The organism is Nocardioides aquiterrae, assembly GCF_039526625.1.
Classification (GTDB): Bacteria; Actinomycetota; Actinomycetes; order Propionibacteriales; family Nocardioidaceae; genus Nocardioides; species Nocardioides aquiterrae.
In genome coordinates, this window is record NZ_BAAAJE010000011.1 from 37,101 (window position 1) to 88,818 (window position 51,718).

Genomic DNA, 51,718 nt, shown 5'->3' on the forward strand with positions numbered 1-51,718 from the left:
TCGCGGCGGCGGCGACCACGCTGAACCGCTACCCGGACCGCGAGTTCACCGAGCTGCGGACGGCGTTGGCGGCGTACCTGTCCCGGGACACGCCCCACGGCGTCACGCCGGAGCAGGTGTGGGCCGCCAACGGCTCCAACGAGGTGATGCTCCAGCTGCTCCAGGCCTTCGGCGGCCCGGGCCGGGTGGCGCTGAGCTTCGCGCCGACGTACTCGATGTATCCCGAGTACGCCCGCGACTCGGTGACCGAGTGGGTGGTCGGGCACCGCGAGAGCGACTTCGCGCTCGACCTCGACCACGCGCACGACCTGGTCAAGGAGAAGCAGCCGAGCGTCGTGCTGCTGCCGAGCCCGAACAACCCCACCGGCACCGCGCTGCCGCTGGACGCGGTGACCACGCTCTGCGAGGCCGCGGCCGGCAACGAGCAGAGCGGGATCGTGGTCGTCGACGAGGCGTACGGCGAGTTCCGCCGCGCCGGCACGCCGAGCGCGCTGGAGCTGCTGCCGCGGCACCGCAACCTGGTCGTGTCGCGCACCATGAGCAAGGCGTTCGCCCTGGCCGGGGCCCGGGTCGGGTACCTCGCCGCCGCGCCGGAGATCTGTGACGCGATCCGGGTCGTGCGGCTGCCGTACCACCTCTCCGCCGTCACCCAGGCGACCGCGCTCGCGGCGCTGCGGCACGCCCCCGAGCTGCTCGGCAAGGTCGACGAGCTGCGCGCCGAGCGTGACCGCACCGTCGACTGGCTGCGCGGTCGGGGGCTCACCGTGGCCGACACCGACGCGAACTTCGCGTTGTTCGGGACCTTCCCGGACCGTCATGCTGTGTGGCAGGGGCTGCTCGACCGGGGTGTGCTGATCCGGGAGACCGGCCCCGACGGCTGGCTGCGGGTGTCGATCGGCACCCGCGAGGAGATGCAGGCGTTCCAGGAAGCACTGACGCAGGTCATGGAGGAGCAGTCATGAGCAGGACGGCACGGATCGAGCGCCAGACCAAGGAGTCGAAGGTGCTGGTCGAGGTCGACCTCGACGGCACCGGTCGCACCGACGTCTCCACCGGGGTCGGCTTCTACGACCACATGCTCGACGCGTTCGGCCGGCACGCGCTGCTGGACCTGACCGTGCAGACCGAGGGCGACACCCACATCGACGCGCACCACACCGTCGAGGACACCGCGATCGTGCTCGGGCAGGCGCTGCGCGAGGCGCTCGGCGACAAGGCCGGCGTGCGCCGGTTCGGTGACGCCACCGTCCCGCTGGACGAGGCGCTGGTGCAGGCCGTCGTGGACGTCTCCGGGCGGCCGTACTGCGTGCACACCGGCGAGCCGGAGGGGCAGCAGTACGTCGTGCTCGGGGGCGCCTACCTCGGGTCCCTGACCCAGCACGTCTTCGAGACGATCGCGTTCCACGCGCACCTCGCGCTGCACGTGCGGGTGCTGGCGGGCCGCGAGCCGCACCACATCGTGGAGACGCAGTTCAAGGCGTTCGCCCGGGCGTTCCGCGACGCGATCGCGATCGACCCGCGCGAGACCGGCGTGCCGTCCACGAAGGGCAGTCTGTGACCCGTCCGAACGTCGTGGTCCTCGACTACGGGTCGGGGAACCTCCGCTCCGCCGTGCGCGCGGTCGAGCGCGCCGGCGCCGAGGTGACGCTCACGTCCGACCGCGCGCTGGCCCAGGACGCCGACGGGCTCGTCGTCCCCGGCGTGGGCGCGTTCGCGGCCTGCATGGAGGGGCTGCGTGCGATCCGCGGGCACGAGGTGATCGGCCGGCGGCTGGCCGGCGGGCGGCCGGTGCTCGGCATCTGCGTCGGGATGCAGATCCTGTTCGAGCGCGGAGTGGAGCACGGCGTGGAGACCGAGGGCTGCGACGAGTGGCCGGGCGTCGTCGAGCGGCTGCAGGCGCCGGTGGTGCCGCACATGGGCTGGAACACGGTCGACGTCGCGGCGGGCAGCACGCTGTTCCGCGGGATCGAGCAGGAGCGGTTCTACTTCGTGCACTCGTACGGCGTCCGCGACTGGACCCTGCAGACCAACGACCGCACCCGCGCGCCCCTGGTGCACTGGACCACGCACGGTGGCGACCGGTTCGTGGCCGCGGTCGAGAACGGCCCGCTGTCGGCGACCCAGTTCCACCCGGAGAAGTCCGGCGACGCCGGTGCTGCCCTGCTGCGCAACTGGGTGGAGTCGCTGTGAGGCCCGCGTCGTGAGCAAGGAGCGGGCCCAGCGGCGCGCCGAGCGCGAGCGCGAGGCCGCCGTCCTCGCCGCGGCCCGGGCCGCCGAGGCCGAGCGCCGGGAGCGCCGGGACGCCCGCCTCCGCGCGATGACGTCGCGCCTGCCCAGGCGGCGCCGCGGACCGTCGGGCATCCTCGCCGAGCGCCGGCGCACCCAGGGCCGGGTCCTGGTGCTCGCCGGCGTCGTCCTCAACGCGCTGGTCTGGTTCGCGACCGACGACTGGTACCTCCGGTCCCTGGCGCTGCTCCTGACCGTCCTGCTGCTCCCGCTCGTCCACGTCCTGATGACCCGAAAGTGATGGCTGTGTCCGACTATCTCGAGCTCCTCCCCGCCGTCGACATCACCGAGGGCCGCGCCGTCCAGCTCGCCCAGGGCGTCGCGGGCTCCGAGCGCGTGTACGGCGACCCGGTCGCCGCCGCGATGCGCTGGCAGGACGCCGGTGCCGAGTGGATCCACCTCGTCGACCTCGACGCGGCGTTCGGCCGCGGCTCCAACCGCGAGCTGCAGGCGGAGATCGTCGGCGCGCTCGACATCAAGGTCGAGATGAGCGGCGGCATCCGCGACGACGAGTCGCTGGCGGCCGCGCTGGCGACCGGCTGCCGGCGGGTCAACATCGGCACCGCCGCGCTCGAGCAGCCGGAGTGGTGCGCGCGGGTCATCGCCGAGCACGGCGACCGGGTCGCGATCGGCCTCGACGTACGCGGCCGGACGCTCGCGGCGCGCGGGTGGACCCAGGAGGGCGGCGACCTCTACGAGACGCTGGCCCGCCTCGACTCGGAGGGCTGTGCCCGGTACGTCGTCACCGACGTCAACAAGGACGGCATGCTCGCCGGCCCCAACCTGCAGCTCCTGCGCGACGTGTGCGCCGCGACCTCCGCGCCGGTGGTCGCGTCGGGCGGCGTCACCACGCTCGACGACATCCGGGCGCTGATGGCGCTGGTGCCCGAGGGCGTCGAGGGTGCGATCGCCGGGACCGCGCTGTACGAGGGGCGGTTCACGCTCGAGGACGCGCTGGAGCTGACGCGAGGGGCCCGGGGGAGGGCGGAGTGACGCTCGCCGTACGCGTGATTCCGTGCCTGGACGTCGACGCGGGCCGGGTCGTGAAGGGCATCAACTTCCGGGAGCTCCGCGACGCCGGGGACCCGGTCGAGCTGGCTCGGACGTACGACGCCGAGGGCGCCGACGAGCTGACCTTCCTCGACATCTCCGCCTCGCACGAGGGCCGGGCGACCACGATGGAGATCGTGTCCCGGACCGCCGAGGAGGTCTTCATCCCGCTGACCGTCGGCGGGGGAGTGTCGTCGGTCGAGGATGTCGACCGGCTGCTGCGCGCCGGGGCCGACAAGGTCGCGGTCAACACCGCGGCGATCCACCGCCCCGAGCTGGTCGCCGAGATCGCGGACCGGTTCGGCAACCAGGTCCTCGTGCTCTCCGTCGATGCGAGAAGGGTCGACGCCCGCCGCGGGCCCGGCACGCCGTCCGGCTTCGAGGTCACCACGCACGGGGGCCGCAAGTCCGCCGGCCTCGACGCGATCGAGTGGGCGGTCCGGGCCACCGAGCTGGGCGCGGGGGAGATCCTGCTCAACGCGATGGACGCCGACGGCACCGAGAACGGCTTCGATCTCGAGCTGATCCGCGCCGTGCGCCGCGAGGTCACCATCCCGATCATCGCCTCCGGCGGCGCCGGTGCGGTCGAGCACTTCCCGCCCGCGGTCGACGCCGGCGCGGACGCCGTCCTCGCGGCCACCGTGTTCCACTTCGGCACCCTGCGGATCGCGGACGTGAAGACGGCGCTGGCGGACGCCGGCCACCCGGTGCGCTGAGCTACGGCAACGGCAGCGTGTAGACCCGCCGCACGTCCGGGTGCGTGACGACCAGGTCGCCGCCGACCACCGCGGCCCCGACGTTCTCGGACGTCGGCGTCGCGTCGTCGAGGCGCACGGTGTCGCGCAGCTGGCCGGTGGCGGCGTCGAGGACGTAGACGGTCGGCCCGGCCTGGCCCACGACGTACACCGTGTCGTCGTGGCCGACGACCGCGTCGGCGTCGGGCAGGTCGCGGACGTCGGCGACCGGCTTCATGGTCCCGGCGTCGAGGGCGACCGCCTTGCCGCTCAGCGTGCAGGACACCCAGACGCGCCCGGCCACCTCGGCGATGCCCTGCGGGCCGACGCAGGAGGTGAGCCGGACCGTCCGGACCGTCCCGTCGGCGATCCGGGACACCGACGTGCCGCCGTAGTTCGCCACCCACACCCCGGAGTCGCCGGCGGCGACCAGGCGCGGCTCGTCATCGGTCCGGAACGCGGCCACCACCGCTCCGTCCGGGTCCAGCTCGACGACGCGGCCACCCGCCTGGTCGACCACCCACAGGTGCTCGCCGTCCCACGCGAGCCCCTCGGGCTCGCTGCCCTCCGGCTTCAGCTCCACCGTGGTGTCGACGTCCCCCGTCGCGGGGTCGATGCGGACGACGGTGCCGTCCCGGATCACGCTCACCCACACGCCGTCCGGGGTGCTCACGATCCGCAGCGGCGCCTCGCCCACGTCGATCGGGTCGCCGTCCCCGGGCAGCACCGTCCCCGCCTCGGGCTGCACGAGCCAGGCGTCTCCGCCGACGTCGGCAACGCCGACTGCCCCGGAGTCCAGCTCGGTGACGGTCGAGGCGCCGTCCGCCGGCATCAGGCCCTCGTCCGAGCCGCCACACCCCGTGAGGGCGGCCGCGAGGACGACGGCAGCCGCGGGCAGGGCTCGTCTCATGGCGTCAGCGTGCCCGTGGGCGCGCGATCAGGAGACGGTCGTGACCAGTTCGTTGTACAGGCGGTCGAGGGCAGCGTCGAGCTCGTCGGCGTGCTCCAGCATCCACACGTCGGTGTCGGTCACCCGGTAGGTGCCGGTGGGGTCCACGAGGCGGTGGAGGCCGTGCGGGCTGGTCCACAGGTAGGTGCCGTCGTCGATCTGTCTGAGGCGATAGCCGCGATGGGTCTTGGCCCGGTGGTTCGACCGGGAGAGCGGGGCGTCGTTGTGGTCGCCGGTCTGCCCGGGTGGTCCACCGGGGTCGAACGGGACCGCGTGGTCGTCGTCGTACCGGCCGGTCATCGTGTCGACGCCCGCGGCATACGGGAAGACGTCCCCCACGCACCGCAGCCGAGTGCGCTCGGAGATCTCGGACGGGAACTCGTAGGCGTTGACGCTGGTGTGCTCGTCGAGGTCGAGCACCGGCTTGACGGTCACCTGGGCGTGTCCGAGCAGCCGGGTGACCTGCTCGAGCAGCATCGGGCCGAGGCGCTCGACCCGGGCCATGCCGTTCGACGTCCCGGCGACGGCGCTCTCGTGGAGGTGAAGGTAGACGACGGCGCTGTGGTGCGGCTTGCGCCGGACCTCGGCGCCCGCCAGCAGCTCGCGAACGTCGTCCGGCCGGGCCAGCCAGCCGAACGCGATCGCACGCAGCTCGTCGCGGCTCAGGTCGTCGAGGGCCGCGGGCAGGTCCGGGTGGTGGGCGCGCAGGATGTCGGGCCGGGCCAGGAACGCGTCGACGATCCGCTCGAGCATCGCGTCGACCCACACGGCGTCGCTCGGCTCGACGCGGGCGAACACGCCCCGGGTGCCGGTCTCCACGTCGGTGACGCTCAGCCACACGCCGCGCCGGCGGCGCTCCTCCTCCAGCCGGGCGGCGTGGGCGGCGGTGTCGGCCTCGATGACCTTCGCCTCGGCGATCGTCAGCACCCGCCCGGGCGACTGCCCGCCGATCGCTTCGGCGACCGCCGCGTCCACGACCTCGACCTGGTGGCGGTCCAGCCGCCGCGACATCCGGGCGACCTTGCACGCCACCCAGGGCTCGCACGCGAGCTCGACCACCTGCGCCCAGACCCGGGGGAGCCGGTGGCGGAGGTCGAGGGCGTCCGCCATGGTCGACCGGGTCGCCATCGGGTGGGTCTGCCGGGCGATCGCAAGCTCGTGCACGCAGAGGTCCTGGACGCTCGGAGTGCCGTCACCCCCGAGCTCGACGAGCTTGTCGCCGCCGAAGCGGGCGGGAACGGCGCCCGGCTCGCGCTGCGGGTCGCCACCGTGCAGGTCGGCCCACTGCAGGACCAGCAGCAGGTCCTTGACCTGAGCCGTCCGGCGCTCGGTCAGCGCGGCCTCGCTCGCGGCGAGCACCGCCGCCGGGCTGTCTTCGCTGATCAAGACGACCATGGCGACATCATACTAGAACACCTGTTCGAATACAAGACCAGCGTGGATCGCCTCATCAGGGTCCGATCCAGCGAGCGCGCGCCGACAATAGGGATATGGACTCAGCACCCAGGCGCCGGACGCCCGTCCCAGGCGATGGTTCCGGAGGTGGCGCGTGGCGAGTCCGATGAACGCCCCGGTCGCAACGTCACCGAGATGGACGACCGCCACGGTCGCCGCGCTGTCCTGCGTCGGGTACGTGACCGTCTGCTGGGAATGGCGGAGATCGGTGACCAGACCACCACCCGTGCGGTCCTCGCGTCCTGGGTGCTCGGGATCGCCGGGATCGTGACCGGCCTTGTCCTCGGCCGCAGGAAGGAGTCCCGGCGTTGGGGTGTCGGCCTCGCGATGGGATTCGGCCTCGGATCGGTCATCGAGGCGATCGTCTTCGTGTGCTACCTCGCCTGGCTGGGCAACCACACCTCCTGATGATCCGCTCGGGCGGCCCAGCCCCTCGGCGCAAAGACCCCCGATCGCGGGATGCGAGGACTGCCACTTCGAGCCACGGTGGGGGACAGCGCGCCCGCGACCGGGCGATGCGACACGGCCGGTTGGTCGGAGCACTCGAGGAGGGCGTCATGACCGAACCCGTCACCCGGACCGAAGCCGATCCCGCGGGCACGGAGCCGGGCACCGACCCGGGCACGCGGCAGGTCACGCAGGTGGATCCCTCTCGCACCCTCGGCAGCGATCCGCCGACCACCGACTCCCGTCCGGTCGGCGCGGACGACCGGGCCGTCATCGCGGTCTTCCCCGACCTCGCCGCCGCCGAGCAGGCGGTCATCGCGCTCGCCAAGCGGGACTTCCCGGTCGACCGGATCTCGATCATCGGCAAGGACATGGAGAGCGAGATCCGGATCAACGGGTTCGTCACGACCGGTGACGTCGCGGGTCCCAGCGCGGCGACGGGGGCCTGGGTGGGAGGGCTGTTCGGCATCCTGACCGGGGCCGCGATGCTCTTCATCCCGGGTGTCGGCCCCCTCGTCGTCCTCGGTCCGCTGGCGGCGGCCGCTGTCGGCGCCGCGCAGGGCGCCCTGCTGGGGGGCGCGGTCGGCGCCCTCCTCGGACACTTCGTGGCCAAGAACTACCTCCCGAAGTACGAGGAGCTGGTGCGCACCGGCCACTACCTGCTGGTCGTCCACGGCACCGAGGAGGAGGTGGCCCGGGCACAGCGGCTGCTGACCGAGCTGGGCAGCACCGACGTCCAGCGGCACGACGAGTACCGCGGATCCATCGACCGGATCGGGCCGATCGAGCAGGTCTACGAGGGCATGAAGGTCGTGGACGTGAACGGCGAGGAGGTCGGCAAGGTCGAGTTCGTCAAGCTGGGCGAGCCGGAGGCGATCACCCTCCAGGGCGAGGACCCCTCCGTGATGCCGGACGTGCCGGGCCCGTTCGCTGCGCGGCTGATGCTCACCGGCTACCTCAAGGTCGACCGCAAGGGCCTGTTCGCCCGCGACGCGTACGTCTCCGCCACCCAGATCGACAGGGTCGAGGGCAACACCGTCCACCTCACCGTGTCGAAGGACATGCTGCTGACCAAGCGGACCTGAAGGCGTCCGCCCGCCTACGCTGATCCGGTGACCGACGTCCTGGACGAGGGCCCGTTCTTCCACGGCACCAAGGCCGACCTGCAGGTCGGCGACCTGCTCACCGCCGGGTACCGGTCGAACTACCGGCCCGAGGTGGTGATGAACCACATCTACTTCACGGCGCTGCCGGACGGTGCCGGGCTCGCCGCGGAGCTCGCCTCGGGCGACGGCGAGCCACGGGTGTACGCCGTCGAGCCGACGGGACCCTTCGAGAACGACCCGAACGTGACCGACAAGAAGTTCCCCGGCAACCCCACCCGGTCCTACCGCAGCACCGAGCCGCTGAGGGTCGTCGGCGAGGTCGCTGACTGGCCTCGCCTCAGCCCCGAGGCGCTGCAGGGGTGGCGCGACCGGCTGGCGGCGATCCTGGCCGACGAGCGCGGCGAGATCATCAACTGACCGGAGGTCGCGACACCCCAGCGGCCTCAGCCCCTCAGCACCACGAACGACACCGTCCGCGACACCCGCTCGTTGTCCCGGTTGCCCAGGTAGTCGACCGAGAGGTCGACCCTCCCGTCCTTCCGGAACACCGGCAGCGTGAGGGTCACGGCGCCGTCGACGAGGGTGCCCTGGATCGAGCCGAGCGACGACCCGGTGACCCGGACGTCGCCGGTGACGACCTGCCCGGGGGCCGTCAGGCTCACGTCGAGGACGACGCGCGTCTGGTTGCGGACGACGACGTCCGGGCTGCGGTCGACCGTCATCGCCGGCGTCGCCTTGGTGGCGAGGACGACGGTGCCGGCGTCGGACGCGCGGGTGTTGGCGTCGCCGGTGTAGCGGACCGTCACCAGGTGCGGGCCGACGCTGTCGAACGGGCCGACGAGGGCGTTGGCGGTGCCGTCCGCGGCGACCGGGACCGTCGCGACCGCGACGCCGTCGGCGGAGAACACCACCGACCCGCCCGGCGTGCCCGCCGAGGACCGGACCCTGGCGGTCACCGAGACCGCGCCCTGGTGCACCTTCACCACGTACCGGTCGACCGAGATGCTCGTCGTCGAGTCGGCCTTCACCACCTGGACGGACACCGTCGCGGAGGACGGCTTGTTCTTCGCGTCGCCGGAGTACTTCAGGGTCAGCGTGTGGCTGCCGACCGCGAGTGCCTTGGCCGGGACCACGATCTCCGCCTTGCCGTTCCTCGCCACGCTGGCGCTCCCGACCGGGGTGCCCGCCTCGTCCAGCGTCACGACGCCGGTGGTGCGCTCCTTCGACCGGACGCGGATCTCCACCTCGCCGTCCTCGCCCCAGACGATCGGGTCCGCCTGGCCGGAGACGGTGGTCTCGACCTGGCTCCCGCCGCCGCCACCGGGCGGGGTCACGCTGATCGCGACCGTGGTGCTGCCGGCAGCGGTGTTCGCGTCGCCGGAGTACGTGAGCGTCACGGTCTTCGTCCCGGTCGTGTCGAACGGGCCGACGGTGCAGGTGGCGGTGCCGTCGGCCAGCGTGACGTCGGCAGGGCTGCCGTCGTCGCAGGTGACCGTGCCGGTCGGGGTCACGCCGGCCGAGGACACGGTGACCGTGACCTGCGAGGTGCCGGTGTTCTGCGTGACCGTGCTCGGCGCCGCGAGCGCGCTGACGGTCGGGGCGACCTTGGCGACCGTGACGGTCGCCGCGGCCGCGCCGGCCGCGGTGCGGGCGTCGCCGCCGTAGGAGACGGTGACGGTCCGGTTGCCCGCCGTGCTCCACGGCCCGACCGCGCAGCTGGCGCCGCCGTCGGCGAGCGTCGCGACCACGTCGGACATCCCCGGGGCCGAGCAGGTGACGGTGCCGGTCGGGGTGACCCCGGTCGCGGACACCTGCACCAGGACCGTCGAGGTCTGGCCCGGGTCGACGGTGGCGGGGGAGGCCGTCGCCTCCACCACCGGGGTGGCCTTGTCGACCGTGACGTGGACCGCGGCGGTCGACGGCTGGTGGGCGTCGTCGCCGCCGTAGCCGAGCGTCAGCGTGTGCGCGCCGGGCTCGAGGGAGCCGGCCGGGAGGGTGAACGCACCCGCGCCGCCCGCCAGGGTCACCGTGCCGAGGACGGTGCCGCCGTCCTTGACGGTGACCGCGCCGGTCGCCGTGGCCGGCGCGACCTCGACCTGCAGGTCCACGGGCTGGCCGTACGCCACGGTGACGTCACCGGCGGAGACCGTCGTGGCCGTCCGGTTGTCGCGCGTGGGGATCGTGATCGGGAACGACGTGCCGCTCCGATCCCCCCTGAGCAGGAACGTCGTCGTCGGGCCGGTCACGCCGGCCGGCACCGTGAACGTCACGTGGGCGGTGCCGGCCGCGTCGTCCGGCACGCTCCGCAGCGCGTTGCCGACGGTCGCGGCCGGGCCGACCGGCGTGTCGCCGGCGTAGACCCGGACGGTGCTGTCCTGGGTGTCGGCCTGGACCTGGTCGCCGGTCATCGCCAGGGACGAGACGTCCAGGGTGACGGCGTCACCGGCGACGAACCCGCCGTCCGGGACGGTGCCGAGGACGACGTCCACCGCGTGCTGGGCGAAGTCGGGGCTCACCGTCGGGTGCGCGGCGAGGTAGTCGACGGTCGCCTGCAGGTCGGTGAACCCGGTGTCCTGCTTGTGGGTCCCGGCGGTGAGGCCGCGGAAGTTGTCGCCGCCGTCGACCAGGAAGTTGGTCGCGGCCACGTGGTACGTCGCGGACGCGTCGATCGGCTCGCCGTCCAGCCACATGCCGGTGATCCGGTCGCCCTCGGGGCGGTTCGGGTCGGCGGCGAACTGGAAGCCCTTCGAGGTGCCGAGCCGCAGGAACGGCCGCGACGGGACGTTGCCGTCCGGGTCGCGCTGCCACTGCTGCTCGAGCACCGTCTTGATCTGGGCGCCGGTCAGGTCGAGGGTCATCAGCGTGTTGGCGAACGGCTGCACGTCGGCAGCCTGCCGGTAGGTGATGTCCGACGGGTAGCTGCCGCTGCCCAGCAGGTCGGCGCGCAGGCCGCCCGGGTTCATGAACGCGATCTGGGCGCCGGTCCTCCAGCGCTGGATCTCGGCGACCAGGTTGCCGAGCGTCGACTCGCCACCGCGGTTCTCGACCACCGTGCTGGTGGTCGGGTCCTGCCGGCGGGCCCGCTGGAACGGCCCGGTCTCGCTGCCGAGGCTGACCGCGCCCTGGACGTTGGCGTTGTCGACGGCGGCGTCGACGATGTCCTGGGTGGCGCCGTCCGGGTCGTAGTCCTTCATCGCCAGCACGTGCTGGCGGATGTCGAGCAGGTCGTCGGTGCCCGGCGCGTAGTCGAACTCGAGCTGGTTGAGGTACGAGCCGTACTGGCCGGCCGAGACGACCGGTCGCTGGGTGACGGTCCGGCCGGACCAGCCGGGCACGTCCTGCTTGCAGTTGTACTTCAGGTGGGTGTGCCCGGACACGATGGCGTCGACGGTCGGGTCGACGTCCGCGACGATCTGGCCGAAGCGGTTGCCCGGGTCGAGGACGGTCGAGCAGTCGGGAGCCGGGGCGCCCTCGTGCACGAGCATCACCACGAGGTCGCAGGGCGCCCCGCCACAGCCGTCGGTCTTCAGGTCCTCGGCCGAGGCGTTGACCTCGTCGACGATGTGCGTGAGGTAGACGTCGGCCAGGGCGCTCGGGGCGACCAGCGACGGCAGGTCCTCGGTGACGGCGCCGACGAACCCGACGGTGTGGCCGTCCGGCAGCTCCTTCCACCAGGTGGCGCCGTTCGAGTGCTCGTAGGAGCGGGCCGTGTGCTCCGGCGCGAGCGCGTAGCTGTCGTCGGCGCGCAGCCGCACGTTGGCGGCAAGGTACGGCCAGTCGGCGCCGTCGTCCGACATGACCCGGTCCCTCAGGTCGTGGTAGCCCTTGTCGAACTCGTGGTTGCCCGCGGACGAGACGTCGAGGCCGGCCTCGTTGAGGGCATCCAGCGTCGGCTGGTCCTGGGCGATGAACGACTCGAACGTCGAGGCGCCGATGATGTCGCCGGCCATCGCGAAGATGGTGTCCGGGTTGTCGGCGCGCAGGCCCTTGACGGCGCCCGCCATTGCGGCGGCACCGGCCGCGGCGCTGCCCGGGTCGTCGAGGATCCGGCCGTGGAAGTCGTTCGAGGCCAGGACCTGGACGGTGTCGACGTCGGCCGGCGGCGGGTTCAGCGGCGCGTTCACGCCGATGATCTCCGGGTTGTGGTCCGACGCGCGGAACGGCGTGGTGCCGTCGTACAGGTTGGTGACGTTGTAGTTGTAGCGGCTGTACTCGTAGTACACCGGCTCGTTCGCGTTGATCGCCCACACGGTCTGCCCGGTGACCATGCCGACCGCGGCGTCGTTGGCGAACACGTGGTCGAGCGAGCCCATCAGGCCGCCGAAGGAGTAGGACTTCTGGTGGTTGTCGGGCGCGAGCTCGTGCCAGCCGGCGTCCTCCAGCGTGAGGACCGGGTCCTCCTTGCTGTAGGCGTTGTAGTCACCGGTCAGGAACACCGCCGGGATGCCCTTGTCCTCGGAGACCGACTGCGCGAAGGCGTCCAGCGCCCTGGCCTGCCGGATGCGGTCGCCGTTGTAGTAGCCGGCGCCGTCGCCCTTGTCGTTGTTGTCGGTGCCCAGGACCGTCGAGATGTCGGTCGGTCCACCCTTGGACTTGAAGTGGTTGACGATGACGATGAAGCCGTCGTCGCGGTTGCCGCCCACGCGCTTGAACGCCTGGGCGAGCGGCTCGCGGGCGTTGCGGAACGGCGCGGAGTTCACGAGGATCTCCGACCGGCCGACGGTCTCCACGACCCGCGGGTTGTAGATGAACGCGGAGCGGATCGCGTCCTGCTCGGCGATCGTCGGCTGCGCCTCGAGCCGCGGGCTCGGGGCGTAGGCCCAGCGCGGCGTCGGGTTCGTGTCGCCCGGGTGGTTGGTGTTCCAGTCGGCGTTCAGGACGTCCACCAGGTGGGTCACGGCCCGGTCGCGGTCGGCGTACCCGAGCTTGATCGCGTTCTCGACCTCCTCCAGGCTCATCACGTCGGCGTCCATGGTGTTGATCGCCCGGATCTCCTTGGCCTGCTGGCGCTCGAAGTCCGCCTTCGCGTCGGTCAGGTCGGCGCAGCCGCACTTCTGCGCGGCCCCGCGCGGGCCCGGGGCGCCGTCCTTGACCGGCGTCGCCGGGGGCACCACGCCGCGGCCGTCGGTCCAGGTGCACGTGTTCGCGGTGACCCGGCCCGGGAACGTCGGGCTCGCGCCGGAACCGTTGCGGTCGGTGTAGTAGGTGCACTTGCGGTCGGCACCGAGGTAGGCGTCACCGCCCTGCGAGACCCAGGTCTCGGCGTCGTCGACGAAGTAGTTGAGCATGTTGAACGTCGCGATCTTGACGTTCCCGCCGACGTTCTCCGGCGTCGCCGGACGGTCCTGCTCGATCGTGATGCCCTGGGCGCTCCCGTCCGTGCCGCCGTCGACCTTGGACCGCGGCTGGAGCTTCCACAGGTCGTTGCGGAAGTCCAGCACGACCGGCTGGGCAAACGTGACGTCGGCGCCGATCCGCACGGTGTGGCCGGGCCCGGTCAGCCACGGGAACGCCGTACCGGTGGTGGACGAGTAGTCGACGTTGGCGCCGTCGTCGAGGGTGATCATGTGGGCGGCGTTGAACTGGCCGATCGCCGCGTGCAGGGCCGCGTCGTCCGTCGGGTTCGCGAGCTCGGTCGGGATCATCAGCGGCGTCGCCGAGTTCGCCGCCAGCCCGATCTCGCCCTTCATCTGGAAGCCCTCGCTGCCCGACTGGGTCCACGGGCTGCCGTCGTAGGAGTCCGAGACCGTGTACGGGTCGGCCGGCAGGAAGAGCTCGCCCTCGTGGGCCTCGCGGGCCGCCTCGAGGGCAGCGCCGGTGAGGCAGTCGGTGCTGGTGCCGGTGATCGTGCAGTCGGTGCCCGGGACGACCGTCGCGGGGACGACCGCCTCGGCCGGAGTGGCGTCGCGGACGGTCAGGTTGGCGGCGTTGGTCACCGTCAGCTCGGTCATCCCGCGGAACTCGCTGACCTTGGCGCTGCTGATGTCGACGTGCTTCCCGACCGCCTGGACCGGCAGGCTGCCGGTGAAGACGAAGATGCCGTCCGAGGCGCCGGGGGTGGCGTCGTTCGCCGGGTCGTAGCCCGCGGTCTGGAGGTAGAAGCCGGCGAAGTTGCCGGTGCCCGGCGCGTAGGCCGCGGTCACGACGCCGCTCGTCGCCACGGTCGCGCCGTTGAGCGGCGTGGTGGCGCCGGTGCCCTGGATCTGCGGGATCGTCCGGACCGGGACGACCGTGCTCGCGTTCGGGCTGAGGTCGGCGGAGGCGAGGTCTGCGGAGTTGTCGTCGGTGTCGACGCCGCCGGCCGCCCGGGCCAGCGAGGTGGTCCCGGTGAGGTTGCCGGCGTCGGCGGCCGTGGTCTCGTACGCCGACGCGGTACCCCAGCCGACCAGGTCGGTGACGTACTGCCCGGTCGCGCTGCCGTAGTCGATGGCGCCGGCCCCGGTGTCGAAGGCCGTCGCGCTCTTCGCGACGAAGAGGGTGCCGCCGGCCTTGCCGAGGTCGGGCGCGGTGGCGCTCAGGTCGTAGCCGGGGTCGAACGGGACGGCCTGCCCGCTGGAACCGGAGGTGCCGAGCTGGAGCACGTCGTAGCTGCCGGCGGGGAGCGAGCCGGCGAGATCCTTGAGCTTGGTCACCGTGCCGTCCGGGGCGCGGTACTGGAGGCTCAGGCCGGCCATCGGCAGCGCGGCGGAGCCGGTGTTCTGGAGCTCGACGAAGTCGTGGTCGTAGCCGGCCGCGTCGGTGCCGCCCTCGGTGTAGACCTCGGTGATCCTCAGGGCCTTCGGGGCGACGCACGCGCAGCTGCGCGGGTCGGCGACACCGGACCCGGCGGTGGTGAACTCGGCGCTGTTGTCGTCGGCGTCGGCCGTCGTGCGCCGGATCGACGTGGTGTTGCTGGGCGCGGGAGCGGCGAGGCTCGAGGTGGTGGCCGCGTTCTCGTAGACGTTGGCGGTCGATCCGTAGCCGACCAGGTCGACGATCCTGCTGTAGTCGATGTTGCTCGTCGCGCCGATCATGGCGTTGGTCAGCAGCGTGCCCTGGTTGGACAGGATGACCACGCCGGTCGTGCCCGACAGGTTCATGCCCGTGTTCGCCGCGTCGGGCGAGATCGTCCCCGCCGTCGTCGGCGCCGTGGAGGCGCCCCCCACCAGGTAGTAGCTCCCGGCCGGGATCCAACCGGTCAGGTCGACCTTCGAGGACGCGCCGCTGCTCGACGTGGCCGCGCGGTACTGCACCGACCAGCCGTTGACGTTCACGGCACTGCTCGTCGGGTTGTAGAGCTCGATGAAGTCCTGGTTGTACAGGTTGCCGGCGCCGTTGCCGCCGAAGATCTCGCTGATCACGATGCTGGTGCTCGGGACCGCCTGGGCGGGAGCAGCCAGCAGCGCGACCGGCGAGGCGACGAGGGCGAGGACCAGAGCGAGGAGTCCGGTGCGGCGGGGGCGCGTGGATCGGGTGGGCACGGACACGCGAGTGACCTTTCGGAAGCCTGCGGGTACGACGAGGCAGCCGAGGCGGCGGGTGGTGCTGGAGGCTCCCGGGAGCAGCACCCCCGGAAAGTGCGCTCAGCCTAGGCAGCGCCCCCGGGTCGCGGAGTGATGCTGAGAAAAAGGTTCGACGAAATCGCGGGCGCTGGGATGGCAACAGTTGCCGAGGAGCACCCGTCCGGATGAGGTCAGGTGCTGAGGTCGGCGCCCCGCAGCGCCGCGATCCGGTCGCCCGGCCCCTCGAACGCCAGGTCCCGCACCGCCGTACGGCCGAAGAGGAACAGCACCAGCTCGACGACCGGGCCGGTCACGGTCACCGGGTCGGCGCCCTTCCGCAGGACCGCGGTGGCGCCCGTGTCGGAGCGCCGCAGCACGGTCGGCGCCGGCAGCTTGCGGCCGAAGAACGAGCCGCCACGGCTCAGCTGGGACCAGAGCAGGTCGAGGTCGGCGGCGGGCAGGTCCCGAGGCGACCAGTCGGGCTGCCCGCGGCGCAGGTCCTCGTGGTGGACGACCAGCTCGAAGGTGTTGATGAGCCGGTCCAGCGGCGAGAGGACCCGCAGCACGGGCGCCGGCGAGCGGAGCGTCTCGACCTGCACCTCGAACGGCTTCGCCCGCCGGTGCGCCATGGCGCGCTCGGTGAGCCCGGCCAGCTGCGGCACCACGTTGCCGAGCGAGGAGACCGGGTTGCGCTCGCGGACCAGCAGGTGCGAGACGAGGTCCTGGGCGTCCCAGCCCTCGCACAGCGTGGGCGCGTCCGGCCCCACGACGAGCGCGAGGTCGCAGAGCTCGTGGCGCTCCCGGAGCGCGAGGTAGGCCGTCATGGGTCCGACGATACGGTTGGGCCGGCGAACAGGAAGGTGGCCAGGTGGCGAGCAGGCGGGGGACCACGGCGGAGGGCTTCGCCGTACTCGGGGTGGCGATCCGCCGGGAACCGGTGATCTTCACGCTGTCCACGATCGGCAGCCTGCTGTTCGGCGCGCTGACCGTCGCCGACGCGTGGGTGCTCGGCTGGGCGACCGACCACGCCGTGCTGCCCGCCTTCGAGAACGGCGAGATCGACGGCTCGCTGCTGTGGGCGGTGCTCGCGCTGTTCCTGGGCGTCGCGATCCTGCGCGCCGTCGGGATCGTCGCGCGCCGGCTCGGCGCCGGCGTCATGCAGTACCGCATGCAGGCGCACAGCCGCCGCGCGGTGACCCGGCAGTACCTCTCGCTCCCGATGGAGTGGCACCAGCGCCACCCGACCGGGCAGCTGCTCTCCAACGCCAACTCCGACGTCGAGGCCGCCTGGGGGCCGATCGCGCCCCTGCCCATGGCGGTCGGCACCGTGGCGATGATGGTGATCGCGGTCGTGCAGATGTTCCTCGCCGACGTGGTGTTGGCGCTGGTCGGCCTGCTGGTCTTCCCGGCGGTCGTGGTCGCCAACCTGGTCTACCAGCACTACTCCTCGCCGCTGATGACCAAGGCCCAGCAGCTGCGCGCCGAGCTCAGCGAGGTCGCCCACGAGTCGTTCGACGGTGCGATGGTCGTCAAGACGCTCGGCCGCGAGCGCGAGGAGACCGCGCGGTTCGCCGAGATCGCGAACCGGCTCCGCGACGTCAACATCCGGGCGGGCCGGATCCGCGCGGCGTTCGACCCGACGCTGGCGGCGCTCCCGAACCTCGGGGTCCTCGTCGTCCTCGCCGTGGGCGTGGCCCGGGTGCTGAGCGGCGCCACCGACCCCGGCGACGTCGTCACCGTCGCGTACCTGCTGACGATCGTGTCCTTCCCGATCCGCTCGATCGGCTGGCTGCTGGGGGAGTTCCCCCGCAGCGTCGTCGGCTTCCACCGGGTCCGGAGCGTGCTGCGCGCCCGCGGCGAGATGCGGTACGGCGACCGGGCGGCCGCCCGCACCGACGCCGGCGCCCGCCTCGAGGTCGAGCACCTGGCGTACCGCTACGACCCCGACCAGCACCTGCTCGACGACGTCACGTTCACCGTCGAGCCCGGCCGGACCGTGGCGCTGGTCGGCGCCACGGCGTCCGGCAAGAGCACGCTCACCAGCCTGATGACCCGGCTCATCGACCCCGACGAGGGCCGGATCCTCCTCGACGGCACCGACCTGCGCGACCTCGGCAGGGGTGAGCTCGCCGGAGTGGTCTCGGTGGTCGCGCAGACCGCGTTCCTCTTCGACGACACCGTGCGCGGCAACGTCACGCTGGGCGCCGACGTCAGCGACGACGAGGTCTGGGCGGCGCTGCGCGCCGCGCAGGCCGACGGCTTCGTCGCGGCGCTGCCGCACGGCCTCGACACCCGGCTCGGGGAGCGCGGCACCTCGCTGTCCGGCGGGCAGCGACAGCGGATCTCGCTGGCCCGTGCGCTGGTGCGCCGGCCGCGGCTGCTCATCCTCGACGACGCGACGTCCGCGGTCGACCCCGAGGTCGAGGCGCGCATCCTGGAGGCGCTGCGGTCGGGCACGAGCGACGCGACGCTGGTGGTGGTCGCCTACCGCAAGGCGACGATCTCGCTCGCCGACGAGGTCGTGCACCTGCAGGACGGGCGCGTCGCCGACCGCGGCACGCACGCCGAGCTGCTCGAGCGCAGCCCGGCCTACGCCCACCTGGTCAACGCCTACGAGCTGCAGGCGGCCGAATGAGCGCCGTGGAGTCCGGCGAGGAGATCGGCGCGATCGCGACGCTCCGCCGCGGGGTGCACTTCTCACCCGAGCTCAAGGACGGCATCGGCTGGACCCTCGTCCTCGCCGTGGTCGCGTCGCTCGGGCAGGTGGTGATCCCCATCGCCGTGCAGAAGACCATCGACCACGGCCTCAACGGCCCCCACGGGCCCGACGTCGCGTTCACCGTCGAGATGGGGATCGCCGCCGCGGCCGCGCTCGTGGTGACCAGCTGCGCGTCGTACCTGATGACGGCGCGGCTGTTCACCTCCTCCGAGCGCGGGCTCGCGACGCTGCGCATCAAGGCGTTCCGCCACGTCCACGACCTGCCGCTGCTCACCCAGAACACCGAGCGCCGCGGGGCGCTCGTCTCCCGGGTCACCAGCGACGTCGACCAGGTCAGCCAGTTCCTCGTGTTCGGTGGCCTGCTGTTCGTGGTGAGCATCGGCCAGGTGCTCGTCGCGACCGTCGTGATGGTGATCTACAGCTGGCAGCTCGCGCTCGTCGTGTGGGTCTGCTTCGCGCCGCTCTTCCTCTCGCTGCGCTTCTTCCAGCGCAAGCTCTCCGCGGCGTACGGCACGGTCCGCCAGCAGGTGGGCGTGATGCTCTCCGCGATCTCCGAGCCGGTGGTGGGCGCGGCCGTCGTGCGGTCGTACGCCGTCGAGGACCGCACCCAGGAGCGCATCGACCACGCGATCGACGAGTACAAGGCCGCCAGCACCCGGGCCCAGGGCTTCACGGCGTTCTCGTTCTCGCTCGGCGGCGTGTCCGCGGGCCTGGCCAACGCCGGCGTGCTGATCGTCGGCATCTGGCTCGGGTTCGCCGGCGACATCACGGCCGGCACCGTGCTCGCCTTCGCGTTCCTGGTCTCGCTGTTCGTCGGGCCGGTGCAGATGGGCACCCAGATCCTCACCGACGCGCAGAACGCGATCGCCTCCTGGCGCCGGGTGATCGGCATCCTCGAGACGCCCGCCGACCTGGTCGACCCCGGCCCGGACGGCTCGACGCTGCCGCACGAGCCGGTCGACGTGCGGTTCCGGGACGTCATGTTCGCCTACCCCGGCGGCCCGCCGGTGCTCCGCGACATCGACCTCGAGATCGCGGCCGGCACCCGTGTCGCCGTGGTCGGCGAGACCGGCTCGGGCAAGTCGACGATCGCCAAGCTGCTGACCCGGTTGATGGACCCGACCGAGGGCGCCGTGCTGCTCGACGGCATCGACGTGCGCGACATCGCCCAGGAGTCCCTGCGCCGCAGCGTCGTGCTGGTGCCGCAGGAGGGCTTCCTCTTCGACGACACCATCGCCGCGAACGTCCGGTACGGCCGGCTCGACGCCACCGACGAGGAGATCGTCGCGGCGGCGGACTCCCTCGGCCTCGGCGACTGGCTCGCCGGCCTGCCGAACGGCATCGCGACCCGGGTCGGCCAGCGCGGCGAGTCGATGTCGGCGGGGGAGCGGCAGCTGGTCGCGCTCTGGCGCGCGCAGCTCGCCGACCCCGACCTGCTGGTGCTCGACGAGGCGACCAGCGCGGTCGACCCCGCGCTGGAGATGCGGATCGGGCGCGCGCTCGAGCGGCTGATGCGCGGCCGGACGTCGGTGACGATCGCGCACCGGCTCAGCACCGCCGAGGCCGCCGACGAGGTCGTCGTCGTCGACCGCGGCCGGGTCGTGCAGCGCGGGCCGCACGCGGTCCTGGTCCGGCAGGAGGGCTCGGTCTACGCCGGGCTGCACGCCTCCTGGGTGGCCCAGCAGGCCAGTTGAGACCCAGTTGCGACAATGGGCTCGTGACCTCACTCGACCCCGCGATCGCGGACCGGCTCAAGCGCACCGCCGAGGGCCTCGTGCCCGCCGTCGTGCAGCAGCACGACACCGGCGAGGTGCTGATGCTGGGCTGGATGGACGACGAGGCGCTCGCACGCACGCTCACCACCGGGCGGGCGACGTACTGGAGCCGCTCTCGCCAGGAGTACTGGGTCAAGGGCGACACCTCCGGGCACCTGCAGTGGGTGAAGGAGGTCCGCCTCGACTGCGACGGCGACACCCTGCTGGTCAAGGTCGACCAGGTCGGCGTCGCCTGCCACACCGGCGACCGCACCTGCTTCGACGCCGACCTGCTCACCGATGCCTGAGCCGGCCGGGCGGCGGCGCCGCACCTTCGGCCCGGTCGTCCTGGCCGGCCTGGTCTTCGGCGGTCTGACCGCCGTCGCCGGTACCAAGCCGGTGATGGCGGCCGACCCGGCGAGCCCGCTGGTCACCTACGACGCCCACCTGCCGCTCGTCGCCGCCCTGGGCCTGGTCGTGCTGGCCTGCTGGGGAGTCGTGCTCGTCACCCGCGGCTGGGTCCGGCGGGCGACCGCGCTCCTCGGCGCGGTCGCCTCCGCCGGTGCCCTGGCCACGGTGCTGCTCGGGTGGTCCCAGGTCTCCGACCGGCTCGCCGACGAGGTGGCCGCCGTCGGGGTCCGGGGATCGAGCGTGAGCGCGACCCCCTGGTACGCCCTGGCCCTGCTCGGCGCGCTGGTCTCGCTGGCTGCGTGCGCCGCGGCGATCCTGCTCGCGCCCGCCTGGCCGGAGATGGGTAGCCGCTACGACGCCCCGGGCGCCGCGGCCGTACCGGAGAAGGCGCCGGAGGAGCAGAGCAGCCTCGACCTCTGGAAGGCGATGGACGAGGGGCGCGACCCGACGGCGCGTGACCCCGAGCATCCTGAATAGACTGTCCCCGCACCACCTTGCACGGCACAGGATCGCCCCCGGAGGAGCCCTCGCATGTCTGACAACCACGGCAACACCCCCGCCGCCTGGACGGCCGTCACGGTCGCCATGCTCGGCTTCGTGGTCGGCGCCGTCGGGCTGCTCCTCGACCCGGTCAGCATGACGATCTTCTGGGTCGGCGTCGCCCTCGGCGTCGCGTCCCTGGTGATCTTCGCCGTGATGGCCAAGCTGGGCTTCCACGAGTCCGGCCACTGATCCCATGACCGCCGTGACCACGACGCCCGCGTCGGAGGTCACGCCCGCCCGCCGGCGGCGGATGGTCGCGCCGGCGGTGACGATCGGTGGGCTCGCGCTCCTCACCGTCGCGCTGCACGTGCGCGACCCGCACCAGCACGCGTCCTGGGGGTTGTGCCCGAGCGCCGCGCTCGGCGTCTACTGCCCCGGCTGCGGCGGCCTGCGCGCCGTCAACGACCTCACCCACGGCGACGTCGCGGCGGCCGCGTCGAGCAACCTGCTCTTCGTCGTGCTGCTGCCGTTCGTGGTCTACCTGCTGGGGCGCTGGGCGTGGGACCGCTGGCGCGGCACCCGCCGCGAGTCGCCGTCCTGGCTGACGCCGACGGCCGTGTACGCCGGCTTCGCCGTGATCCTGCTCTTCACCGTCCTCAGGAACCTGCCGGGGAGCTGGCTGGCCCCCTGACGCACGAAGGGGCCGGGCCGACGGCCCGACCCCTCCCGCGCTGTCACCGGCGACTCAGCTGCTGCTGGTCGTCCAGTTCACGTTGCCGCTGACGATCACGATGATCCAGTAGATGATGCCGAGGGCGACGCCCACGACGCCCAGGATGAACCCGGCCTTGGCCATGCCGGCGCCGGACTTCGTGCCGGCCGCGATGTCCTTGTTGGAGATCCGGCTGAAGACGATCGCGAGGATCGAGAAGACCAGGCAGCCACAGGACAGGATGCCGAGGATGCCCAGCACGAGGCTGGCGATCGCCATGCCGGAGGTGCCCACCGGGGCACCGCCGGCCGGCGGCTGCGGCGCGCCGTACTGCGGCGGCGGGGGAGGCGGTTCGGAGTAGCTCACAGGTGGAACCCTTCGTCGAGGCCGTCCGTCTGCCGGCCGTTGCGCCGGACACTACCCATGCGAGACGCCTGGAAACAGCGTGAAACACTGGGTGCCATGTCCGTGCTCGACGAGATCGTGGCCGGTGTGCGTGTCGACCTCGCCGAGAGGGAGTCCGCGACCAGCCTGGTCGACCTCCGCGCCGCCCTGGCCGACGTCGACCCGCCGCGCGACCCGATGCCGCACTTCCGCGCGCCCGGATCCAGCGTGATCGCCGAGGTCAAGCGGCGCAGCCCCAGCAAGGGGGACCTCGCCGACATCCCGGATCCGGCCGAGCTGGCCCGGCGGTACGCCGCCGGCGGGGCCGCCGCCATCAGCGTGCTGACCGAGCGTCGCCGGTTCGGCGGCAGCCTCGACGACCTGCGCGCCGTCCGCGCCGCGGTCGACGTGCCCGTGCTGCGCAAGGACTTCATCGTCACGACGTACCAACTGGTCGAGGCGCGCGCCGCCGGCGCCGACCTGGCGCTGCTCATCGTGGCCGCGCTCGACGACGACACGCTGCGCCGGCTGCACGACGAGGCGCGCGAGCTCGGGCTCACGGTGCTGGTCGAGGTCCACGACGAGGCGGAGACCGAGCGGGCGGTCGACCTCGGCGCCGAGCTGGTCGGCGTCAACGCCCGCAACCTCAAGACGCTCGCGATCCACGAGGACACGTTCGGCCGGCTCGCGCCGCTGCTCTGCTCGACCGGAGGGGCGGACGACCGCGTGCTGGTCGCGGAGAGCGGGATCTTCAGCGCCGCCGACGTGCAGCGGTTCGTGCGCCAGGGCGCCCGCGCCGTGCTGGTCGGCGAGGCGCTGGTCAAGGACGGCGACCCCGAGGCGGCGGTCGCGAGCATGACGGGAGTGACGGCATGAGTTTCGAGGCTGACGAGCGGGGGTGGTTCGGCGACCCGCAGGACGGGTTCGGCGGGCGGTTCATGCCCGAGGCCCTGGTCGCCGCCCTGGACGAGCTCACCGCCGCCTGGCACGACGCGATGGCCGACCCGGCCTTCGTCGCCGAGTTCGAGGCGGTCCTGCGCGAGTACGCCGGCGTGCCGAGCCCGCTCTACTACGCGGAGCGGCTCAGCCAGCGGGCCGGCGCGCGGATCCTGCTCAAGCGCGAGGACCTGCTCCACACGGGCGCGCACAAGATCCGCAACGTCCTCGGCCAGGCGCTGCTCACGAAGCGGATGGGCAAGACCCGCGTGATCGCCGAGACCGGCGCCGGCCAGCACGGGGTCGCGAGCGCCACCGCCGCGGCGTACTTCGGCCTCGACTGCACGGTCTACATGGGTTCGGTCGACACCAAGCGCCAGGCCCTCAACGTCGCGCGGATGAACCTGCTCGGCGCCAAGGTCGTCGCGGTGGACTCCGGCAGCGCGACGCTCAAGGACGCCATCAACGAGGCGCTGCGCGACTGGGTGGCGAGCGTCGACCACACGGCCTACCTGTTCGGCACGGCCGCCGGTCCGCACCCGTTCCCGAGCATGGTCCGCGAGTTCTGCCGCGGCATCGGCGACGAGGCGCGCGCCCAGTGCCTCGACCAGTACGGCGAGCTGCCGGACGCGATCGCGGCCTGCGTGGGCGGCGGCTCCAACGCGATCGGGCTGTTCACCGCGTTCCTCGACGACGAGGAGGTCGCCATCTACGGCTTCGAGGCCGGGGGAGAGGGCTACGAGACCGGCCGGCACGCGGCGACGATCTACGCCGGCGACCGCGGGGTGCTGCACGGCGCGCGCACCTACGTCCTGCAGGACGAGGACGGCCAGACCATCGAGTCGCACTCGATCTCCGCCGGGCTGGACTACCCCGGCGTCGGCCCTCAGCACGCCCACCTCGCGCACATCGGGCGCGCGTCGTACCAGCCCGTGACCGACGAGGAGGCGATGGCCGCGATGTCGCTGCTGGCCCGCACCGAGGGCATCATCCCGGCCATCGAGTCCGCGCACGCGCTCGCCGGCGCCCTGCGGCTGGCCGAGGAGCGCCCGGGCCAGACGATCCTGGTCAACCTCTCCGGCCGCGGCGACAAGGACATGGGCACCGCGCTGGAGTACTTCGGGCTCGGCCGGGCGGACGCCGAGACGGGAGACCCCGAGTGAGCGCCCGCCTCGCGTTCGACCGGGCGAAGGCCGACGGCCGCGCCGCGCTGGTCGGCTACCTGCCGGCCGGCTTCCCCGACGTGCAGGGCGGGATCGACGCGCTGCGCGCGATGGTCGACGCCGGCTGCGACGTGATCGAGATCGGGCTGCCCTACAGCGACCCGGTCATGGACGGGCCGACCATCCAGGCCGCCGCGCAGCAGGCCCTGGACGGCGGCGTGCGCACCGCCGACGTGCTCCGCACCGTCGAGGCCGTGGCCGCCACCGGCACGCCGACGCTGGTGATGACCTACTGGAACCCGATCGAGCGCTACGGCGTCTCCCGGTTCGCCACCGACCTCGCGAACGCCGGGGGCGCCGGGCTGATCACGCCCGACCTGACGCCGGACGCCGACCCCGCGTGGAGCCGCGCCGCCGACGAGCACGACCTCGACAAGGTCTACCTCGTCGCGCCGAGCTCGACCGACGAGCGGATCGCGATGACGACCGCCGCCTGCCGGGGCTTCGTCTACGCCACCGCGGTCATGGGCGTCACCGGCGCCCGGACGACCACCAGCGATCTCGCCGAGCCGCTCGTCGCGCGTGCCCGGCAGGCCGTCGCCGCGCAGCAGAGCGGGCTCCCGGTCGGGGTCGGCCTGGGTGTCAGCAACGGGGCGCAGGCGGCCGAGGTGGCGGCGTACGCCGACGGGGTGATCGTCGGCTCGGCGTTCGTCCGCGTGCTGCTCGACCACCCCGACGACCGCGCCGCCGGCCTCCGCGCGCTGACCGCGCTGACCGAGGACCTCGCCGGAGGTGTGCGAGGTGCGTAGGGCGCTCGCCGTGCTCGTCTCGGTGATCGCGGTCGGCTCCCTGGCCGCCTGCTCGTCGAGCCAGGCCAGCGAGGACGGCTACCGGGCCGGCCAGACCCACCAGCCCTACCGGGTGCCCAGCACGCCGCTGACGGACACCGACGGCCGGCCGTACTCGCTGACCAAGGACACGGACAAGCCGCTGACGCTGGTGTTCTTCGGCTACTCGCACTGCCCGGACATCTGCCAGACCGTGATGTCCAACCTGACCTCGGCGATCACCCGCCTCGACGACGCCGACCGGGAGCGGGTGGACGTGGTGTTCGTGACCACGGACCCGACGCGCGACACGCCCGCGGCGCTGCGCGCCTACCTGGACCGGTTCGACCGGTCGTTCATCGGGCTCACCGGCGACCTCGACACGATCACCCAGGTCGGCAAGCCGCTCGCCGTCTACGTCGCCGACGGTGAGAAGCTGCCCACCGGCGGCCGCGACCTGAACAGCCACAGCACCCAGGTCACCGGGATCACCGCCGACGACACCTCGCCGATCCTGTGGACCCAGGACACCTCGTCGGCGGACTTCGCCGCCGACATCCACACGCTCCTGAACGACTGACCGACCGGGGACCGCCGATGCTGACCGCCGCCCTCTCGATCCCGAGCCCGTCCGACGGGGTCTGGTACCTCGGCCCGCTCCCGATCCGCGGGTACGCGCTCGCGATCATCCTCGGCATCGTCGCCGCGATCTGGATCGGCGAGAAGCGCTGGATCGCGCGCGGCGGCCGGGCCGGTGACGTCCAGGACCTCGCGATCTGGGCGGTCCCGTTCGGACTGGTGGGCGGTCGGCTCTACCACGTGATCACCGACAGCGACCTCTACTTCGGCGCCGGCCGGCACCCCATCGAGGCGCTCTACATCTGGCGCGGCGGCCTCGGGGTGTGGGGTGCGGTCGGCCTCGGCGCCGTCGGCCTGATCATCGGCGCCCGCCGCAAGGGCATCAAGCTGCTCCCCGTCCTGGACGCCTGCGCGCCCGGCGTGCTCGTCGCGCAGGCGCTCGGCCGGTGGGGGAACTGGTTCAACCAGGAGCTGTTCGGCAAGCCCACGGACCTGCCGTGGGCCCTGTCGGTGAGCGACCGGACCGCGGTGGACGCGGGCTACCCGCCCGGGACGACGTTCCACCCGACGTTCCTCTACGAGAGCCTCTGGTGCCTGGCTGCGTTCGCGGTGCTGATCTGGGCGGACCGCCGGTTCCAGCTGGGCCACGGCCGGGTGCTCGCGCTCTACATCATGGTCTACACGGCCGGTCGCGCCTGGATCGAGATGCTGCGCATCGACAACGTCGAGCTCCACGACGTGGCCGGCCTGCGGCTCAACGTGTGGACGTCGATCGTGATGTTCGTCGTCGGGCTGGCCTGGTTCGTGTGGAGCGCCCGGCGGCACCCTGGCCGCGAGGTGAACGTGTACGTGGAGGCAGCCCGGCCGGGTGATAGCCTGGCACCTCCCCGCTAGGGCCAATGTCGTCCCCTGCACCCAGCATGATGCACTGCCGATTCGCCGGCGCCGGCCCCGACAACGTCGTGGGGCCTGCGCGGCGCTGAGACGACGGGAGAATGCCCGGTGCCCTATTCGCACGCATTCCCGCCGCCCCAAGGGCTCTACGACCCCCGCCACGAGCACGATGCGTGTGGCGTGGCGTTCGTCGCGACCCTGACCGGCGTCGCCAGCCACGACATCGTGAAGCAGGGCATCACCGCCCTGCGGAACCTCGACCACCGCGGTGCCGCGGGCGCCGAGCAGAACACCGGCGACGGAGCCGGCATCCTGCTCCAGGTGCCGGACGCGTTCCTGCGCGCGGTCGTCGACTTCGACCTCCCGGCGCAGCACGCGTACGCCGTCGGCACGGCGTTCCTGCCCGGCGACGACGAGCAGGTGGCCAAGACCCGCCAGCGGATCGAGGAGATCGCCGCAGAGGAGGGCCTCACGGTCCTCGGCTGGCGCGAGGTGCCGATCGACCCGACCGAGCTCGGCGGCATGGCCCGCGGCGTGATGCCGGCGTTCAGCCAGCTGTTCGTGGCGGGCTCGGGATCCCGGGTGACCGGCATGGCGCTGGAGCGGCTGGCCTTCTGCCTGCGCAAGCGCGCCGAGCACGAGACCGACGTGTACTTCCCGTCGCTGTCGTCGCGGACCCTGGTCTACAAGGGCATGCTGACGACCGACCAGCTCGACAAGTTCTTCCCGGACCTGCTCGACGAGCGGGTGACCTCGGCGCTGGCCGTCGTCCACTCGCGGTTCTCGACCAACACGTTCCCGAGCTGGCCGCTGGCGCACCCGTTCCGGTTCATCGCCCACAACGGCGAGATCAACACCGTGATGGGCAACCGCAACTGGATGCGGGCCCGCGAGGCGCTGCTCAAGTCCGACCTGATCCCCGGCGACCTCGAGCGGCTCTACCCGATCTGCACCCCGGGCGCGTCCGACTCCGCCTCGTTCGACGAGGTGCTCGAGCTCCTGCACATGGGCGGCCGCTCGCTGCCGCACTCGGTGCTGATGATGATCCCCGAGGCGTGGGAGAACCACGCCGAGATGGACGCCAAGCGCCGCGCGTTCTACGCGTTCCACTCCGCGCTGATGGAGCCGTGGGACGGCCCGGCGTGCGTCGTGTTCACCGACGGCTCGCAGATCGGCGCGGTGCTCGACCGCAACGGCCTGCGCCCCTCGCGGTACTGGGTGACCGACGACGGCCTGGTCGTGCTCGCCTCCGAGGTCGGCGTCCTCGACATCGCCCCGGAGAAGGTGGTCCGCAAGGGCCGCCTGCAGCCGGGCCGGATGTTCCTCGTCGACACCGACGAGCACCGGATCATCGAGGACGAGGAGATCAAGGCCGAGCTCGCCGCGGAGCACCCGTACGACGAGTGGCTGCACGCAGGCCTCATCCACCTCGACGACGTGCCGGAGCGCGAGCACATCGTGCACACGCACGCCTCGGTGACCCGCCGCCAGCAGGTGTTCGGCTACACCGCGGAGGAGCTGCGCGTCCTGCTCACCCCGATGGCGAACACCGGCGCCGAGCCGATCGGCTCGATGGGCACCGACACCCCCATCGCGGCGCTGAGCGAGCGGCCGCGGCTGCTGTTCGACTACTTCAGCCAGCTGTTCGCGCAGGTCACCAACCCGCCGCTGGACGCGATCCGGGAGGAGCTGGTCACCTCGCTGGCCGGCACCATCGGCCCGGAGTCCAACCTGCTGGACCCGGCGCCGGCGTCCTGCCGGATGGTCACGCTGCCGTTCCCGGTGATCTCCAACGACGACCTCGCCAAGATCCGGCACATCAACCGGGACGGCGACATGCCGGGCTTCATCACCCACGTCGCGCGCGGGCTCTACCCCGTCGACGGCGGGGGAGCGGCGATGGCGCAGCGGATCGAGGAGATCTGCCACGAGGTGTCGGCGGCGATCGCCGACGGCGCCCGCATCATCGTGCTGTCCGACCGGCACTCGACCGCCGAGCTCGCGCCGATCCCGTCGCTGCTGCTCACCGGCGCCGTGCACCACCACCTGGTCCGGGAGAAGACCCGCACCCAGGTCGGCCTCCTCGTCGAGGCCGGCGACGTCCGCGAGGTGCACCACGTGGCGCTGCTCGTCGGGTACGGCGCGGCCGCGGTCAACCCGTACCTGGCGATGGAGTCGGTCGAGGACCTGGCCCGCGAGGGCTACTACGTGACGGCCGACGCCGAGAAGGCCGTCGCCAACCTGGTCAAGGCGCTCGGCAAGGGCGTGCTGAAGGTGATGTCCAAGATGGGCGTCTCCACGGTCGCGTCCTACACCGGCGCCCAGATCTTCGAGGCGGTCGGTCTCTCGCAGGCGCTCGTCGACCGGTACTTCACCGGCACCACCTCCAAGCTCGGCGGTGTCGAGCTCGACACGATCGCCGAGGAGGTCGCGCGCCGGCACGCCACGGCGTACCCGCCGCGCGGCATCTCGCCGGCGCACCGCGAGCTCGAGATCGGCGGCGAGTACCAGTGGCGCCGCAGCGTCGCGGGCGAGGCCGAGCCGCACCTGTTCGACCCCGAGACGGTGTTCCGGCTCCAGCACGCGACGCGGAACGGCCGCTACGACGTCTTCAAGCAGTACACGTCGCGTGTCGACGAGCAGTCCAAGCGGCTGATGACGCTGCGCGGCCTGTTCCGGCTCAAGAACGCCGAGGAGGCCGGCCGGCAGCCGATCCCGATCGACGAGGTCGAGCCGGTGTCGGAGATCGTCAAGCGGTTCTCGACCGGCGCGATGTCGTACGGCTCGATCTCGCAGGAGGCGCACGAGACCCTCGCGATCGCGATGAACCGGCTGGGCGCGAAGTCCAACACCGGTGAGGGCGGCGAGGACCCCGAGCGGCTCTACGACCCCGAGCGGCGCAGCTCGATCAAGCAGGTCGCGTCCGGGCGGTTCGGCGTCACCGCGGAGTACCTCACGAACTCCGACGACATCCAGATCAAGATGGCGCAGGGCGCGAAGCCCGGCGAGGGCGGCCAGCTGCCCGGCAACAAGGTCTACCCGTGGGTGGCGAAGACCCGGCACTCGACGCCGGGCGTGGGGCTGATCAGCCCGCCGCCGCACCACGACATCTACTCGATCGAGGACCTGGCGCAGCTGATCCACGACCTGAAGAACGCCAACCCGCGGGCCCGCGTCCACGTGAAGCTGGTCTCCGAGGTCGGCGTCGGCACGGTCGCGGCGGGTGTCTCCAAGGCGCACGCGGACGTCGTCCTCATCTCCGGCCACGACGGCGGCACCGGCGCGGCGCCGCTCACCTCGCTCAAGCACGCGGGCGGTCCCTGGGAGCTCGGCCTCGCCGAGACCCAGCAGACCCTGCTGCTCAACGGCCTGCGCGACCGGATCGTCGTGCAGACGGACGGGCAGCTCAAGACCGGCCGCGACGTGGTGATCGCGGCGCTGCTCGGCGCGGAGGAGTACGGCTTCGCGTCGGCCCCGCTGGTGGTCTCCGGCTGCATCATGATGCGCGTCTGCCACCTCGACACCTGCCCCGTGGGCGTCGCGACGCAGAACCCGGTGCTCCGCGAGCGCTACAGCGGCAAGCCGGAGTTCGTCGTGAACTTCTTCGAGTACATCGCCGAGGAGGTGCGCGAGCTGCTCGCCGAGCTCGGCTTCCGCACCCTGGAGGAGGCGATCGGCCAGGTCGCGAGCCTGGACGCGCGGGAGGCCGTCGACCACTGGAAGGCGGCCGGGCTCGACCTGACCCCGATCCTGCACGCGCCCGACCCGTCGGCGTTCCCCGAGCAGGACCCGCGGTGCACCAAGTCGCAGGAGCACGGCTTGGCGAAGGCCTTGGACGTGACTGACCTCGTGCCGCTGGCGCAGGACGCCCTGGAGAAGGGCGAGCCGGTGCGGGCGCAGGTCGCGATCCGCAACGTCAACCGCACCGTGGGCACGATCCTCGGCCACGAGGTCACCAAGCGGTACGGCGGCGAGGGCCTGCCCGACGGCACCATCGACCTGACGTTCACCGGGTCGGCCGGCCAGTCGTTCGGAGCGTTCGTGCCGCGCGGCATGACGCTGCGCCTGGAGGGCGACGCCAACGACTACGTCGGCAAGGGCCTGTCCGGCGGCCGGATCGTGGTCCGCCCGGACCGTGCGGCGACGTTCGAGGCGAGCGAGCAGATCATCGCCGGCAACGTGATCGCGTACGGCGCGACCGCGGGCGAGATCTTCATCCGCGGCGGCGTCGGCGAACGGTTCTGCGTCCGCAACTCCGGCGTGCGCGCGGTGACCGAGGGCGTGGGCGACCACGGCTGCGAGTACATGACCGGCGGGCGCGTCGTCGTCCTCGGGAAGACCGGCCGCAACTTCGCGGCCGGCATGTCCGGCGGCGTCGCGTGGGTCCTGGACCTGCAGGAGCAGCGCGTCAACCGCGAGCTGGTCGAGCTCGGCCCCGTCACCGGCGACGCGGCGACCGAGCTCGAGGAGCTGGTGCGGGCACACCTCGAGGAGACCGGCTCCACGGTCGCCGAGGAGCTGCTCGCCGACTGGGAGACCTCGCTGACGAGGTTCACCGAGATCATGCCCACCGACTACCGCAAGTCGCTCGAGGCGAAGGCCAAGGCGGAAGCCGACGGCCTCGACGAGACCGAGACTGCGCACGCGATGATGGAGGCGCTCCATGGCTGACCCGAGAGGCTTTCTGAAGCACGGCCGGGAGGTCGCCGAGCGGCGTCCGGTCGAGGAGCGCGTCCACGACTGGAACGAGGTCTACCCCGGCAGCGCCGGGCGAGCCCTGCTCCCGATCATCACCGAGCAGGCGGGCCGCTGCATGGACTGCGGCATCCCGTTCTGCCACCAGGGCTGCCCGCTCGGCAACATCATCCCGGAGTGGAACGACCTGGTCTGGCGTGACGACTGGGAGGGCGCGATCGAGCGCCTGCACGCGACCAACAACTTCCCGGAGTTCACCGGTCGCCTCTGCCCGGCGCCCTGCGAGACCGCCTGCGTCCTGGGCATCAACCAGGACCCGGTCACGATCAAGAACGTCGAGGTCTCGATCATCGACAAGGCGTGGGACTCCAACCTGGTCCGGCCGCAGCCGCCCGAGTGGCTCTCGGGCCGCACCGTCGCGGTGATCGGCTCCGGTCCGGCGGGTCTCGCCGCCGCGCAGCAGCTGACCCGCGCCGGCCACACCGTCGCGGTCTACGAGCGCGCCGACAAGGTCGGCGGCCTGCTGCGCTACGGCATCCCCGAGTTCAAGATGGAGAAGCAGCACCTCGACAAGCGCCTGGAGCAGATGCGGCGCGAGGGCACGGTCTTCCGCGCCGGGGTGAACGTCGGCGCCGACCAGCTCACCGGCGAGAAGCTCAAGGAGCGGTACGACGCCGTCGTCCTCGCGATCGGCGCCACCGCGGCGCGCGACCTGCCGATCACCGGGCGGGAGCTCGGCGGCATCCACCAGGCGATGGAGTTCCTGCCGCAGGCCAACCGGGTGGCGCTCGGCGAGGAGGTGGAGGGCCAGATCACGGCCACCGGCAAGCACGTCGTGATCATCGGCGGCGGCGACACCGGCGCCGACTGCCTCGGCACGTCCACCCGCCAGGGTGCGGCGTCGATCACCCAGCTGGAGATCATGCCGGAGCCGCCGGAGACCCGGCCGGCCAACCAGCCGTGGCCCACCTACCCGATGATCTTCCGGGTCTCCTCGGCGCACGAGGAGGCGGCCGAAACCGAGCTGGGCAGTCGGGTCTACGCCGCGTCGACGCAGGAGTTCCTCGGCGACGAGAACGGCAACGTCCGGGCGCTGCGCCTGGTCGACGTCCGGATGGAGGACGGGAAGTTCGTCGAGGTCGAGGGCACCGAGCGGGAGATCCCGGCGGAGCTGGTGCTGTTCGCCATGGGGTTCACCGGTCCCGACAAGGAGGGCCTGGTCGAGCAGCTCGGCGTGGATCTCGACGCGCGCGGCAACGTGGCGCGCGACGCGTCGTACCAGACCTCGGTCGAGGGCGTGTTCGTGGCCGGCGACGCCGGCCGCGGTCAGTCGCTGATCGTGTGGGCGATCGCCGAGGGGCGGGCCGCTGCGGCGGCGGTGGACCGGTACCTCACCGGATCCACGAACCTCCCCGCGCCGATCCCACCCACCGAGCGGCCGCTCATGGTGTGACGCCGGTCCGGTTACCGGGGGGTTCGGTCTTTTAACGATCAAAGTCACGGTAGGGTGAGGCACGTGCGTAGAGCCAAGATCGTCTGCACCCTCGGCCCGGCCACCTCCTCCCCGCGGCGTATCCGCGAGCTCGTGTACGCCGGGATGGACGTGGCCCGGCTGAACATGAGCCACGGCAGCCACGCGGACCACGCCGAGGCGTACCGCCTGGTCCGCGAGGCGTCGGACGCGAGCGGACACGGCGTCGGCATCTTCGCGGACCTCCAGGGTCCGAAGATCCGGCTGGAGACGTTCGCCAACGGCCCCGTGGTGCTGCACCGCGGGCAGGAGTTCACGATCACCACCCGCGACGTCCCGGGCGACGACAAGATCGCCGGCACGACGTACAAGGGACTGCCCCAGGACGTGAAGCCCGGCGACCCCCTGCTCATCGACGACGGCAAGATCCGGCTGCGCGTCCTCCGGGTCGAGAACGGCACCGACGTCGTCACCGAGGTGCTCGTCGGCGGCAAGGTCAGCAACCACAAGGGCATCAACCTGCCCGGCGTGGCCGTCTCGGTGCCGGCGCTGTCGGACAAGGACGAGCGCGACCTGCGGTTCGCGCTGGGTCTCGCGGTCGACTTCATCGCGCTGAGCTTCGTGCGCGACGCCAAGGACGTCGAGGACGTCCGGAAGGTGATGGACGAGGTGGGCGTCCACGTGCCCGTGATCGCCAAGATCGAGAAGCCGCAGGCGATCGAGAACCTCGACGAGATCATCCACGCGTTCGACGGCTTCATGGTCGCCCGCGGCGACCTCGGCGTGGAGTGCCCGCTGGAGGACGTGCCGTTCCTGCAGAAGCGGATCATCGAGAAGGCGCGGCTCAACGCCAAGCCGGTCATCGTCGCCACCCAGATGCTCGAGTCGATGATCACCAACCCCGCGCCGACGCGCGCCGAGGCCTCCGACGTCGCCAACGCGGTCCTCGACGGCGCCGACGCGCTGATGCTGTCCGGCGAGACCAGCGTGGGGGAGTACCCCGTGCACACGGTCGAGACGATGGCCCGGATCATCACCGCCACCGGCATCCACGCCCGCGAGGAGGGCTCGCGCGCGCGGGTGGCCGAGATCGACTGGGACCCGCACACCCCCGGCGGCGTGATCGCCAAGGCCGCGGAGGAGGTCGCCGAGCGGGTCGGCGCCAAGTACCTCGTCGCGTTCACCCAGAGCGGCGACTCCGCCCGCCGGCTGTCCCGGCTGCGCGGGCCGATCCCGATCCTCGCCTTCACCCCCGAGGCCTCCGTCCGGTCCCAGCTCGCGCTGAGCTGGGGCGTCGAGACGTTCAAGACCGAGTCGGTCGAGCACACCGACGAGATGGTGCGCCAGGTCGACGAGCAGCTGCTCGAGATCGGCCGGGTCTCCGAGGGCGACCTGGTCGTGATCATCGCCGGTGCCCCGCCGGGCATCCCGGGCTCCACGAACGCGCTGCGCATCCACCGGATGGGCGACGCCATCAAGGGGGTCGCGCCGGCGTACCGGCGGGCCCGCTAGGTCTTCGGCCCGATCAGCTCGTCGAGAGCGGCCACACCGGCCCGCGTCGAGACGCTGATGGTCTTGTCGTTGGACTGCCGCCACGGGATCTCCACGAGATCCAGGGCCCAGCAGCAGAGCTCACGGATGTCGGCCGACACGTTAGTGAACTGCCACCGCGGGTAGTCGTACCGCTTGAGCTCACCGCGGACGGGGCGCCTCGCCCAGTTGCGGACGCGGCACCCGTCGGAGTGGAACAGGCCGCGCAGGAACGGCCCGGGATGTCCCTCGACCACGTGGCGTTGCCAGTCCTCGAGCACGATGGGTCGCTCGTGCTTGCGACCGGGACCGTGCTGCGGGAACAGGCACGGCCAGTGCTTCCAGGAAGTCGTCGTGATCAGGCACCCCGGCTGCTTTCGCGTGTGCGGTCGTCCGCCTGGCTTCGTAGCGCGCATCAACTCCGCGATACGGAGGTTGTCCTCGACGTACCTGGCGTCGTTGATGATGTGCAGATTGTAGACGTCGCGCCGGCCGCGGCTGATATGACCGTCGCCGAGGTACCACCCCAGCAGCTCGGCGTAGGCCGCTCCGTTCAGCGTCGCGTCGTCGCACCGTGGACATGGAGGGGCGAGGTGGAGCTGGCCGCGCGGGCGGCCACGACGCTGATACTCGCGGCGCCACCGACGAATCGTCTTGACGGCGACGCCGTGCCGGGCGGCATTCTCCCGATCGGGAACGCCCGCGTCGGAGGCGCGTAGTGCGCTTTCGACAGTTTCCATCGGGCGAATGTGCGGCACGCCACCACTCTCGTGGCGACCGCCGACATTCTTGTGCCGGGTGTGGGAGTCGAACCCACACGTCCTTGCGGACAATGGTGTTTGAGACCACCGCGTCTGCCATTCCGCCAACCCGGCTGGGGCCGCCAGAACCTTAACCGACCATCCGTTGGCTTAAGTTGAGTGATCGAGTACAGTTTCGGCCATGTCTCGGATCTGGAAGCCGTGGGAGTGGGCAGTGGCCAGCCACACCGCCGCACTCGACAATGCGCGAACCGCGGCGACCGAGCTGAGCCGGCTCCGGGTCGAGCGCGAGGACGTCGAGCTGTTCCTCGCGAACCGGTCCGACGGCGAGCGCCGCGAGGGAGCCGGATAGCCTTCTGCCCGTGAACGAGCAGTCGCCCCGTCGGGTCGTGGTCGCCGAGGACGAGGTGCTGATCCGCATGGACCTCGCCGAGATGCTCGCCGAGGAGGGCTACGAGGTCGTCGGCCAGGCCGGCGACGGCGCCACCGCCGTGCAGATGGCCGAGGAGCTGCGGCCGGACCTGGTGATCCTGGACGTCAAGATGCCCGTGCTCGACGGGATCGCTGCGGCCGAGCGGATCGCCGGGCAGCGGATCGCGCCGGTGGTCATGCTGACGGCGTTCTCCCAGCGGGACCTGGTCGAGCGGGCCCGCGACGCCGGCGCGATGGCGTACCTGGTCAAGCCGTTCTCGCAGACCGACCTGGTGCCGGCGATCGAGATGGCGGTGAGCCGGTTCGCCGAGCTCACCCTGCTCGAGTCCGAGGTCGCCGACCTCACCGAGCGGCTGGAGACCCGCAAGGCGGTCGAGCGCGCCAAGAACGTGCTCCAGGAGCAGCTCAAGCTGTCCGAGCCCGAGGCGTTCCGCTGGATCCAGAAGACCGCGATGGACCTGCGTCTGTCGATGCGCCAGGTCGCCGACGGCGTCATCGAGCACGGCCCCGGCGTCGCCGGCTGACCTCCGGCTGACCTCCGGCTGATCTCCGTCGGATCTCCGGGAGGTCACGCTTCGGTAAAACCCGGGTCGCGACCCGCGCGGGCCGGGGGCGATCTGGCGCCGAACCGCCCCTTGCCCCCTAAACTGCCCGGGAGCCCGGCCCGGGTTCAGGATCGGAGGACCGAGTTGACGCGACCAACCGCCCGCCAGCGGGTCGTGAGCAGGGGGGCGTCGGGTGCTCTGCTCGCGCTGCTGCTCCTGCCGCTGCTGCTCCTGATCGGGTCCCCGCCGGCAAGCGCGGTGGACACCCTGTGCCTCCCGGGGCCGGACAAGGCCTGCATCGCCGGCACGCTCCGCACCGACGCCGGCGTGCTGCCGGACGTGACGCTCACGATCACCGACGAGGCCGGCACGGTCACCGAGGTGACGACCAGCGAGACCGGCAAGTGGAACCTCCAGGTCGACAAGGAAGGGACGTACGTCGTCAAGCTCGACGAGTCGACGCTCCCGAAGGACCTCACGGTCGACACCGGTGAGGTCACGGTCCAGGCGAAGTTCGGCGCGACCGTGCCGGCGCTCCTGACGGTCCGCACGGCCGACTACAGCGCCTCGACCAGCAAGTTCGACGAGCTCCTCCAGAGCAGCGTCAACGGCATCCGGCTCGGGCTGCTGCTCGCGCTGGCCTCGGTCGGCCTGTCGCTGATCTACGGCACGACCGGGCTCTCGAACTTCGCGCACGCCGAGCAGGTCACGCTCGGCGGCATGCTCGGGTACTGGCTCGTGAACCTGCACAGCATGAACCTCTGGCTCGGCGGGGTGCTCGTCGTCCTGCTCTGCTCGGGGACCGGCTGGCTGCAGGACCGGGCCCTGTGGCAGCCACTACGGCGCCGCGGCCTGGGTCTGATCCAGCTGATGATCGTGACCATCGGCCTCTCGCTCGCGCTCCAGTACACGTTCCAGCTGCTGGTCGGCGCCCGGACCGTCCGCGTCGTCCAGGAGAACCCGGCGGTGTCGGAGTTCGGCCCGGTGACGATCACGCACCAGTCGCTGGTCGCGATGGGGATCTCGATCGTCGTGCTGGCCGCGGTCGGCTACGCGCTGCTGCGCACCCGGATCGGCCGCGCGACCCGCGCGGTCTCCGACAACCCCGCCCTCGCGTCCGCGTCGGGCATCGACACCGACCGGGTGATCCGGCTCGTGTGGACGGTGGCGATGGGCCTGGCCGGCCTGTCCGGCCTGCTCTACGCGCTGGTCGTCAACGGCATCAAGTGGGACTCCGGCATGCAGATCCTGCTCCTGCTCTTCGCCGCGGTGACGCTGGGCGGTCTCGGCACCGCCTTCGGCGCGCTGATCGGTGCCCTCATCATCGGTCTGGTCGTCGAGCTGTCGCCCGTGCTCGGCATGCCGGGTGACTTCAAGTACGCGACCGCCATGCTGATCTTGATCCTGCTCCTGCTGGTGCGGCCCCAGGGCCTGCTCGGCAAGGCCCAGCGGGTCGGCTGAGAGGGGACTGATCACCGTGGACAACATCCAGTACATCCTCAACGGCATGATGCGCGAGGCGCTGTCGCCGCAGACGGCGGCGGTCGCCATCGCGGTCATCGGCCTCAACATCCACTTCGGCTACACCGGCCTGATCAACATCGGCCAGTCCGCCTTCATGCTGCTCGGCGCGTACGGCTTCGCGATCGCCATCTGGCACGGGCTGCCGATGATCGTCGGCATCCTGCTCGGGTTCGGGGCCGCGTTCGTGTTCGCCCTGGTGCTCGGGGCACCGACCCTGAAGCTGCGTGGCGACTACCTCGCCATCGTCACGATCTCGGCCGCCGAGATCATCAGGTACGTCGGCAGATCGTCGTTGCTGACCGACTTCACCGGCTCCGCCCAGGGCATCCCCGGCAGCCAGTACCGCGACCCGTTCACCGGGCTGTCGTTCTTCGGCGGCGGCTCCTTCACGCTGATCCCGTTCAACTACGCCGACGTCGCCGACGGCGCCGCCTGGGTGCGGCTCCTCGGCTGGCTGCTCGCGATCGTCTCGATCGCGGCGCTGGTCTACGTGCTGCGCAGCGGCGACCGGTTCAGCGGGGGAGCCCGCAAGGGCCTCGTGGTGCTGCTCGTCGTGTGGATCGTCCTCCTGCTGCTGTTCCTGTTCCCGGTCGCCAACCAGCGCACCGGCGTCAACGGCTGGTGGGTGCGCTTCATCGCCTGGTCCCTCGTGCTGCTGTGCAGCTTCCTCGTCTACCTGCTGGTGAGCAGCCCGTGGGGCCGCCTGCTGCGCGGCATCCGGGAGGACGAGGACGCGGTCCGCTCGCTCGGCAAGAACGTCTTCGCGATCAAGATGCAGGCGCTGGTCATCGGCGGCCTGTTCGGCGCGCTCGGCGGCATGATGTACGTGCTGCCGGCGAGCGTCCAGCCCGACTCGATGGGCCGGTCGCTGACCTTCTTCTGCTACACCGCGCTCCTGCTCGGTGGTGCCGCGACGATCTTCGGCCCGGTGCTCGGGTCGGTGATCTTCTTCGCGGCGCGGATCGGCATCAAGTACACCGCCGCGGCGTACGTCCCGGACAGCGTGCTCAACGGGCAGCAGACCGAGCAGTTCTCCTACATCGTCGTCGGCGTGGCGCTGATGCTCATCGTGATCTTCCGACCGCAAGGCATCCTGGGCAACAAGAGGGAGCTGCAATTCAATGTCTGACGCCACCATCAGCCCGTCCGGGCTCGCCGATCCCGCGGCGCGCGCCGCGCTGGTCGCCGGCTTCGACGCCGTCCCCGGCGCACCGAAGCCCGACCCGATCCTCGTGGTCGACAACATCGTCCGGCAGTTCGGCGGCATGACCGCGGTCGACGTGCAGCACCTCGAGGTCCAGCGCGGCATCATCACCGCGCTGATCGGCCCCAACGGTGCCGGCAAGACCACGTTCTTCAACCTGGTGACCGGCTTCGACCGGGCGACCACCGCGGGCAAGGGCGCGCACTGGTCGTTCGACGGGCGCACGCTCGACAAGACGTCCGCGTCGAGCGTCGCGAAGGCCGGGATGGTCCGGACCTTCCAGCTCACCAAGGCGCTGAACGCGATGACGGTGATCGACAACATGATGCTCGGCGCCCAGGGCCAGGTCGGGGAGAACCTGCTTCGGTCGGTGTTCCGCCCGGCCTGGCGCGACCAGGAGCGCGAGGTCGAGGCGAAGGCGGACGAGCTGCTGCAGCGGTTCAAGCTGTACGAGAAGAAGTACGACTACGCCGGCAGCCTGTCGGGCGGCCAGCGCAAGCTGCTCGAGATGGCGCGCGCCCTGATGAGCGACCCGAAGATGATCATGCTCGACGAGCCGATGGCCGGCGTGAACCCGGCGCTGACCCAGTCGCTGCTCGGCCACATCCAGGCGCTGCGCGACGAGGGCATGACCGTGCTGTTCGTCGAGCACGACATGCACGTGGTGCGCCACATCTCCGACTGGGTCGCGGTGATGGCCGAGGGTCGCCTCGTCGCCGAGGGGCCCGCCGACACCGTGATGTCCAACCCCGCGGTCATCGACGCCTACCTGGGCGCCCACCACGACACCGACCTCGGCGACGACAGCCTCCTGAGCGACGAGGTCCTGGAGGAGCTGGCCGAGGAGGTCGCGGCCGAGGACGCCGAACGTGAGGCCGAGGAGCAGGCGGAGGGACTTCGATGAGCGAGCAGCAGCAGCAGACCGGCGGCGCCGGGACCGCCACCACCCAGAAGCCGGTGGTGGAGGCCCGCGACGTGGTCGCGGGCTACCTGCCCGGCGTCAACATCCTCAACGGGTGCAGCCTGGTGGCCTACCCCGGCGAGATGATCGGCATCATCGGCCCGAACGGGGCCGGCAAGTCCACCCTGCTCAAGGCGATGTTCGGCCTGGTCCGGGTGCACTCCGGCACGGTGATGCTCGGCGATCGCGACATCACCAACCTGCGCACCAACCAGCTCGTGGAGATGGGTGTCGGCTTCGTGCCGCAGACCAACAACGTCTTCCCGTCGCTGACGATCGAGGAGAACCTCCGGATGGGCCTGTTCCTGCGGCCCAAGAAGGCCCAGGAGCGCCTGGCCGCGATGTGGGACCTGTTCCCCGTGCTGCACGACCGGCGCAACCAGAGCGCCGGCGCCCTCTCCGGCGGTGAGCGGCAGTCGCTCGCGATGGCCCGGGCCCTGATGATGGAGCCGTCCGTCCTGCTGCTCGACGAGCCGTCGGCGGGACTGTCGCCGGTGCGCCAGGACGAGACGTTCCTGCGCACCCGCAAGATCAACAAGACCGGCGTCTGCGTGGTGATGGTCGAGCAGAACGCCCGCCGCTGCCTGCAGATCTGCGACCGCGGCTACGTGCTCGACCAGGGCCGGGACGCCTACACCGGCAGCGGCCGCGAGCTCGCCAACGACCCGAAGGTGATCGAGCTGTACCTGGGCACGCTCGCCAAGGACGTGGACGAGGGCGGCGCCCAGCACTGACCCGCCACCTCCCGACGTACGACGAAGGGCCCCGGACCGTGAGGTCCGGGGCCCTTCGCTTCGTGCTGAGGTGATCAGGCGATCACTTCTGGCCCTCCACCGTGCTGGTGAGCTCGTTCTTGTTGTCGGCGTTGAACGTGTAGATGCCGACGAACGCCGACGACGGGTCGTTCTCGTCGTCGAACGGGCCGATGCCCGAGGGACCCTTGTAGTGGATCTCCTTGCCGTCCTCGAGGAGGGCGACGCAGTCGGCGTAGGAGGTGCACTCCTCGCCGTCGGTGGCACCGGAGACGTCCGCGAGGTTGTCGCGGATCGTCTGCGGGTCGGTCGCCCCGCCCTTCACCGCGGCGAGCGCGGCGAGGATGGTCGCGTCGTAGGACTCGGCGCCGTAGGAGAAGTCCTGCAGCGGAGCGCCCTGACCGACCTCGGACCAGCCGGACAGGCGGTCCTTGAACGACTGGTCGGGGTCGGCGCCGGGGATGGTGCCCTGGGCGCCCTCGAGGGTGCCCTTCGCGAAGTCCTTGCTGTAGTCGGCGGTGTTGCCGTCCGTGAAGTAGGTCTTCGACATGTCCCAGCCCTGCGACTTCAGCTCGGGGACGATCGACTTGGTCTCGTCGAACGCGAGGATCACGATCGCGTCGGGCTTGGCGGCGAGGACGCCGCTGACCTCCGAGGAGAAGGTCGTCTGTCCCGGCGGGAACTCCTGGCCCTTGCCCTTGCAGCCGTAGACGCACGAGCCGCCGGCCCCGACGACGGTGTCCTCGACGGCGTTCCGGAGACCGGTGCCGTAGGTGTCGTTGAAGACGAGGAAGCCGACCTTGGTGTAGCCGTCGGTGGTGATCAGGGTGCCCAGCGCGTTGCCCTGGACGCCGTCCGGCGGAGCCGTGCGGAAGTACCACGGCGAGTAGCCGGACAGGTCGACGGCGGTGTTCGCCGGCGAGATCTCGACGATCTTGTTGTCCGCGAAGGTGTCGACGACGTTGAGGGAGACGCTGGACGACGCGGCGCCCACCACCAGCGACGGCTTGCTGGCGACCAGCGTGCCCGCCGAGGCGGTCGAGACCGACATGTCGCTGGAGTCACCCGAGTCCTGGACGTCGTGGCAGGCCTGGGCGCCGCCGACGCCGCCGGCCGCGTTGATGTCCGAGACCGCCAGGCCGACGCCCGCGATCTCCGGCGGGCCGAGGAAGGCGAGGCTGCCGGTGAGCGGCAGGATGCCGCCGACCCGGAAGGTGTCGGCGCTGGTCTGGCCCGACGAGCACTTGTCGTCGGTGTACGTGTCCGTCGCCGGAGCACTCGTCTCCTGGGTGGCCGAGGGGGACTCCTCGGCGGCGGATCCACCGCCGGAGTCACTGCTGCCGCAGGCTGCCAGGCCGAAGCTCAGGACGGCCGTTCCGGCCATCACTCGGGCCCATGTGGCGGTTCTTGATCGATTCACGTCGTGAACCTTTCTGTCGCGTTAGGTGCACTTCCGGCGCCCGCCCTCCCGGAAGGGTGTGGGGCATAGCCCTGCCACCGTAGGACCGGGGATCTGCCGCCGGGCTGTACGGCACCCTCTCGTTAGCGAACCGTTACGTCAATGAAGCGCGCCCGCGAACTGGACCAGGATCGGGGCGACGAGCAGCGCGGGGAGCAGGTCCGCGACCGGGATCTCCCGCACGCGCAGGAGCCGCAGCGCCACGCCGACCAGCAGCAGCCCGCCGGTGGCGGTGATCGCCGCGAGGTGGGCGTCGGGGAGCACGTCGCCCAGCCCGTAGCCCAGCAGCGTGAGCGAGCCCTGCACGACCACGATGGTGATCGCGCTGGCGGCGACGCCCCACCCGAACGACGCCGCGAAGGCGACCGCCGCGAACCCGTCCAGCGCCGCCTTGAGGACCAGCTGGTCAGAGCCGTTGCCGAGCCCGTCGTTCAAGGAGCCCAGGATGGTCAGCGGGCCGGTGCAGAAGACCAGGGAGGAGACCACGAAGCCCTCAATGAACCGGTGCCGCTCGGCGGAGCCCCGGTCGCCGGCCAACCGGGTCTGGAGCCAGCCGCCGAACGACTCGACCCGGGACTCCAGGCGCAGCAGCGAGCCCACGATCCCGCCGATGAGCAGCGAGCCGAGGACGATCAGCATCGGGGCGCTGTCGCCGACCAGGTCGGCGAGCTCGTCGCTCTGCACCGCCACCGCCGACGTGCCCGCGATCAGCAGCGTGACCAGGCCCAGCGCGTCGGTCACCAGGTCGCGGGTGCGGGTCGGCAGCCGGTTGCCGAGGAGGACCCCGATGGTGGCACCGAGAAGGACGGTGGCGACGTTGACGGCGGTACCCAAACCGGGGATCACGGGACTCCTCTGACAGAACGGCGGGGCTGAGCGTAGTCTGCTTCTTTGGTGCCGCGTTCGGGGGACGGGAGACGCGGCGAGGACGGAGGTCTCGGAAGGCCATGACTCGATGACGCGCTCCCTCGTGACGCTGCGCGCGGCCTGCGCGGCGGACGCCCCGTACCTCGCCGAGCTCTGGACCGACGTCATCCGCCGGGCCGGCCGCGAGGACCAGGTCGCCGACGTCGAGGCCGTGCTGGCCCGGGTCGAGGAGTCCGCCGACGAGCGGATCGTCGTGGCGGAGTACGACGGCGAGTTCGCCGGCGCCGTCCACCTCGAGGCCACCTCCATGTCCGCGCTCAACCGGGAGCCGATCGTGCGCGCGCTCTCCCCGCACGTGCTGCCGCGGTTCCAGCGGCACGGCATCGGCAGCGCGCTGATGGACACCGCCGTCTCGTGGGCCGAGGAGCTCGGCATCGGCCACGTCGCCACCGCCGCCGGCGCCGGCTCTCGCGACGCCAACCGCTTCATGGCCCGCATCGCCCTCGGGCCGTACGCCGTCCTCCGGGTCGCCACCACGCACGCGGTCCGCTCGCGCCTGAGCGCCCACCGCCGCCCCGCCACCTCCACCGGCGGCCGGCAGCTCACCCAGGTGCTCGCCGCCCGGCGGTCGCTGCGGCGGGCGCGGGCCTCGGCAGAGGGCTAGGTCCCGCGGCCCGCGTCTCCGGCCGGGGCTCAGGAGGCGTAGCGCTCCCGCGGCATCAGCGCGCAGGTGATCCGCGACGTGCAGACCCGCTTGCCGCGCTCGTCGGTGATCACGACCTCGTAGGTCGCGGTCGTGCGGCCCAGGTGGATCGCGGTGGCGGTCCCGGTGACGGTGCCGGAGGTCGCGGAGCGGTGGTGGGTGGCGTTGATCTCGATGCCGACCGACAGCCGGTCCGGGTGCGCGTGGATGGCGGAGCCGACCGACCCGAGGGTCTCGGCGAGCACGACCGAGGCGCCGCCGTGCAGCAGCCCGTAGGGCTGGGTGTTGCCCTCGACCGGCATCGTCGCGACGACCCGCTCGGCCGAGATCTCGGTGAGCCGGATGCCCATCTTCTCGTTGAGCCCACCCATGCCCTGGGGCATCTGCGCGATGAAGTCGTCGATGTCGAGCGCGTCGGTCATGGGCACATCCTGCCTGTCGGCGCCGACTACTAGAGTCGGAGGGTGCCTCGCCTCCTCCTGCTCGACGGTCACTCGCTCGCCTACCGCGCCTTCTTCGCGCTGCCGGTCGAGAACTTCTCCACGACGACCGGGCAGCACACCAACGCGGTGTACGGCTTCACCTCGATGCTGATCAACGTCCTGCGCGACGAGCAGCCGACCCACGTGGCGGTCGCGTTCGACGTCTCCCGGCAGACGTTCCGGATGGACGAGTACGCCGAGTACAAGGCCAAGCGCAATAAGACCCCCACCGAGTTCAGCAGCCAGCTGCCGCTGATCGAGGAGGTCCTCAACGCGCTGCGCATCCCGTTCCTGAAGAAGGAGGGCTACGAGGCGGACGACATCATCGCCACCCTGGTGACCCAGGCGCTGGAGGACCCGGAGATGGAGGTGCTGATCCTCACCGGCGACCGGGACTCGCTCCAGCTGGTGACCGAGCGCTCCACCGTCCTCTACCCGATGCGGGGCGTCTCCGACCTGGCCCGGATGACGCCCGAGGCGGTCGAGGCCAAGTACGGCGTGCCGCCGGCCCGCTACCCGGAGCTCGCCGCGATCGTGGGGGAGACCTCCGACAACCTGCCCGGCGTCCCCGGTGTGGGGCAGGGCTACGCCGCGAAGTGGATCAACCAGTTCGACGGGCTCGACAACGTCATCACCCACGCCGACCAGATCACCGGCAAGAAGGGCGAGGCGCTGCGTGAGCACCTCGGCGACGTGATCCGCAACCGCCGGCTCAACGCGCTGGTCTGCGACCTCGACCTCGAGCTGGCGCCGGCCGAGCTCGCCCTCCGGCCCTGGGACCGCCAGGAGGTGCACACGCTCTTCGACGGGCTGGAGTTCCGGGTGCTCCGCGACCGGCTGTTCGAGACGCTGAGCTCGGAGGAGGAGATCGACGACTCCGGCTTCGACGTCGCGATGACGGTGCTGAAGGCGGGGGAGATCGGCCCCTGGCTCGCCCAGAACGCGTCCGCGGGCGAGCGGGTCGGCGTGCACGTCGTCGGGCGCTGGGGCGGCGGCACCGGCGACGTCACCAGCATCGCGCTGGCGACCACCGACGGGACGGCGGCCTGGACGAGCGCGGAGGAGCTCGGCCCGGACGACCAGGCGGCGCTGGCCGGCTGGCTGGCCGACCCCGCGCAGCCCAAGGTGCTGCACGACGCGAAGGGCCCGATGCTGGCGCTCGCGGCCTGGGGCCTGCCGCTGGCCGGGCTGGACCGCGACACGGCCCTGTCGGCGTACCTCGCCCGTCCCGACCAGCGCTCCTACGACCTGGCCGACCTCACCGTGCGCTACCTCAAGCGCGAGCTCAAGCAGGGCGGCGCCGACGACGGACAGCTCAGCCTCGACGGGCTCGACGACGAGAACGCCGGCGAGGTCGAGATGCTGCACGCCCGGGCGGTCCTCGACCTGGCCGCGGCCCTGGACGACGAGCTGGAGGAGCGCGGCGGCACCCGCCTGCTCAACGAGATCGAGCTGCCGCTGGTCGACCTGCTCGCGAAGATGGAGCAGACCGGCATCGCGGTCGACACCGACCACCTCGAGGCGCTCGAGGCCCACTTCGCGACCGAGGTGCGCGAGGCGGCCGAGCAGGCGTACGCGGTGATCGGCAAGGAGATCAACCTCGGCTCGCCGAAGCAGCTCCAGGCGGTGCTGTTCGACGAGCTCGGCATGCCGAAGACCAAGCGCACCAAGACCGGCTACACGACCGACGCGGACGCCCTGCAGGCGCTGTACGTGAAGACCGAGCACCCGTTCCTGCTGCACCTGCTGCGGCACCGCGACGTCTCCCGGCTCCGCCAGACCATCGAGGGCCTGCTCAAGACCGTGGCGGGCGACGGCCGCATCCACACCACGTTCAACCAGACGATCGCCGCCACCGGGCGGCTGTCGAGCACCGACCCCAACCTCCAGAACATCCCGATCCGCACCGAGGAGGGCCGCCGGATCCGGGAGGGATTCGTGGTCGGTCCGGGGTACGAGTCGCTGATGACCGCGGACTACAGCCAGATCGAGATGCGGATCATGGCCCACCTCTCCGAGGACGACCTGCTGATCGAGGCGTTCAAGTCCGGCCGCGACTTCCACTCGATCACGGCCGCGCGCGTCTTCGACGTGCCTGCCGACGACGTCACCGTCGAGATGCGCGCCAAGATCAAGGCGATGAACTACGGCCTCGCCTACGGCCTGTCCGCGTTCGGCCTCGGCCAGCAGCTCGGCATCGAGCCGGGCGAGGCACGCGGGCTGATGGACGAGTACTTCCAGACCTTCGGCGGCATCCGCGACTACCTGGGCGGCGTCGTCGAGGAGGCCCGGCGGGCCGGGTTCACCGAGACCATCTGGGGCCGCCGCCGCTACCTGCCCGACCTGACCAGCGACAACCGGCAGCGCCGCGAGATGGCCGAGCGGATGGCGCTCAACGCGCCGATCCAGGGCTCGGCGGCCGACCTGATCAAGATCGCGATGCTGAACGTCGACCGCGCGATCGGCGCGGCCGGGCTGGCGTCGCGGATGCTGCTCCAGGTCCACGACGAGCTCGTGTTCGAGGTCGCCCCGGGGGAGCAGGAGGCGTTGGAGACGCTGGTCCGCGCGCAGATGGGCGCCGCCGCCGACCTCGCCGTGCCGCTGGACGTGTCAGTCGGCTTCGGCCGGAGCTGGCACGACGCGGCCCACTGACGGACGCAGCACCCAGAGGCTGATCACCAGCAGTCCGGCCAGCAGCACCGAGTCGACGGTGATCACGACCGCGAGCAGGCCGCGCAGGCTCGACGTGGTGAGGCCGAGCACGACGAGCACGACGAACGCCGACCACACCAGGTACGCCGAGCGCTGGCCCTGGCGGGCGAGCACCGAGTAGACGAGCAGCTGGAGCATCGAGAGCACGGTGCCGAGGATCGCGAAGATCCAGAGGTGGTCGGAGATCTCCGCGAACTGCTGGCCGCCGACGAACACCAGCGCCAGGTCGGGCAGCAGCGCCGCCCCCGCGGTGGCGACCGCGCCGAGGACCGCGACCAGCCCGAGGCTCGCGGTCAGCGCCCGGCGCCGCTCGCCGACCGTCGCCATCGACGGGAAGGCCACGACCACGACGAACTGCGGCAGGAACAGCACCGCCTTGGTGAGGATCAGGCCGCCGGCGTACAGGCCGGCGTCGTGCTCGGTCAGCACGTTGCGGGCGATGACGATGTCGGTGTTGGAGAGCGCGAAGAACGCGAGCAGCACCTGCGAGTTGTGGAACGACTCCGCGATGACCCGGCGGAAGCCGTGGTCCTCGCTCTGCACCCCCTCGTGGCGCGGCCGGCGCAGGAACCACCAGCCGGCGATCACCGGGGCGCAGGCGCCGATCCCGGTGCCGACGATCGCGGCAGCCTCGGTCGGGTGCCACAGGATCAGGAGGGTGCCGATCACCAGCCGGGGTACGCCGCTGAGCACGTACAGCACCGCCAGCGCCTGCCAGCGCCGCTCGCCCTGCAGGATCCCGGCCTGGCCGCCCATGATCGTGAACGGCACCGAGATGACCGAGATCAGCGCCGCCGTGCCCAGGCTGTCGAGCCGCAGGACGGCGTTCAGCACCGGCGTCAGCACCAGGAGCAGCAGGCCGAGCGCGACCGCCGCACGGTAGGTGACGCCCAGGATGGTCCGCTCGATCTGGGCGACGTGCTCCGGCTCGGCGGCGATCCGCCGCGCGGCCGTCGCCTGCAGGGCGAGCTGGAGCACGGTGATCACCAGCAGCGTCGCCATCAGGCTCGCGAACGCGCCGTACGCCTGGGGGCCGAGCAGGCGGGCCGCGACCATCGTGAACCCGTACGTCGCGACGTTCATGACCGCCATCGCGACGGCGATGGCCCCGCCGCCACTCAGCAGCTGGGTCACGCGACGGGTGGGGGTCACGGGAGGGAAGCGTATGCGAGACTCGCGCGCGTGATCCGCGCCGGTGCCGTGCTGAGGTCGCTGCGGCCCAAGCAGTGGACCAAGAACCTGCTCGTGGTCGCCGCACCGCTCGCCGCGGGCGACCTGGGCGAGCCCGGCGTGCTCGGCCCGACGGTCCTGGCGTTCCTCGCGTTCTGCGCGGCGTCGTCGGCGACCTACCTGGTCAACGACTGCGCGGACGCCGAGGCGGACCGGCTGCACCCGCGCAAGCGGTCCCGCCCGGTCGCCGCCGGCGAGCTGTCCGTGCGGGCGGCCCTGGCGGTCGCGGCCGCGCTCCTCCTGCTCGGCCTCGGCCTCGCCGCGCTGACGCGGTGGGAGTTCGTGGTGCTGCTGGCGTCCTACGTCGTGCTGACGCTGGCGTACTCCCTGCGGCTCAAGCACGAGCCGGTGCTGGACCTCGCGACCGTGGCGGCCGGCTTCCTGATGCGCGCGGTCGCGGGCGGTCTCGCCGCCGCGATCCCGATCTCGGACTGGTTCCTCATGGTGGCCGGCTTCGGCTCGCTGTTCATCGTCGCCGGCAAGCGCTACTCCGAGCTGCACACGCTGGGCAGCGAGGGCGGCACCCGGCGCTCGCTGGTGCGCTACACCGACACCTACCTGCGCTTCGTCTGGAGCATCGCCGCGGCGGTGACGGTCGCGGCGTACTGCCTGTGGGCCTTCGAGAACGCCGGCGCCACCGGCATCCCGTGGCACCAGCTGTCGATCCTGCCGTTCGTGGTGGGGCTGCTGCGGTACGCGGTCGACGTCGACGCCGGCGCGGCGGCCGAGCCGGAGGACATCGTGTGGGGCGACCGGCTGCTCCAGGGCATCGGCGTGGTCTGGGTGGTCGTGCTCAGCCTCGGGGTCCTCGGTGTCTGAGGCGTTCTCCGGCTGGGGGCGCACGGCCCCCTCGGTCGGCCACCCGGTCACCGCGACGGCGGCCGCGGTGCCCGACCTGGTCCGCGGCGCCGGCTCCCGTGGCCTCATCGCCCGCGGCCTGGGCCGGTCGTACGGCGACCCGGCGCAGAACGCCGGGGGAGACGTGCTGCTGCCGCTGCCGACTGAGATCGGCGAGCCGGCCGCGGACGGCACCGTGCGGGTGAGCGCCGGGACGAGCCTCCACGACCTGATGGCGGCTCTCCTGCCCCGCGGCCGGTTCGTGCCGGTCACCCCGGGCACCCGCTACGTCACCGTCGGCGGCGCGATCGCGTGCGACGTGCACGGCAAGAGCCACCACGTGACCGGGAGCTTCGGCCGGCAGGTCGCCGACCTCGACCTGGTGCTGGCGAGCGGCGAGACCCGCACGGTCGGCCCGGACCGCGACCCCGCGCTGTTCTGGGCGACCGTCGGCGGCCTCGGCCTCACCGGCGTGATCACCGCGGCGACGCTGCGCACGATCCCCGTGGAGACGGCGTACGCCGAGGTCTCCACGCAGCGCCTGGCGAACGTCGACGAGGTGCTGCGCGAAATGCGCGAGGGCGACGCCGCCTTCACCTACTCGGTCGCGTGGATCGACACGATGGCCCGCGGCGCCGCGCTCGGGCGGTCGGTGCTGTCCCGCGGTGAGCACGCCACCCGCGACCGGGTGGGCGGCGACCCGCTGCCGGCGCCCCGGCCGCCGCGGCTGGCGGTGCCCCTCACGCCGCCGGTCAACCTGGTCACGCCGCTCGCGGTCCGGGCGTTCAACGAGGCATGGTTCCGCCGGGCCCCCCGTCACCGGACCGGCGAGATCCAGTCGCTCGGGCAGTTCTTCCACCCCCTCGACGGCGTCGCCGGCTGGAACCGCGCCTACGGACCGCGCGGCCTCGTCCAGTACCAGCTCGTCGTCCCCGACGACCAGGACGCGGCCCTGGTCGGCATCCTCGAGCGGATCGCGGACGCCCGGCTGCCGTGCTTCCTCGCGGTGCTCAAGCGGTTCGGGCCCGGCGACCCCGGCCCGCTGTCCTTCCCGATGGCCGGCTGGACGCTGGCGTACGACGTGCCCGCGGACCCCGGTCTCGCGCCGCTCCTCGACGCGCTGGACGAGCAGGTCGTCGGCGCGGGCGGCCGGGTCTACCTGGCCAAGGACTCCCGGCTCAGCCCCCGGCTGCTGCCCGAGATGTACCCCCGGCTCGACGAGTTCCGCGCCGTCCGCGAGAGGGTCGACCCCGACCGCGTGTTCCGCTCCGACCTGTCCCGTCGACTTGCCCTCTGAAAGGCAGAGCCTGATGCTCAACGCCCTCGGCCGGCCCCAGACCCTGCTGCTGCTCGGCGGCACCAGCGACATCGCGCTCGCGACCGCGATGCACTGGCTCCGCTCCGGGCCCCTGCACGTCGTCCTCGCTGCCCGGCCCGGTGAGCGGCGCGACGCCGCCGTCGCCCTGCTGACCGGCCACGGGGCGACGGTCGAGGCGCTCGACTTCGAGGCCGAGGCGACCGACACCCACCCGGCGCTGATCGCGGGGCTCGACCGGGACGTCGACGTCGCGCTGGTCGCGTTCGGCGTGCTCGGCGACGAGGAGCGGGCCTGGCAGGACCACGACGCCGCGGTCCACCTCGCCACCGTCGACTACACCGCCCCGGTCAGCGTCGGGGTGTGCCTGGCCGAGCGGGTGCGGCGGCAGGGCCACGGGGTGATCGTCGCGCTCTCCTCCGTGGCCGGCGAGCGGGTCCGCCGCTCGAACTTCGTCTACGGCTCCGCCAAGGCCGGCATGGACGGCTTCTACCTCGGCCTCGGCGAGGCGCTGCGCGGCACCGGCGGCCGCGTCCTCGTGGTCCGCCCGGGCTTCGTGCGCACCAAGATGACCGAGGGCCGCGACCCCGTGCCGCTGTCGGTGGACGCCGACGACGTCGCCGCCGCGATCGTCCGGGGGGTCGCGAACGGCGACGACCTGATCTGGGTCCCGGGCGCGCTGCGCGGCGTCATGTCCGGCCTGCGGCACGTGCCGCGCGCCCTGTTCCGGAAGCTGCCGCTCTGACCGCGATCCGGCGGTACGTCGTACCGGCGTGGGCCCTCGCCCTCGCCGTGCTGGTGCTCGGCCCGGCGCTGGGGCGCGGCTACCTGCTCACCTACGACATGGTGTGGGTGCCCGACCTCGCGCTCCGGCCGGACTTCCTCGGGCTCGGGCCGGCGCTGCCGCGCGCCGTGCCGTCGGACGCGGTGGTCGCGGTGCTCGACGAGGTGCTCCCGGGGATGCTCCTCCAGAAGGTCGTGCTGCTCGGGGCGCTGGTTCTCGGCGGCCTCGGCGCCGCGCGGCTCGCCGGCCTCTCGACGGTGGCCCGGCTGGTCGCGGTCAGCGTGTACGTCTGGAGCCCGTACGTCGTCGAGCGGCTCTGGATCGGCCACTGGCCGCTGCTGCTGTGCTGGGCGGTGCTGCCCTGGCTGGTGACCGAAGGCGTCCGGCTGCGCAGCGACCCGCGGATCGGCGCGGCGCTGCCGCTCCTCCTGCTCGTCGGCAGCCTGAGCGCGAACGCCGGCCTGATGGCCGCGGCGACCGTCCTCGCCGTCGGCGCGACCCGCCGCACCGGCGCGCGCCTGACGGCGCTCGTCGTCGCCGCCAACGCGCCCTGGCTGGTGGCGGGATTGCTCCACGTCGACACCGCGACCTCCAGCGCCGCCGGCGCCGTGTTCGGCCTCAACCCCGAGGGCCCGCTGCCGGCGCCCCTGGCGGCGCTCACCCTCGGCGGGATCTGGAACGCCGAGGTGGTGCCCGCCTCGCGGGAGCTGCTCGTGCTGCCCCTGGTGCTGACCCTCGCGTACGCCGCGCTGGCCGTCGCCGGCGCCCGACCGCTCGCGCGCCGCCTCGGCCGGCGCACGACCGTCGCGCTGGTCGGGCTCTGGGCCGCCGGGTACGCCGTGGCGGTGCTCTCGTGGGCGGCCCCGGACGCGGTCGGGTGGCTGGCCGGGCACGTGCCCGGCGGTGGGCTGCTGCGCGACGGCACCCGGTCCCTGGCGCTGTGCGCGCCGCTGACCGCGGCGCTGGTCGCGGCGGGCGCGGAGTGGTGCGCCGCCCGGGCGCCGCGGCTCCTGGTCGGCGCCGCCGGCGCGCTGCTCCCGCTCGCCTTCATGCCGGACGCGGCGTGGGGCGTCGGGGGGGGGGG

Annotated in this window: 45 protein-coding genes and 1 tRNA gene; 35 read left to right on the forward strand and 11 right to left on the reverse strand. The window is 72.1% G+C overall.

From position 1 onward, the window contains the following. The 6 genes from ABD086_RS12490 to hisF all read left to right on the forward strand — a co-directional run. Positions 1-962: histidinol-phosphate transaminase (locus tag ABD086_RS12490; RefSeq protein WP_343907868.1), on the forward strand; the 962-nt coding region annotated here is incomplete at its 5' end. Beyond that, entirely contained in the window at positions 959-1,558 is a 600-nt protein-coding gene (hisB, locus tag ABD086_RS12495; RefSeq protein ID WP_343907870.1) for an imidazoleglycerol-phosphate dehydratase HisB, read from the forward strand. The genes ABD086_RS12490 and hisB, both read left to right, overlap by 4 nt. Beyond that, positions 1,555-2,190, forward strand: coding sequence for an imidazole glycerol phosphate synthase subunit HisH (gene hisH / locus ABD086_RS12500; RefSeq protein ID WP_343907871.1), 636 nt, complete (start codon positions 1,555-1,557; stop codon positions 2,188-2,190). The genes hisB and hisH overlap by 4 nt, the downstream gene beginning before the upstream one ends. Before the next feature lie 10 nt (positions 2,191-2,200). Continuing rightward, entirely contained in the window at positions 2,201-2,527 is a 327-nt protein-coding gene (locus ABD086_RS12505; RefSeq protein WP_343907872.1) for a hypothetical protein, read from the forward strand. Positions 2,528-2,532: 5 nt separating this feature from the next. Next, positions 2,533-3,279, forward strand: coding sequence for a bifunctional 1-(5-phosphoribosyl)-5-((5-phosphoribosylamino)methylideneamino)imidazole-4-carboxamide isomerase/phosphoribosylanthranilate isomerase PriA (priA, locus tag ABD086_RS12510; protein WP_343907873.1), 747 nt, complete (start codon positions 2,533-2,535; stop codon positions 3,277-3,279). Beyond that, the gene (gene hisF / locus ABD086_RS12515; protein ID WP_343907874.1) at positions 3,276-4,052 is read left to right on the forward strand and encodes an imidazole glycerol phosphate synthase subunit HisF; all 777 of its coding nucleotides are present in this window, start codon (positions 3,276-3,278) and stop codon (positions 4,050-4,052) included. The genes priA and hisF overlap by 4 nt, the downstream gene beginning before the upstream one ends. A 1-nt stretch (position 4,053) precedes the next feature. Here hisF and ABD086_RS12520 read toward each other — a convergent pair whose 3' ends face one another. Both ABD086_RS12520 and ABD086_RS12525 read right to left on the reverse strand, forming a co-directional pair. Beyond that, positions 4,054-4,980, reverse strand: coding sequence for a Vgb family protein (locus tag ABD086_RS12520; protein WP_343907875.1), 927 nt, complete (start codon positions 4,978-4,980; stop codon positions 4,054-4,056). Between the two features lie 27 nt (positions 4,981-5,007). After that, the gene (locus ABD086_RS12525) at positions 5,008-6,414 is read right to left on the reverse strand and encodes a hypothetical protein (RefSeq protein ID WP_343907876.1); all 1,407 of its coding nucleotides are present in this window, start codon (positions 6,412-6,414) and stop codon (positions 5,008-5,010) included. 255 nt (positions 6,415-6,669) lie between these two features. Here ABD086_RS12525 and ABD086_RS12530 point away from each other — a divergent pair, with 255 nt between their 5' ends. From ABD086_RS12530 to arr, 3 genes are all read left to right on the forward strand, one after another. Beyond that, the gene (locus tag ABD086_RS12530; protein ID WP_343907877.1) at positions 6,670-6,882 is read left to right on the forward strand and encodes a hypothetical protein; all 213 of its coding nucleotides are present in this window, start codon (positions 6,670-6,672) and stop codon (positions 6,880-6,882) included. Between the two features lie 149 nt (positions 6,883-7,031). Beyond that, positions 7,032-8,006 (forward strand): general stress protein, encoded by a 975-nt coding sequence (locus ABD086_RS12535; RefSeq protein WP_343907878.1) that lies wholly within the window; start codon positions 7,032-7,034, stop codon positions 8,004-8,006. Between the two features lie 27 nt (positions 8,007-8,033). After that, entirely contained in the window at positions 8,034-8,444 is a 411-nt protein-coding gene (arr, locus tag ABD086_RS12540; RefSeq protein WP_343907879.1) for an NAD(+)--rifampin ADP-ribosyltransferase, read from the forward strand. Between the two features lie 26 nt (positions 8,445-8,470). Here the strand turns inward: arr and ABD086_RS12545 are convergent, their stop codons facing one another. Both ABD086_RS12545 and ABD086_RS12550 read right to left on the reverse strand, forming a co-directional pair. Beyond that, positions 8,471-15,493: an ExeM/NucH family extracellular endonuclease gene (locus ABD086_RS12545; RefSeq protein WP_343907880.1), complete on the reverse strand. Its 7,023-nt coding sequence runs from the start codon at positions 15,491-15,493 to the stop codon at positions 8,471-8,473. Between the two features lie 206 nt (positions 15,494-15,699). Further along, on the reverse strand, positions 15,700-16,332 hold the full coding sequence (locus ABD086_RS12550) for a TIGR03085 family metal-binding protein (protein WP_343907881.1): 633 nt from the start codon (positions 16,330-16,332) through the stop codon (positions 15,700-15,702). Positions 16,333-16,376: 44 nt separating this feature from the next. Between ABD086_RS12550 and ABD086_RS12555 the strand changes: the two genes are divergently transcribed. Genes ABD086_RS12555 through ABD086_RS12580 form a run of 6 tightly spaced genes read left to right on the forward strand, consistent with a single transcriptional unit; the run spans position 16,377 to position 21,566 of the window. Beyond that, positions 16,377-18,143, forward strand: a complete 1,767-nt coding sequence (locus ABD086_RS12555) for an ABC transporter ATP-binding protein (protein ID WP_343907882.1) — start codon at positions 16,377-16,379, stop codon at positions 18,141-18,143. After that, positions 18,140-19,921, forward strand: coding sequence for an ABC transporter ATP-binding protein (locus ABD086_RS12560; RefSeq protein ID WP_343907883.1), 1,782 nt, complete (start codon positions 18,140-18,142; stop codon positions 19,919-19,921). The genes ABD086_RS12555 and ABD086_RS12560 overlap by 4 nt, the downstream gene beginning before the upstream one ends. Positions 19,922-19,944: 23 nt before the next feature. Further along, positions 19,945-20,289 carry a phosphoribosyl-AMP cyclohydrolase gene (gene hisI / locus ABD086_RS12565; RefSeq protein WP_343907884.1) on the forward strand — a complete coding sequence of 115 codons (345 nt, stop codon included), beginning with the start codon at positions 19,945-19,947 and terminating at the stop codon, positions 20,287-20,289. Beyond that, entirely contained in the window at positions 20,282-20,869 is a 588-nt protein-coding gene (locus ABD086_RS12570; protein WP_343907885.1) for a Trp biosynthesis-associated membrane protein, read from the forward strand. Before hisI ends, ABD086_RS12570 begins: the two co-directional genes overlap by 8 nt. Positions 20,870-20,923: 54 nt before the next feature. Continuing rightward, positions 20,924-21,124: an HGxxPAAW family protein gene (locus ABD086_RS12575; RefSeq protein ID WP_343907886.1), complete on the forward strand. Its 201-nt coding sequence runs from the start codon at positions 20,924-20,926 to the stop codon at positions 21,122-21,124. A gap of 4 nt (positions 21,125-21,128) precedes the next feature. Further along, the gene (locus ABD086_RS12580) at positions 21,129-21,566 is read left to right on the forward strand and encodes a DUF2752 domain-containing protein (RefSeq protein ID WP_343907887.1); all 438 of its coding nucleotides are present in this window, start codon (positions 21,129-21,131) and stop codon (positions 21,564-21,566) included. 54 nt (positions 21,567-21,620) lie between these two features. Here ABD086_RS12580 and ABD086_RS12585 read toward each other — a convergent pair whose 3' ends face one another. Further along, positions 21,621-21,953: a DUF4190 domain-containing protein gene (locus ABD086_RS12585; protein WP_343907888.1), complete on the reverse strand. Its 333-nt coding sequence runs from the start codon at positions 21,951-21,953 to the stop codon at positions 21,621-21,623. Positions 21,954-22,049: 96 nt separating this feature from the next. Here ABD086_RS12585 and trpC point away from each other — a divergent pair, with 96 nt between their 5' ends. The 8 genes from trpC (at position 22,050) to pyk (ending at position 34,048) form a co-directional block, all read left to right on the forward strand. After that, complete coding sequence (trpC, locus tag ABD086_RS12590; protein WP_343907889.1) at positions 22,050-22,847, forward strand: indole-3-glycerol phosphate synthase TrpC; 798 nt, start codon at positions 22,050-22,052, stop codon at positions 22,845-22,847. After that, a complete protein-coding gene (trpB, locus tag ABD086_RS12595) occupies positions 22,844-24,070 on the forward strand; it encodes a tryptophan synthase subunit beta (RefSeq protein ID WP_343907890.1) in 1,227 nt (408 codons plus the stop codon). Before trpC ends, trpB begins: the two co-directional genes overlap by 4 nt. Beyond that, positions 24,067-24,879 carry a tryptophan synthase subunit alpha gene (trpA, locus tag ABD086_RS12600; protein ID WP_343907891.1) on the forward strand — a complete coding sequence of 271 codons (813 nt, stop codon included), beginning with the start codon at positions 24,067-24,069 and terminating at the stop codon, positions 24,877-24,879. The genes trpB and trpA overlap by 4 nt, the downstream gene beginning before the upstream one ends. Beyond that, a complete protein-coding gene (locus tag ABD086_RS12605; protein WP_343907892.1) occupies positions 24,872-25,477 on the forward strand; it encodes an SCO family protein in 606 nt (201 codons plus the stop codon). Before trpA ends, ABD086_RS12605 begins: the two co-directional genes overlap by 8 nt. 17 nt (positions 25,478-25,494) lie before the next feature. Continuing rightward, a complete protein-coding gene (lgt, locus tag ABD086_RS12610; protein WP_343907893.1) occupies positions 25,495-26,370 on the forward strand; it encodes a prolipoprotein diacylglyceryl transferase in 876 nt (291 codons plus the stop codon). A 108-nt stretch (positions 26,371-26,478) separates the two neighbouring features. Next, the gene (gene gltB / locus ABD086_RS12615; protein ID WP_343907894.1) at positions 26,479-31,041 is read left to right on the forward strand and encodes a glutamate synthase large subunit; all 4,563 of its coding nucleotides are present in this window, start codon (positions 26,479-26,481) and stop codon (positions 31,039-31,041) included. Beyond that, positions 31,034-32,518, forward strand: coding sequence for a glutamate synthase subunit beta (locus ABD086_RS12620; RefSeq protein WP_343907895.1), 1,485 nt, complete (start codon positions 31,034-31,036; stop codon positions 32,516-32,518). Before gltB ends, ABD086_RS12620 begins: the two co-directional genes overlap by 8 nt. Positions 32,519-32,581: 63 nt before the next feature. After that, the gene (pyk, locus tag ABD086_RS12625) at positions 32,582-34,048 is read left to right on the forward strand and encodes a pyruvate kinase (protein ID WP_343907896.1); all 1,467 of its coding nucleotides are present in this window, start codon (positions 32,582-32,584) and stop codon (positions 34,046-34,048) included. Here pyk and ABD086_RS12630 read toward each other — a convergent pair. Together ABD086_RS12630 and ABD086_RS12635 are read right to left on the reverse strand one after the other, a co-directional pair. Further along, positions 34,045-34,824 (reverse strand): transcriptional regulator, encoded by a 780-nt coding sequence (locus tag ABD086_RS12630; RefSeq protein WP_343907897.1) that lies wholly within the window; start codon positions 34,822-34,824, stop codon positions 34,045-34,047. The two genes, pyk and ABD086_RS12630, sit on opposite strands and share 4 nt — an antisense overlap. A 34-nt stretch (positions 34,825-34,858) precedes the next feature. Next, positions 34,859-34,941 (reverse strand) — tRNA-Leu (locus tag ABD086_RS12635). Positions 34,942-35,008: 67 nt separating this feature from the next. Between ABD086_RS12635 and ABD086_RS12640 the strand changes: the two genes are divergently transcribed. From ABD086_RS12640 to ABD086_RS12665, 6 genes are all read left to right on the forward strand, one after another. Further along, positions 35,009-35,179 (forward strand): hypothetical protein, encoded by a 171-nt coding sequence (locus tag ABD086_RS12640; protein ID WP_343907898.1) that lies wholly within the window; start codon positions 35,009-35,011, stop codon positions 35,177-35,179. A 10-nt stretch (positions 35,180-35,189) separates the two neighbouring features. Beyond that, positions 35,190-35,783, forward strand: a complete 594-nt coding sequence (locus tag ABD086_RS12645; protein ID WP_343907899.1) for an ANTAR domain-containing response regulator — start codon at positions 35,190-35,192, stop codon at positions 35,781-35,783. Between the two features lie 195 nt (positions 35,784-35,978). Further along, complete coding sequence (locus ABD086_RS12650; protein WP_343907900.1) at positions 35,979-37,265, forward strand: branched-chain amino acid ABC transporter permease; 1,287 nt, start codon at positions 35,979-35,981, stop codon at positions 37,263-37,265. Positions 37,266-37,281: 16 nt separating this feature from the next. Further along, positions 37,282-38,457, forward strand: coding sequence for a branched-chain amino acid ABC transporter permease (locus ABD086_RS12655; protein WP_343907901.1), 1,176 nt, complete (start codon positions 37,282-37,284; stop codon positions 38,455-38,457). Further along, the gene (locus ABD086_RS12660; RefSeq protein WP_343907902.1) at positions 38,450-39,436 is read left to right on the forward strand and encodes an ABC transporter ATP-binding protein; all 987 of its coding nucleotides are present in this window, start codon (positions 38,450-38,452) and stop codon (positions 39,434-39,436) included. Before ABD086_RS12655 ends, ABD086_RS12660 begins: the two co-directional genes overlap by 8 nt. Next, positions 39,433-40,227: an ABC transporter ATP-binding protein gene (locus ABD086_RS12665; RefSeq protein WP_343907903.1), complete on the forward strand. Its 795-nt coding sequence runs from the start codon at positions 39,433-39,435 to the stop codon at positions 40,225-40,227. The genes ABD086_RS12660 and ABD086_RS12665 overlap by 4 nt, the downstream gene beginning before the upstream one ends. A gap of 82 nt (positions 40,228-40,309) precedes the next feature. Here the strand turns inward: ABD086_RS12665 and ABD086_RS12670 are convergent, their stop codons facing one another. Both ABD086_RS12670 and ABD086_RS12675 read right to left on the reverse strand, forming a co-directional pair. Continuing rightward, the gene (locus tag ABD086_RS12670) at positions 40,310-41,629 is read right to left on the reverse strand and encodes an ABC transporter substrate-binding protein (RefSeq protein ID WP_343907904.1); all 1,320 of its coding nucleotides are present in this window, start codon (positions 41,627-41,629) and stop codon (positions 40,310-40,312) included. 174 nt (positions 41,630-41,803) lie between these two features. Continuing rightward, positions 41,804-42,550 carry a DUF554 domain-containing protein gene (locus ABD086_RS12675; protein WP_343907905.1) on the reverse strand — a complete coding sequence of 249 codons (747 nt, stop codon included), beginning with the start codon at positions 42,548-42,550 and terminating at the stop codon, positions 41,804-41,806. A 109-nt stretch (positions 42,551-42,659) separates the two neighbouring features. On the opposite strand from ABD086_RS12675, the gene ABD086_RS12680 reads away from it, so the two are divergent. Continuing rightward, positions 42,660-43,235, forward strand: coding sequence for a GNAT family N-acetyltransferase (locus tag ABD086_RS12680; protein ID WP_343907906.1), 576 nt, complete (start codon positions 42,660-42,662; stop codon positions 43,233-43,235). A gap of 29 nt (positions 43,236-43,264) precedes the next feature. Here the strand turns inward: ABD086_RS12680 and ABD086_RS12685 are convergent, their stop codons facing one another. Next, positions 43,265-43,696 carry a PaaI family thioesterase gene (locus ABD086_RS12685; RefSeq protein WP_343907907.1) on the reverse strand — a complete coding sequence of 144 codons (432 nt, stop codon included), beginning with the start codon at positions 43,694-43,696 and terminating at the stop codon, positions 43,265-43,267. A 42-nt stretch (positions 43,697-43,738) separates the two neighbouring features. Between ABD086_RS12685 and polA the strand changes: the two genes are divergently transcribed. Next, positions 43,739-46,408, forward strand: a complete 2,670-nt coding sequence (gene polA / locus ABD086_RS12690; protein ID WP_343907908.1) for a DNA polymerase I — start codon at positions 43,739-43,741, stop codon at positions 46,406-46,408. Here polA and ABD086_RS12695 read toward each other — a convergent pair. Beyond that, the gene (locus ABD086_RS12695) at positions 46,367-47,620 is read right to left on the reverse strand and encodes a lipopolysaccharide biosynthesis protein (protein ID WP_343907909.1); all 1,254 of its coding nucleotides are present in this window, start codon (positions 47,618-47,620) and stop codon (positions 46,367-46,369) included. The genes polA and ABD086_RS12695 overlap by 42 nt on opposite strands. Before the next feature lie 30 nt (positions 47,621-47,650). Here ABD086_RS12695 and ABD086_RS12700 point away from each other — a divergent pair, with 30 nt between their 5' ends. From ABD086_RS12700 to ABD086_RS12715, 4 genes are all read left to right on the forward strand, one after another. Next, positions 47,651-48,517 (forward strand): decaprenyl-phosphate phosphoribosyltransferase, encoded by an 867-nt coding sequence (locus tag ABD086_RS12700; RefSeq protein WP_343907910.1) that lies wholly within the window; start codon positions 47,651-47,653, stop codon positions 48,515-48,517. Further along, positions 48,510-49,832: an FAD-binding protein gene (gene dprE1 / locus ABD086_RS12705; protein WP_343907911.1), complete on the forward strand. Its 1,323-nt coding sequence runs from the start codon at positions 48,510-48,512 to the stop codon at positions 49,830-49,832. Before ABD086_RS12700 ends, dprE1 begins: the two co-directional genes overlap by 8 nt. 13 nt (positions 49,833-49,845) lie before the next feature. Then, entirely contained in the window at positions 49,846-50,595 is a 750-nt protein-coding gene (gene dprE2, locus ABD086_RS12710) for a decaprenylphospho-beta-D-erythro-pentofuranosid-2-ulose 2-reductase (RefSeq protein WP_343907912.1), read from the forward strand. A gap of 47 nt (positions 50,596-50,642) precedes the next feature. Continuing rightward, the coding region (locus ABD086_RS12715) for an MmpA family trehalose lipid delivery protein (RefSeq protein WP_486348031.1) at positions 50,643-51,718 on the forward strand (1,076 nt) is incomplete at its 3' end.

Coding starts and splice junctions, on each gene's coding strand:
- ABD086_RS12575 (WP_343907886.1), top strand. CDS start 20,924: ATGTCTGACAACCACGGCAACACCCCCGCCGCCTGGACGGCCGTCACG.
- ABD086_RS12560 (WP_343907883.1), top strand. CDS start 18,140: ATGAGCGCCGTGGAGTCCGGCGAGGAGATCGGCGCGATCGCGACGCTC.
- ABD086_RS12525 (WP_343907876.1), bottom strand. CDS start 6,414: ATGGTCGTCTTGATCAGCGAAGACAGCCCGGCGGCGGTGCTCGCCGCG.
- dprE2 (WP_343907912.1), top strand. CDS start 49,846: ATGCTCAACGCCCTCGGCCGGCCCCAGACCCTGCTGCTGCTCGGCGGC.
- ABD086_RS12550 (WP_343907881.1), bottom strand. CDS start 16,332: ATGACGGCCTACCTCGCGCTCCGGGAGCGCCACGAGCTCTGCGACCTC.
- ABD086_RS12660 (WP_343907902.1), top strand. CDS start 38,450: ATGTCTGACGCCACCATCAGCCCGTCCGGGCTCGCCGATCCCGCGGCG.
- ABD086_RS12520 (WP_343907875.1), bottom strand. CDS start 4,980: ATGAGACGAGCCCTGCCCGCGGCTGCCGTCGTCCTCGCGGCCGCCCTC.
- ABD086_RS12640 (WP_343907898.1), top strand. CDS start 35,009: ATGTCTCGGATCTGGAAGCCGTGGGAGTGGGCAGTGGCCAGCCACACC.
- ABD086_RS12580 (WP_343907887.1), top strand. CDS start 21,129: ATGACCGCCGTGACCACGACGCCCGCGTCGGAGGTCACGCCCGCCCGC.
- lgt (WP_343907893.1), top strand. CDS start 25,495: ATGCTGACCGCCGCCCTCTCGATCCCGAGCCCGTCCGACGGGGTCTGG.
- ABD086_RS12685 (WP_343907907.1), bottom strand. CDS start 43,696: ATGACCGACGCGCTCGACATCGACGACTTCATCGCGCAGATGCCCCAG.
- ABD086_RS12570 (WP_343907885.1), top strand. CDS start 20,282: ATGCCTGAGCCGGCCGGGCGGCGGCGCCGCACCTTCGGCCCGGTCGTC.
- ABD086_RS12620 (WP_343907895.1), top strand. CDS start 31,034: ATGGCTGACCCGAGAGGCTTTCTGAAGCACGGCCGGGAGGTCGCCGAG.
- ABD086_RS12665 (WP_343907903.1), top strand. CDS start 39,433: ATGAGCGAGCAGCAGCAGCAGACCGGCGGCGCCGGGACCGCCACCACC.
- ABD086_RS12535 (WP_343907878.1), top strand. CDS start 7,032: ATGACCGAACCCGTCACCCGGACCGAAGCCGATCCCGCGGGCACGGAG.
- ABD086_RS12680 (WP_343907906.1), top strand. CDS start 42,660: ATGACGCGCTCCCTCGTGACGCTGCGCGCGGCCTGCGCGGCGGACGCC.
- ABD086_RS12530 (WP_343907877.1), top strand. CDS start 6,670: ATGGCGGAGATCGGTGACCAGACCACCACCCGTGCGGTCCTCGCGTCC.
- trpC (WP_343907889.1), top strand. CDS start 22,050: ATGTCCGTGCTCGACGAGATCGTGGCCGGTGTGCGTGTCGACCTCGCC.
- ABD086_RS12670 (WP_343907904.1), bottom strand. CDS start 41,629: ATGGCCGGAACGGCCGTCCTGAGCTTCGGCCTGGCAGCCTGCGGCAGC.
- hisB (WP_343907870.1), top strand. CDS start 959: ATGAGCAGGACGGCACGGATCGAGCGCCAGACCAAGGAGTCGAAGGTG.
- trpB (WP_343907890.1), top strand. CDS start 22,844: ATGAGTTTCGAGGCTGACGAGCGGGGGTGGTTCGGCGACCCGCAGGAC.